Raw genomic sequence first — 56,885 nt, 5'->3', positions numbered from 1 at the left:
TTTTCAATAGTATCTCATGATAGAATTTTTTGTTGTTGGGGTCAGAAAATATAATTTGATAATATATCCGGGAGACCACTCCGTGATACAGAATAGAATTTGCAGATCTTTTATGCAACCGGCTTTCGACACAAGTCCTGATCTTATTAAGAAAATCGGCATATATCAAGCTGACAATGTTGTCCTTGTTTTTAAAATGATAGGGTATAAGACCAATGGGAACCTCGGCTTTCAGGGCGATCTTTGACAAGGTGGTTCCTGAATAACCGTTTCTGTAAAAGAGTTCTTTTGAGATCATATATATATATTCTCTTGTCTGTTCTCCTTTTTTATTGGTTGCCAATGTAAACACAGCCTTTCAATTAAACTTTCAAGTAAATGTAATTGTAAACGTTTTTACACGAAGTTTCAATACAAATCATCGTGTTGGAATGAGAGGAATTGGTATTTTATATGACAGAACGCTCCCAATCGACCATGCGGCACGTGTGGTCGAGATAATCCGTTTTATTTATGATATAATTAATGGATAATAAGATGCGAAGGGTGATCTATAGTGGGATTGATGGATTTTTTATCGGAACAAGGCTTGAATGAAAAAATGCTGGCCGAGGTTGACTATTTTAAAAAATTCTATGAAATAAAAGACGAACTTAAAGTCAGGATACCTGAGGAAAACGGTTTTTTCTACGGCAAGGATATCTGGGAGATGTGCATTGCAGCTATTCTGGAAGGCGAACATATCTTGCTTTCAGGCCCCAAAGCCACAGGCAAGAATTTATTGGCGGACAACTTGTGTCTTCTTTTTGGAAGACCTCAGTGGAATGTATCATTTCATGTAAATACAGACAGTGCTACATTGATAGGAACGGATACTTTTTCCGACAATGAAGTAAAACTTAGAAAGGGTGCAGTCTACGAGTGTGCTGTCAACGGAGGGTTTGGCGTTTTTGACGAGATAAATATGGCGAAAAACGATGCGATAGTAGTTCTTCACTCGGCTTTAGATTATAGAAAAATGATCGATATCCCCGGATACGAAAAAATCAAGCTCAATGAAGCCACAAGATTCATCGGAACAATGAATTATGAATATGCCGGGACAAAAGAACTGAACGAGGCGCTGGTATCCAGATTCTTGGTGGTGGATATTCCCCAGGTGGAAAAAGAAAAGCTGATGATGATACTGAACAGATATTTTCCTGATGCGGATATGGAAAAATTAAACCAGTTTGCCGGATTGTTTTTGGATCTGCAGGTTAAATCGGACAACGGAGAAATTTCGACCAAATCAGTAGACTTGAGAGGATTGATTGCCTGCATAAAGACGGTCAAGAGGGGTCTTAAACCACGACTGGCTGTTAAGATGGGTGTAACAGGAAAAACTTTCGACGAATATGAAAAGGAAATCGTAGGGGATGTAATCAGAACGAGAATACCTGAATCTTGGACGTCTCAAGAGGTATTTCCCGGGAAATAAAGAGGTATGAGATGGATTGGATATATAGCGATTACGAGACTTCATCCAGATTAAAGAACATGCTTTGGACTGTAAGCGAAGACTATTCCGGAGACATGGAAAAATTTGAAGAATATGCAGATCTCTCCATGGACTTGGCCATTTATTATGCCGCCAAGGCAGGAGCAAGAAGAAAATATATCAACTGGAATCTTGTTAAAGGCTATCTGAATTATCGAATAAGTCGGGGAGCTGATCCGGAGATCCTTATAGATCTGGCGCAAATATGTTGCGATGCGGCCGTTGAGTCGAAACTTGTCAAAGAACGTCCCGGCATAGTTGAAATCAGGGAGTCGGGTTACAATCAATTATTGGAAAACTTTTTACTGTCAAAAACCAAAACTTTGATGGAGAAGGTCAAATACCTCCTGTTTTTCAGGCAAACTGGCAGAAGTGTTCAAATGGACAGGATGGTGACCAATATAGTCGATGACATAGAAGATGACTCGGCCTGCGAAGATACGTTGGATGTATTGAAAAAAATAGAAGACATATACGTCAAGCATTTTGAAGGAAGCAGAGATGACGTTGATTTTTTGTATCAAAGAAATGAGGAAACGCAAAAATATCTGGAATCTTTTTCAGAAGATTGGAAGAACTCGGGCGATGACTACAAGGATTTCATGGCTGAAGAGTACTATGGAGATGAGACCATATCTGATGCAGTAGACAGGATATCTTCCACATTGGTGGTTGAGTCCATGGGGGAGACTTCACAAGCAGACAGGGAGCCCAAGGACAACAGGGTCCTTTCCATCGATGAGGAAACAGCAAAAAAGATATACGATCAAATTTCATATTACCACGGAAAAAGTTTTATGGGTCCTGATGAAATAAAGTCTTTGGAAAAAAAAGTCTGCAGAAGCAACCATGAAGGGTGCAGAGTCCACTTCACTGATGGAGTTCTAAGGGCCGGTGTCGAGAATTCCTTCCAAAAAAAATATGTTGTTAAACAAATGGAGAATAATCTGGCATACTATAATAATTTTAGTCGGGTGCACAAGAGAAATGTTCTCAAATTAAAGGAAACCATTATTCGAACCTTGACTATGGAAACCGAGATAACGACCATACCCAACGATTATGGTCAGATCGTGCCGTCTAAATTGTGGAGAGTGGGGAAAGTTGAAGATCCCAGGCTTTTTAACAAGGTATTGAAAAATGAAAAAGGCGGTTATGTTGTGGACATATTTTTGGATGCCAGCGGTTCTCAAAGGAGTCGACAAGGGAAAGTGGCCGCACAGGGATTCATAATATCCCAAGCTTTGACATTGGCAGGGATTCCCAATAGGGTAATGAGTTTTTCAAGTTTTTTGGATTATACCATTCTAAGACGGTTCAGGGATTACGAGAGTCCGGAATCCGAAAATAAAAATATATTTGAATATTATGCCACCGGAAACAACAGAGACGGATTGGCGATCAGAGCAGTAACCCAGGGGTTGTACAAGAGATCTGAAGAACACCGGATATTGATCGTTTTAAGCGATGGGAAACCCAATGACATCAAAATATCCAAAAACAGTACGATCAGGGGAGAAACTTCCTACAAAGGGATGAAGGCGATTAAAGATACTGCAGCAGAAGTAAGGCGGGCCAGAAAAAACGGGATCCTCGTATTGGGAGTTTTTACAGGCAAGGAAGAAGACTTGTTTGCAGAAAAATTTATCTACGGTAGAGATTTCATCTATACCAGGGATGTTGAAAGATTTTCCGATATTGTAGGAGTATACCTTAAAAGGATCATAGAAAATTACGAGTAACATACAGAAGGAGAATTAAATGTTAAAAATAGGGTGTCATCTTTCCATAGCAAAAGGATATTACAGGGCGGGAATGGATGCTTTAAGCATAGGAGCCAACACTTTTCAATATTTCACCAGAAACCCCAGAGGTGGTAAGGCAAAAGATATCGACATGACGGATTTGGAGAAATTCAAAAGACTCTGGGAGGAAAATGATTTTGCTCCTCTGTTTGCGCATGCGCCTTACACGATGAATTTGTGTTCAGACAAAGAAGACGTGAGAAGTTTCGGAAAAAGGATCTTTGCGGAGGATTTGGAGAGGTTAAAGCTCCTGCCTGAATCCTATTACGTATTTCATCCCGGAAGCCATGTGGGAGCGGGCGTGGACAGGGGGATAGAGTTGATAGTAGGAGCCATAAATGAGGTTTTGACTGAAAACAATGATGTAACCATACTTCTTGAAGGCATGTCCGGAAAGGGAAGTGAAATAGGCAGCACTTTTGAGGAAATTAAAAGAATAATCGACGGGATCAAGTACAATGAAAAAATTGGGATACTGGTGGACAGCTGCCACATGTATTCCGCAGGTTATGACATAGTAGGAGATCTGGACGGAGTTATCAAAAAGCTCGACGATGTGGTTGGGTTGCAGAAGTTGAAGGGGATACATATAAACGACAGCAAAGTGGAATTTAATTCCCATAAAGACAGGCATGAGGTTTTAGGGGAAGGTACAATCGGATCTGAAGCGATCATTAAAATGATAAATCATCCCCTTTTGAGAAATTTAACATTCAATCTTGAAACTCCAAATGAACTGGAAGGCTATAAAAAAGAAATTGAGTTCTTGAGAAAGAATTACAAGGAGATTGAGTAATAATGAAAGACAGAGTAGCTCTGCTGAAATGTGAAGAATATGATCCGATTGCAATTGAGAAAAAAATCAGAGAAGGATTTGAACTACTGGGAGGGGAATCGTATATCAGGAGATTGATATCGCCGGATTCAAAAGTTTTGCTCAAACCCAACTTGTTGTCTGTAGAGGACAAGTACTCTCCAGTAGTAACAAATTATCTTTTTTTTGAAGGTGTCATCAGGGTATTGAAAGACTATTCCGACAAAATCGTCTTTGGAGACTCTCCGGGATTTGGTTCGGCTGAAAGAGCGGCTCAAAAGGCGGGTCTTTTAGATGTTGCAAACAAGTATGGAGTGAAATTTGACGATTTTACGGATAAAGTAAACATGACATTAAAGGATTCGCTGCTTGTAAAGAATTGGGAAGTAGCCAAGGTGGCGGTTGAAAGTGATGTTTTGATCTCTCTTCCCAAACTGAAAACCCATGGGATGATGTATTTTACCGGAGCGGTTAAAAATCAATTCGGTTGCGTACCGGGAACCCAAAAGGCACTGTGGCATACCAGAATGAACAACAGCAACAACTTTGCCAGAATGCTTTTAGACTTGAACAAGGTAGTTGAAACAAAATTTGCAATAATGGACGGGATAGTTGCCATGGAGGGAAACGGCCCTAAAAGTGGAACGGCAAAAAAAATGAATGCCGTCATCATGGGGGAATCAATAACGGCTGTAGATTCAATTGCGTTAAGATTGATAGGCTATGACGACCCCAGGGAGATACCCCAGTATAAAATTGCCTTTGAAACCGATTGGGGAAAAGTTTTGCCTGAAGATATAGAAGTGGCGGGCATGTCCGTTGACGACTTGAAAGTGTCTGATTTCAAGAAAATCAGATCGACAAATGAGATATTTGGTGATTCAAGGGGCATGGCATTTATCAAGAGCCTTATAGCACCTTATCCCAAGTTGATACATGAAAAATGTATAAGCTGTGAGAGATGTGCCCAGGTTTGTCCTGAAAAACCAAAGGTCATAACAATGACCGACAAAGGCGGGAAGCTGGTCCCGGTGTTTGACAGAAAAACATGCATAAGATGTTTCTGCTGTCAGGAATTATGTCCGGTAGGAGCCTTGGAGATAGGGGAGACTTTTCTCGGCAAGATCCTTTACTGACCTGATTATGACGTTTGGAGTTGATTTGGATGCTTGAAATTTTAATAGGCAAAAACGGAAGTGGGAAAATCAAGGAAATGTATAAACAGATCAGGGAATCTCTGAATAATGGAGAAGAGAACCTGATGTTGATCGTGCCTGATCAGTATACCTTGGAAGCGGAAAAAGAGTTGATGGAAACTCTTGAGCTCCAAGGTGTTTTTAGGCTGGAAGTCATAAGTTTTTCAAGGTTGGTGGAAAACTTGAGCGATGAATCCTTCGAGCCTGAAAAGGCGGTCGTTACCTCGACTGGCAAAAAAATGATCATCAAAAAAATCTTGCGAAATCTAAAGGACGATCTTAAGATTTTTGGGGCCATGACCAACAAGAATGGTTTTGTGGATGATGTGGAAAACATGATCAGGACATTCAAAGAAAACATGATCGAAATCGAATCGGTCCCAGGCATCGATGAAAATAGTGATCCCACAGGGATACTGGATAGAAAGCTCCACGATATGCACATGATCATGAATGCTTATGAAAAGTATTTGGGCAACGGTTTTATAGATACGGAAGGAAAGATAAACAAGGCAATTGAAAAGGCAAAAGGTAGTGAATACATAAAAAAGTCAAAGATTTGGATCAACGGATTCCATACCTTCACCGGACAGATCAATGAACTGATAATTACATTGGCTATGAATGCAAAAAAAGTTTCGGTAATTCTCGATCTTTACGGAGATGAGTCGGATCCTACCAGAGAAATTTACGAAATAAATAAAAATACCCTGGAAAAGTTCAAAAATGCACAAGTTGAAATCAAAATCGGGGCATTTGAGTCGGAAAATACAAAGCTAACAGATATAAACCATCTCAAAAACGAATTTTTTTCATATCCTTTTGCAAAATATAGTGAAAAACCTGAAAATATTAAACTGACCCAGTCCCAAAATGTATACAGGGAGATAGACAACGTCTGTACGGAAATTACCAGATTGACAAGAGATCAAGGCTACAAGTACAAAGACATCGGGGTAATATCCAATGACTTGACAGGATATGGATTTCTAATAAAAAGGACCTTTGAGGAATACGGAATGTCCTGTTTTTTGGATGTAAAGAGATCTGTTTCGGACAAACCCCTTTCATTGTTTATTGCAAGCAGTTTAAAATCCCTGGCAAACAATTTCAGATACGATGATGTCTTCTCCATGATAAAGTCGGGTTTTACCAAGTTGACATGGGACAGATATGAAATTTTGGAGAATTACTGTCTTAGATTCGGAATCAAGGGAAAACAGTGGTTGGAAGACTTCTATAAGAATGATTCCAAAATGAGCTATGACTTGGAAGAATTGAATCAAATGAGAAAAGAGGTTATAACCCCTCTTGAGACATTTAGGGAAAAAATCAAAAAAAATCCAACATATGCCCACATTACCACTGCTCTTTTCGAATACATGGAAGAAAACAAATGCATGGAAAAAACAAATGCTTTGTCCAGTGACCTGGTAGAAAGCGGAGATTTGGAGCATAGCGCTGAGAACAAGCAGATTTTCAACAAGATAATCGATTTGATGGACGAAATCGTAGAAATTTTCGGAAACGAGAAAACCGGAATAAAAGAATATACCGATGTGATTTCGTCAGGTTTGGAATCCGCAGAACTGGGGATTTTGCCCTCATATAGTGATGAGATAGTTGTAGGTGATGTAAAAAGATCAAGACAAAACAGTATTAAAGTCCTTTTTATTGTGGGCTTGAACGAAGGTGTACTTCCTGGAGAGATATCCGAAGGAGGATTGTTTACTTCTCTTGAGATGAAGGAGATGGAAGAAAAAGGAAAAGTCAACATGCGCGATGACCGAAGATATCAGTCAGTACAGGAGCGCTATCTTTTCAATCTGTTGCTTGGGCAAGTCGAAAACAAGATTTATTTTAGTTATCCCTTGGCTGATTTTGAAGGGAATTCTCTTAGACCGTCCAGTTTTGCAGAGAGGATCGAGGAAATTTTCCCGGAGGCAGTCATAGAAGCAGATTTTGAAGAAGATCTTGACTTGATTTCCAATCAAGAAGGCAGTTTCAGGCATATGGTGGCTTATTACAGGAAAGCTGTCGACTCAAATGAAGATCCTTCAAATGCATATTGGGATCAAGTGTACAAATGGTATGCTGAAAATCCGGCGTGGACGGCTATAACTTCCAAGATAACCGACGCGATGACGTGGGAAAACAGGGTTCCTGACCTAACTGAAAAACAAATCAAAAACATTTACGGTAAAAAATTGAAAAATAGTGTGACAGGTCTTGAAACGTATGCCCAGTGTCCTTTTAAATATTTTGTCAGATATGGACTTAAACCCAGGGAGAGAAAGATCTACGAGGTGTCCATACCTGATATGGGGCAGCTTCTTCATGATGCCATACAGCAGTACTCGGAGAAGCTTGAAGAACTCGATATTCGTTGGGTGGACGTTGAGGAAGATCTAAGACGCAATTTATGCAGGCAGATCCTTGCCGAAAAAACAGAAAGCTACAAGGAAGGTGTGTTTTTAAGTTCCGGAAGGTACAAGTATCTTGGAGATTATCTTGCAAGACTCATGGACAGGGCAATTGAAACACTGACATATCATTTGTCAAAAGGAGAGTTTGAAATATTAAAGACGGAAGCTTCATTTGGAGAAAACCAATCTCTGAAAGAAGTCAATTTCAGCTATGACAGAAATATGCAAATGGTTTTAGAAGGAAGGATCGACAGGGTGGATGTCTATAGGGACGGGGACAAAACATACGTCAAGATCATAGACTACAAGACCGGAGAAAAGTCTTTCGATTTAAAAGACGTATATTATGGCTTGTCACTGCAACTATTGATTTATCTTGGTGTTTGCCTTGAGATAGATAGGGGATACTTGCCGGCAGGAGCTTTTTACTTCAAATTGGATGATCCGATGATTCGAGCTTCAAAAGAAGATATGGAGGACATAAATAAAAAAATCAGAAAAGTATTAAGATTAAAAGGTCTGCTGCTAAAAGAAATCCACGTTGCACGAGCCATGGACAAGAACCTTGAAGACGAAGATGTTATTAATTGCAAAATCAAGAAGGATGGAGATTTCGCAAAATCCAACAAGGGGCTGATCGAGGAAGATGTGTTCAAAGGGCTTGTGGAGCATGCTTTGAAGTCTGCTGAAATCATGGGAAAAGAAATAGTCAATGGAAATATTGCAATTGAACCAGTAAAAAATGGAAGCAGGGAAGCCTGTCTGTATTGTGAATATAAAACGATCTGTCAGTTTGATAAAAAATTCGGTGGAAACAATTTCAGGTATAAAAAAGCTTTGAAGGATTCTGAAGTTGTTGAAATGATCTTAGGTGGTGGAAACAATGACTAGATGGACAGGTGCGCAAGAATCTGCAATTGAAATCAGAAACAAAAACCTTTTGGTTTCCGCAGCAGCGGGCTCGGGAAAGACGGCCGTACTGGTAGAAAGAATAATAAGGTTGATAATCGATGACAGAGTCGAAGTGGAGCGTTTGCTTGTGGTGACATTTACGAAGGCTGCTGCCGAAGAAATGAAACACAGGATCAGCAGTACATTGTCAGATAAACTTTCAAATGCAGAAGGAGCGGAGAGAGCGTATATCAGCAGGCAGATAAGTGCGCTGCCATTTGCCTCAATAAGTACGATACATTCATTTTGTTCAAATGTGGTAAGACGATACTCCCACGTCATAGGGATAGATTCAAGTCTCAAAATCGGCAACGAAACTGTGCTGTCAATTTTGAAACAGAGGGCCATGGACAATATCCTTGATAGTGAATATGAATCGGGAGATGTGGATTTCATCAATACCCTGGAAAGTTTTGGTGAAGGCAGAAGAGATCAAAAGCTGCGCGAGGTCATTGAAGCCTATTACAACTTCACCATAAACAGACCAAAACCTCAAATCTGGAGCGAAGAGAATTTGGGCAGGTTTTCCATGGATCTAATGGATTTCAACAACAGTGAAATTTACGAGACATTCAAAGAGATCGCCACGATAAGGTTAGATCACGCCATGGGCTTGTTGAAAAAGGCTCGAACCATGATTTTGGGATTGGAGAACGGTTCAAAAGCAGAACAAATAATAGAAGATGAAATAAACCAGATTGTGGCTTTGACAAAATCTCTAGACAAAGGATTTGAAAAGTTCAGATTTTTATTGGATACGGCTGTTTTTGCGCGCCTGACTATCAAGACTGAAAAAGAAAACTTGAAGAGCGAGATCGTTCAAAGGAGAAATGAATCAAAAGAAATAGTCAAGTCGCTTCAAACCATGGTCGGGTATGAAAAGCCCGAAACAATGATTGAGAACATAAACGAAATGGAACCAACAATAAGGTATCTGAATGGTCTTGCAGAGAAATTCAGCAATGAATATTCAAGTTTGAAGTTGGATAAAGGACTTATGGATTTTAATGATCTTGAGCATTTCGCGCTTGCAATATTGGATGATGCAAATGTGGCAAAGGAAATGAAAAAAGAATATTCGTACATTTTTATAGACGAATTTCAGGACAGCAATCAAATCCAAAATGACTTGGCGGAAAAGATAATGAGATCCGACAATCTTTTTCTGGTGGGGGACGTGAAACAAAGCATATACAGATTCAGACTGTCGGATCCGACGATATTTATCAAAAGAAGCAAAGAGTATTTAAACTCTGATCAAAGTTCCTGTGAAGTCATACATTTAAACACAAATTTTAGAAGTTCGGACAGGGTAATAAATACGATCAACAGTGTTTTTGAAAAAGTGATGAGTTCATATGCAGGGGAAATTGATTACGACGAAAATGAAAAATTATATAAAGGATCCGCAATTCCAGACAGAATCGATGATAAAACAGAAATATTTCTATTAGGAAGTTCCGTTGAAGAACACAGGGAAAGTGAGAGTGATCCGGAAGAAGAAAGTGATATTGAAATTGAAGATTTGACTAATCTCGAGTATGAAGCTCGATTGGTGGCTCAGAAGATAAAAGAAACGCTGGGAACTGATGTGTATGATGCAAAGAATAAAAAATACAGAAAAATCGAGTTTAAAGATATGGTCATTCTGCTCAGGGCTGCAAAAGCCGAGGCGAAAGTTTACCAGGAAGTGTTGTCGGAAGCTGGTATACCGGTGTATGCACAGTCGGGGGCGGGGTATTTTGACACTCTGGAAATAAGCATGGTCATGGATCTCCTTTCGATTATTGACAATACCAGGCAGGATGCCTTGTTTATGTCTGTAATGAGGTCGCCTTTTTTTGGCTTTAAAATCGAAGATTTGGTGGAGATAAGAACGGCTTATCCCGAATTAAGCTTTCGAGATGGTGCGTACGCATACAAGGAGGATCACAAAGACGGGCTCGGAGCGGCCATTGCGGCCATGACAGAGAAAATTGAGATTTGGAAAAAACAGTCTGCGGTGATATCCATAGACAAGTTTTTATGGAATGTTTTGATTGAAACTGATTATTACAGTTATGTGGGGGCGCTCGTCGGAGGAGTGCAGCGTCAGGCCAATTTAAGGATGCTCGTTGACAAAGCCAAAGATTTCAGTGAATCATCCCTAAGAGGATTGTTTAATTTTGTCAGGTTTGTCAAAGAACTTAAAAATACGGATACTGATTTGTCTACTGCAAAAGTGCTGGGGCCCATGGATAACGTCGTGCGGGTTATGAGCATACATAAGAGCAAGGGTTTGGAGTTTCCGGTCGTATTCATTGGAGGTTTGGGTAAAAAATTCAATACCCGGGACACCAGCGCCTCGCTGATCCTCCATAAAGACCTGGGAATATGTCCCGACTATATAAATATAAATGAAAGAAGATATTGCGAGACATTGTTCAAAAGCATAGTAAAGGAAAAGACTCTTCTTGAAATAATTTCCGAGGAAATGAGAGTTTTATATGTGGCCATGACCAGGGCTCAAAACAAGCTTATAATGATAGGCACTGTTTCAAATGCCCTTGCCAGGCTGGAAAAATGGAAGAGAGAAATCACTCCTTTCGGCGTTTCAAAGAGTTCCAATTACCTTGATTGGATAATGGGATCTTTGATGAGCGGTAATGAGGGATTTGAATTCGACAATATGATTTATGAAAATGATGATTATAAGGTACAATTGATCGACAAAGGCAATATCTACAACTACCAACAGATAAAAGAAAAGTACTTGACGGAGGTGGCCGACCACTTTGAGAAAATCGTGAATGCGGACTTGAAGATTTCCGAAGAAATAAAAAGGAGACTTCAATGGAATTATCAGGAATTGGAAAAGATGAAGTTGCCTGCAAAGATATCTGTTTCCGCCATAAAAAGATTTTTGCAAACAGGAGAGCTTGCAGATCCTTCGGAAGAGATCAGAAAACCTGTATTCTTGCAGAGTATCAAGAAAAAAAGTGCGACCGAGATAGGAAGTGCAAACCACTATGTTTTGCAGAATCTGGATATTTCAAGACTGAAAAACGCAGTTGATGTCCAATCGGAATTAAACCTTCAGTTGGGGCAAATGGAAGTTGACGGAATGATAACCAAAGAAATTTCACATGTGATAAACCTTCAAGCCATCGGAAATTTCTTTCAAGACCCGCTGGGAAGGAGGCTATTGGCCTCTGATGAAATCAACAGGGAGAAAAGATTCACTTTGAAAATGGACCCAAAAGAATTTGCTAAAGAAAACTTCGAAGGTGAACCGATTTTGATCCAGGGAATGATAGATTGCTTTTTTAAGGAGGAAGGTCAATGGATCCTGGTGGATTATAAAAGCGATTATTTCAGCAGTGAAGAGTCAAAACATGAAAAAATTGAGAATTACAGGACTCAAATCGAATTCTATAGGCGAGCGATAGAAAAATCCACAAATGCCAAAGTCGCGGAAGCGTATCTATACTTGCTTCATTCGGGAGAAGCGGTAATGCTATAACAAGGACATATTTGTTGACAGTGAATATTACATAAGGTAGTATCATATATGTGGATTAAGTATACAATATTACAAAAACAAATGAGGTAATCATGAAAAATATAAGTGTAAGAACACCGGCTAAAATAAACCTGACTCTCGACATAATAAGAAAAAGAGAAGATGGATATCATGATCTTTCCATGGTCATGCAGACCGTTGACTTGTGCGACAAGATCCATATAGATGAAGCAGGCGGTGAAATCACAGTGGAGTGCTCAGACCCAAGGATCCCTTGCGATGGATCAAATCTGGCTTACAAGGCGGCTGATATGGTAAGAGGACATTTTAAAATCCAGCAGGGGGTGCGAATTCGTATAGACAAACGGATACCTTTGGAAGCGGGCCTTGCGGGAGGATCTGCCAATGCCGCAGGAGTTTTAAAAGCCTTGGATGAATTATGGGATTTGAAAATGGACAGGGATCTCATGCTGGGGATGGGAAGAGCTATTGGTGCCGATGTTCCTTACTGCATTTTGGGTGGAACGAAATTGGCCGAAGGCATCGGGGACGTATTGACTGATCTGGGCAATTTGCCTGAATACTACGTACTTTTGGTAAAACCGGACTTTTCGATCTCGACAGGATGGGCGTATTCCAATATTATCGTTGATGAAATTAAGAATCATCCCAACAACGAAGCTATGTGCCTTGCGATCAGAACGGGAGATCTGGACGGAATCGAAAAAAATCTTGGCAATGTTTTTGAGGCCCCTGCATTCGAGGCATTTCCGGAGCTGTCAAAAATCAAATCGGAAATTCTGAATCGTGGAGCAAAAGCTTCCTTGATGAGTGGCAGCGGACCGACGGTATATGGGCTTTACAGAGATAAAGGCGATGCTGAAAGGGCTTTGAGACATTTCAGATCGATATATAAAGAAGTGCATTTGGCGAAGACCTGCCAAAAATAGAAAAGACAAGGAGTGATACCCCTGATGGATAATTTTTTAAAAATAGATATGGATACGTACAAACCTTTGAGAGAGATCGTTTTTACTACCATGAGAGAAGCCATAATCAACGGCGACTTCAAGCCGGGACAGAGACTGATGGAAGTTCAGTTGGCTGACCAAATGGGTGTGAGCAGAACGCCCGTCAGAGAAGCGATCCGGAAACTGGAACTTGAAGGTTTGGTGGTTATGGTCCCGAGAAAGGGAGCGTATGTTGCAGGGCTTTCCAGCGAAGACGTCAAGGAAGTTTTGGAGATAAGAGCGGTACTTGAAGGTTTGGCCGCTTCACTAGCCGCCAGGAATGCCACTGAAAAAGATGTTGAGGAACTAAAAGACATCGTAGAGAAGTTTAAAAGCGCCGCCAATGAACAGGACGTGGTAAAACTTATCAACTTCGATTCTGACTTTCATGACGTTATGTACCGAACATCTAAAAATAAAAAGCTTATTCAATTGATTAGTTCTTTGCGGGAACAGGTCCAACGGTTCAGAGTTGCCTACTTTACAAAAATTAAAAGCACCCAGCAACTGATAGAAGAACACAATCAGCTTGTGGATGCAATTGCAGGCAAAGACTCGGAAAGAGCAAGAGCCGTTGCAGAAACGCATATAGCGACAACTGAAAAGCTTATAACTTCGATTGAAGAAAAGAAATAAACTAAAATATCTTGTCTGAAGGATCCAGCATCAAAATTATGATCAGCAGGATGCTTCCTATGACGATAAATGAGTCTGCCACGTTGAAGACCGCAAAGTTTATCAGTCGGAAATCAAAAAAATCGACTACGAAGTTGAATCTCAATCTATCTATAAGATTGCCCACGGCTCCACCGATGATGAACGAAAGAGACAGAGCCTTGAGAGTGAATTTTTTTTCGGAACGGACGTGTTTGATCAAGAATATCAACAACAAAACTACAAAAATAGACGTTATGATTTTAAGAAAAAGCTGCATGTCGGTAAAAATGCTGAATGCAGCACCCGTGTTTTCCCTGTAGGTAAGGTGAAATACTCCTTCCCAAAGAGGAATGGTTGAAATGTCCGTAAGATGATTCAAAACCAGGTATTTGCTGAACTGGTCCAAAAGAATGATGGCAATTATGATAATAAAGCTCATTGGTGTTCCTCCCGGTAAAATTGATATACAATACAGTATAATATAAGTTGAAGCCGCTGTATAGGAAAGCGCAATGAAAATATAAGTTTATGCAAAATATTTGTTGCAGGAGGTAATTATATGTCTAATGTATTTGACGTGTTGAAAGAAAGAGGATTTATAGAGCAATGCACCCATGAAGATGAAATCAGGGAAATGCTGGGAAAGGAGTCTACAACATTTTATATAGGATTCGATCCCACTGCAGACAGCCTTCATATAGGGCATTTTCTTCAAATAATGGTAATGACTCATATGCAAAAACACGGGCACAGACCCATCGCCTTGATCGGTGGGGGAACGACTATGGTAGGGGATCCCACAGACAAGACTGATATGAGAAAAATGCTGACCAGGGAACAAATAAAGGCCAATGGTGAAAAATTCAAGTTGGTCTTCAAGAAATTTCTGGATTTTTCCGATGGTAAGGCCTTGATGCTTGACAATGCGGATTGGCTGCTGGAGCTTAATTACGTTGAACTTCTGAGAGAAATAGGGGTCCATTTTTCCGTAAACAGAATGCTGGCGGCTGATTGCTACAAAAGCAGAATGGAAAAAGGGCTGACGTTTTTGGAGTTCAATTACATGATAATGCAATCATATGATTTCTATGTTTTATATAAAGATTATAATTGCAAGCTTCAACTTGGAGGAAATGACCAGTGGTCCAATATCTTGGGCGGAACCGAGCTTATAAGAAGAAAATCCGGGGGACAGGCTTACGGGATGACCTTTTCCCTTCTGACTACATCTGACGGCAAAAAGATGGGAAAAACCGAAAAGGGCGCTTTATGGCTGGATCCGGAAAAAACGACGCCATATGACTTTTATCAATATTGGAGAAATATCGATGATGCAGACGTCAGAAAATGTCTATCCCTGTTGACCTTCCTTCCAATGGATGAAGTTGAGAGATTGTCGTCTCTTGAAGGAGCGGAAATCAACAAGGCGAAAGAAATTCTTGCTTACGAAGTCACAAAAATGATTCATGGGGAAGAAGACGCCGAAAAAGCGCAGCAAACTGCAAGGAGTCTTTTTGTTAAGCAAGGCGATTCTGACGATATGCCCACTACCGAATTTAAATCAGCGGAAATAGCACAAATGGATATTATAGAGATCCTTATTGGAACCGGATTGGTCCCTTCCAAAAGCGAGGGGCGAAGATTGGTCACCCAGGGTGGAGTACAGGTAGATGGAGAAAAAGTGGAAGGTCTTGACTATAAATTGCCGCCTGAAAAAATCAGTGGAGGCAGTGTGATCATAAAAAAAGGCAAGAAGACTCATCACAAAATAAAAATAGATTAAACAGGTGCCGCTTGCAGGTCGATCAAAGACCAAGCGGCACTACCCGCAGATAGGAGGATTATAATGGCAAAAAACTCAAACCCTGTGAGAGGGACCAGAGACATTCTGCCTGATGAAATGGAAATCAGAGACAGGTTGGAATCAAAAATTTTAGATACATACGTAAAGCATGGATTTCAAAGGATCGAAACGCCGGCATTGGAGTCGTTGGACCTTTTGTTGGACAGTGAAGGCGGAGAAAATTTAAAAATGCTGTTCACGATCCTCAAAAGAGGCGAGAAGCTTGATCTCCACAGCGAAGCCTCAGTTACGGATATTTGCGATATAGGTTTGAGATACGATCTTACTTTGCCACTAAGCAGATTTTACTCCAATAATCAGCAAAAACTTTCCATGCCATTTAAATCTATACAGATAGGCAACGTTTATAGGGCGGAAAGGCCGCAAAAGGGCAGATTCAGGTCATTTAAGCAATGCGACATCGATATAATAGGGGATGACAGCTGGCAGGCGGAAGTGGAGCTTATAGACACAACAGCTAAAGCCTTGAACCAGATCGGATTCGACGATTTTACGGTGAAGATCAATGACAGGAGAATACTTTCCGGGATGATTTTGGGAGCTGGTTATTCTGAAAACGACATTTCCCAAGTCAGCATTATACTGGATAAAAAAGATAAGATCGGCAAGGACGGCGTGCTGGCTGAGCTGTCACAATTGTCACAGGGGATTACGGCAGCCGAAAAACTTGTAAGTGCAACTGAAAGCTTGAATGTGGAAAAACTTCGCTCGGGGGAGATTGCAGGAGGCGCGGCAGAAGATCTGTTAAGTACGATCGAAACCGTTGAAAAACTGTCCGGAGGGAAATACGAGATCGTATTCGATCCCACTTTGGTCAGGGGCATGGGATATTATACCGGCATGATTTTTGAAATATCTTATGGACCTTACGGATACTCGGTGGCAGGTGGAGGCCGATACGACGGCCTGATAGGAAAATTTTCCAAGGATTCCTCGCCGGCTGTAGGATTTTCCATTGGGTTTGAAAGAATTGTTGGAATAATGATGGAAGAAGAAAAATTTGTCGGCAACAATGGGAAAAAGCTCGCATTGCTGTACGATTTGAATGATGAATTCGTAAATGTTATTGAGAAAGCCGACGAATTGAGAAATTCCGGCTATTGCGTTTCGGTCATCAAGGCCAAAAAGAAACTTGGAAAGCAAATTGGACAGCTGGAAACAGCCGGGTTTGAATACTTGTGGGTATACGGAAGAGACGAAAAGGAATTGAAAATCGGTGGAAATAATGAATGATAAATTTATTCTGGCGGCAACGTGTACGTTTGGTCTCGAAGGTGTCTTAAAAAAAGAGTTGCAAAATCTGGGTTACGACAAACCCAAAGCGGACAATGGCAAGGTGTACTTTGAGGGGACCGTCCGGGATGTGGCAATGGCCAATATATCTCTCAGGACAGCCGACAGAGTCTTGATCCAGGTGGGAAGCTTTGAATGTCTCACATTCGAAGAGCTATATGAAAGAACCAAATCCCTCCCTTGGGAAAAGTGGATAGGCGAAAAGGACATCTTTCCCGTGGCCAAGTCGATTTCCGTGAAATCAAAACTGTTCAGCAGGTCGGATTGCCAAAGAATAGTTAAAAAAGCCGTTGCGGACAGGCTGGGTAAAAAATATAAAACCCAATGGCTTGAGGAATCTGGAGCGACTGTGGCCATTCACTTGAATATTTTAAAAGATCAAGCTTCACTGTTTCTCGATACAAGCGGCAGCGGGCTTAATAAAAGAGGTTACAGGGCCAAGGGAAATGAAGCGCCTATCAAGGAAACCTTGGCGGCAGCCATGGTTTTATTGAGTGGTTGGAGACCTGAACTGGAGTTTTTGGATCCGTTTTGCGGATCGGGGACCATCCCGATAGAAGCGGCGATGTTGGCGCTGGACATCAAACCGGGAATGAAGAGAGATTTTGCTTCCCAGGATTGGAAGGGCGGATTTGCAGAAGCGTTTGATGAAATCAGATCCGAACTTCAGCACTCTGGTGGCATATCGAAGAAGTCGAAGCTGTTCATCGAGGGATGGGACTTGGACGGCGGATCCATTGAAACGGCAAAAGAGAATGCAAGGTTAGCCGGCGTAGGAGAATCGGTGGTTTTCAGAGTCAAAGACGCAAGAGATATCCGTGAATTGCATGGAAAGGGAATGATCGTTTCCAATCCTCCGTACGGTGAGCGTTTGATGGAGAAAAAAGAAGTGGAGGCTCTCTACAAAGATCTTGGGAGAGCATATAAAGATGCAAAGGATTATTCAGCCCACATAATAACCGCACACCTTGAATTTGAAAGGTATTTTGGACGCAGAGCCACAAAGAACAGAAAGCTTTACAATGGCAATGTTTTGACATATTTTTATCAGTTTTATAAGGCGGGCAAATAGATTAAAAAGAGCCATATTATGGTATAATTGTTTTAAAATAATTATTACAGGAGGAATGCTATATGGAAGCAAAATTGAAAGTAGAAATACTGGCCCACACACCCGAACCCGAAAAAATTATCTCGGCTGCTGCAAAACTTTGTTACTCTCCAGGTGGGATAGAGGAGTTGTTGGGGGGCCTTGACGAAACCAGCGTCAATAAGTTTCTCTCGAAATTGATGGATATGGGTCACGAATCCCCCATAGAGCATGTATCCTTTACGTTTGGAATAGAAGGAGTATCCAGAAGCCTAACTCATCAGCTTGTGAGACACAGGGTGGCCAGCTATTCTCAGAAATCTCAAAGGTATGTAACGGAAAATCAATTTGAATATATTGTTCCGCCCCAGATCGCCGCAGACGAAAGGGCCAGAGAAATTTATATAAAGGCCATGGAAAGTGACCAGAAGTATTACGATGAGCTGGTGGGCATTTTGAAAAAACAAAGGTTCGATGAGTATGTCGCCCAGGGGGACAGTGAAAAGGCAGCAAAAGGAAAGGCTGAAAAAACAGCAATAGAAGATGCGAGATACGTATTGCCCAACGGATGTGAAACAAAGATCATTGCCACCATGAACGCCAGGGAACTTCTCCACTTTTTCAATCACAGATGTTGTGAGAGGGCCCAGTGGGAAATCCGGGAGCTGGCAACTGAAATGTTGAGATTGGTCAAAGGCAAGGCGCCGTTGATATTTAAACATGCAGGGCCAAATTGTTTGAACGGCCCGTGTCCGGAAGGCCCTATGACGTGTGGCAAGATAGTAGAAATCAGAGAAAAATTCAGCAACATTTAAGGAAGAGGATTATGAGACGAAACAAAAATGATAATAGCGGCAACAGAGACAACAAGGCTGAAAATGTCAAGACGGAAAAAAAGTTTGAAAGACCCGAAAGGGATGTAAGGCAGATAGAAGGTAAAAATCCTATCCTGGAAGCGCTGAGATCGGGTGTGACCATCGAAAAGATTATGGTTGCCAAAGGCAGAAGAGAAACGGGAAATGCCGAAATATTTGAGTTGGCCAAAGAGAAAAAAATCAAAATTCAGATGGTTGATAGAAAAAAACTTGATTACTCCAGCAAAACAGGAAATCATCAGGGGATCATAGCAATAGCAACAAACTTTTCCTATTACGAACCGGAAGACATGATCGCAAAAGCCCAAAAATTGGGTGAAGATCCTTTCATAGTCGTTTTGGATCAGATCACCGATCCGCATAATTTCGGCGCGATAATACGTACTGCGGATGCCTGCGGTGTCCATGGGATCATAATCACCAAAAACAGATCGGTAGACCTTACGCCCATAGCAGTCAAGGCTTCTGCCGGAGCTGCTGAGAACATGATGATAGGAAAGGTGACCAACCTGACTCAAACTCTTAAGGATTTGAAAAAACAAGGCCTGTGGGTGGGTGGCGCAGAACCCGGGGGTGAAGCCTACTACAAGACTAATTTCAAAGGGCCGTTGGCTGTGGTCATAGGCAGTGAAGGCAAGGGGATCAGCAGATTGGTGAAGGAAGAATGTGATTTCAGCGTATCCATACCCATGTACGGAAGCATAGAATCTTTGAATGCCTCTGTGGCAGCCGGAATAATTTTTAGCGAAGCGGCCAGACAGAGAAGGGACGGAAATTAATGTGGGGCTCAGAGAACATTATCTCGTGGTAGACGGCTACAATCTGATAAACCATTGGGAAAAATTACGGAATTTGATGGAACACAGCCTCGAAGATGCAAGGAAATCTTTGATCGATTTGATGCAAAGTTATGCAAAGTTAAAAAATTTAAAGGTTGTTTTAGTATTTGACGCGTACAATAATACTGAAACGGCAAAAGAAGAGGAAACTGGCGGGATAATGGTGGTTTATTCCGCCAAGAACCAGACGGCGGACAGTTATATCGAAAAACTGATACATCAGATAAATCCAGTCCACGAAATCACGGTCGCCACTTCAGACTTCATGCTTCAAAAGATGATACTGAGCGCAGGAGGAATCAGGATCAGCGCTCGAGAACTTGAAAAAGAAGTCGAGTTTGCCTTTGAATCCAATATGAAAAAGATAGAGAAGCAGAATATTGCGGAAAAGAACAGACTTTTGCATAATTTGGACAACGATACGATCAAAAAACTTTCTGATTTTACGCAGAACGAAAATCAGGAGTAATCTTAAGGGGTGGTTTTAAGGTGTATTACAGAGGCGGCAAATCGACAGGGGTTGGAGAAACGACAGATGAAGTCCTTTTTAAAAGAGCGTCCGATGGGGATTTGGAAGCTCAAAACTTTTTAGTGAAAAAGTACAGAGGTCTGGTTTTTCAAAAGGCCAGATCTTACTACATATCTGGGGGAGACAAGGATGATCTCTACCAGGAAGGATTGATAGGCCTGTTAAAAGCTGTAAGAAGTTACAGTCCTGAAAAAAATGTGGGATTTCGATATTTTGCTGAAATGTGCATTGAAAGGCAGATATTGACGGCAATTCGTTCAGCCAATAGAAACAAGCACTTGCCTTTAAACGGATACGTTTCATTCAGCAATCCAGTGTACAGGGAAGGCGGAGACGTCACTGTGGGCGATATGATATCGGATCACAAGATCCGTGAACCGGAAGAAACGGCAATAGGTCACGATGCGCTGATTCGCATGAGCGAGACATTGAAAGCGGCTCTGAGCACATTTGAGCTGAGAGTGCTCAAATGCCATATTGAAGGTGACGGGCAAAAAGAGATAGCGAGAAAACTTGGCAAAGACAAAAAATCCATAGATAATGCACTTCAAAGGGTGAAAAAGAAAGTCAATACTGATTTCAAGTCAAAATATTATTAAAATAGTTTTTAAACAATTGACAGTCAAAGGCAATTTTAGTATTATGTAATAGCGATTTTATATATCAGGTGGGGTTCCCGAGTGGCCAAAGGGGGCAGACTGTAAATCTGTTGGCACAGCCTTCGATGGTTCGAATCCATCTCCCACCACCAACCAGCCCATATAGCTCAGTAGGTAGAGCACCACCATGGTAAGGTGGGGGTCATCGGTTCAAATCCGGTTATGGGCTCCATTAAGTAAAAGACACAGAAGTGTTAAGATATTAATTAGGGATCGAAGGAGGAAATTAAAATGGGAAAAGCAAAATTTGAAAGAAACAAAACCCACGTTAACATTGGAACCATAGGACACGTAGACCACGGTAAGACAACATTGACAGCTGCTATAACAACAGTATTGAACAAAAAATTCGGTACAGGAGCAGCGGTGGCATTCGACAATATCGACAAGGCGCCTGAAGAGAGAGAAAGAGGAATCACTATCTCAACAGCACACGTAGAGTACGAAACAGACGAAAGACACTACGCACACGTAGACTGTCCTGGACACGCCGACTACGTAAAGAACATGATCACCGGAGCGGCACAGATGGATGGAGCGATCCTGGTAGTAAGTGCTGCAGACGGTCCTATGCCACAGACAAGAGAGCACATCCTGCTTTCAAGACAGGTAGGAGTACCATACATAGTAGTATTCCTTAACAAGGCAGACATGGTAGACGACGAAGAGTTGATCGAACTGGTTGAAATGGAAGTAAGAGAATTGCTTAACGAGTACGAGTTCCCTGGAGATGACACACCGATCGTTGTAGGAAGTGCTCTTAGAGCGTTGGAAGATCCTGAAGGCGAGTGGGCAGACAAGATAGTAGAGCTTATGAAAGCAGTAGATGCATACATACCTGACCCTGTAAGAGAAACAGACAAGCCGTTCCTAATGCCTGTAGAGGATGTATTCTCAATCACAGGAAGAGGAACAGTAGCAACAGGAAGAGTAGAAAGAGGAATGGTCAAAGTAGGCGAAGAAGTAGAGATCATCGGTCTTTCAGATGCAAGAAGAAAAGTAGTAGTAACAGGAGTAGAGATGTTTAGAAAGCTTCTTGACCAAGCGGTTGCAGGAGACAACATCGGAGTACTGCTAAGAGGCGTTGACAGAACAGAGATCGAAAGAGGCCAGGTACTAGCTAAGCCAGGATCTATTAATCCACATACTAAATTCAAATCAGAAGTATACGTATTGACAAAAGAAGAGGGTGGAAGACATACGCCATTCTTTAACGGATACAGACCACAGTTCTACTTCAGAACAACAGACGTAACAGGAATAATCGAGTTGGGTGAAGGCGTGGAAATGGTAATGCCTGGAGACAACATCCAAATGGAGATCAACCTGATCACACCTATCGCTATCGAAGAAGGTTTGAGATTTGCGATCAGAGAAGGTGGAAGAACGGTAGGAGCCGGAGTAGTAGCGGAGATCATCGAGTAATCACACTGAAATCACATTAAGGGGACGCGCTTGAGCGTCCTCTTGTTATTTTGAAAAATCTATATTCAGATCCTGAAACTTGTGTTATAATAGTAAAGCTAAGAATTGTTGGGGCCTAGGCCTTTTTTTATTGGAAAATATGTTGACAGTGGAAATCAATTGTGATATTTTTTATGAGTACAATTAGAATTGGGTTAGTGCGCCTTTGATAAAGGCAAATAGAAAGAGTTTGATTAAACGTAGGAGGTGTCGTAATGAGAGTGAAAGTAACTTTGGCATGCACTGAATGCAAGCAAAGAAATTATCATACGATGAAAAACAAGAAAAATGACCCTGAAAGACTTGAAATGAGCAAGTACTGTAAATTTTGCAAAACACACACAACACACAAAGAAACAAAATAAGCCAGCTTATTTTATAGTGTAAGGAAGTGAAAGAATGGCAAAAATTGAAAAACCGGCTAAAACAGATAAACCGGTCAAGAAGGAAAAAGTCAAAAAACCTGGATTCTTGAAAAGATCCAAGATGTTTTTAAAGGGTGTCTGGGCTGAACTTAAAAAAGTAACGTGGCCTACCAAAAATGAATTGATGCAGCACACTTCGGTAGTATTGGGTATCGTATTTATTTTGACCCTTGTAGTCTATGTTATGGACGTAGGTTTGGGCGGGTTGTTGGCACTGATCATAAAATAAAGAGGGTTAGTACATATGAGTCAAAACGAAGAAGCTAAATGGTATGTTGCACACACTTATTCCGGTTACGAGAATAAGGTTAAAGTCAATATCGAGGCTGCAGTTGAAAATAGAAACATGCAGGACCAAATCTTTGAAGTCCACGTGCCCATGCAGGAAGTGGAAGAAATCAAAGACGGGAAAAGAAAAGTAAGCCAAAAAAAGGTTTTTCCCGGGTATATACTGGTAAAGATGATCATGACTGATGAATCGTGGTACATAGTAAGAAATACCAGAGGAGTCACAGGGTTTGTCGGACCTGCATCAAAACCGGTCCCCTTGTCTAAAAGTGAACTCAAAAGCATGGGAATCAAAGAGAAATTGCCTAGGATCGATATAAATATTGGCGACACCGTAAAAGTTCAGGAAGGTCCTTTGGAAGGATTTACCGGAATCGTTGAAGAAGTAAATCACGAGAAGCAAAAGGTAAAAGTAAACATTTCGATGTTTGGAAGGGAAACCCCTGCCGAATTGGAGTTTACACAAGTAGCCAAATTTTAATTCCGCATGTGCGGATTTAAAAGATATACAAATCATATTCAGATACACAGGGAGGTGTAAAAATGGCTAAAAAAGTAATAGGAATGATAAAATTGCAAATACCTGCGGGAAAAGCAACTCCGGCTCCGCCAGTAGGTCCTGCTTTGGGACAGCACGGTGTGAATATAATGGGTTTTTGTAAAGAATTCAACGCTAAGACAGCAAATGAAGCTGGAATGATCATACCGGTAGTAATTACAGTATATCAGGATAGAACTTTCAGTTTCATAACAAAAACTCCACCAGCAGCGATTTTGATAAAAAAGGCTGTAGGAATAGAGAGTGGATCAAGTGTTCCCAACAAGCAAAAGGTTGCCAAGATCAGCCAGGAAAAACTAAGAGAAATTGCGGAATTGAAGATGCCGGATCTAAACGCAGCTTCAGTCGAAGCGGCAATGAGCATGATCGCAGGTACTGCTAGAAGCATGGGAGTAACCGTAGAAGAGTAAAATCAGGTAACGCAGTGGGAGGAAAATCCGCTAATACCACAAGGAGGAAATTATGAAAAGAGGAAAAAATTACCAAGAGAAGTTCAAATTGGTGGACAGATCAAAATTGTACGATTTGTCAGATGCAGTAGAAACTGTCAAAAGTACTGCTACAGCCAAATTTGATGAAACCATCGAAGCTCACATCAGACTTGGAGTCGACTCAAGACATGCCGACCAACAAGTTCGTGGTGCAATTGTATTACCCCACGGAACAGGAAAAACCGTTAAGGTTTTAGTTTTCGCAAAAGGGGACAAAGCGACTGAAGCGACTAATGCAGGTGCTGACTATGTTGGCGCAGAAGACATGGTTGACAAGATCACAAAAGAAAACTGGTTCGATTTTGACGTAGTTGTAGCAACTCCTGACATGATGGGTGTTGTTGGTAGACTGGGAAGGGTCTTGGGACCAAAAGGTCTTATGCCTAATCCAAAATCAGGAACAGTTACATTTGAAGTTGAAAAGGCAGTTGCCGATATCAAAGCAGGTAAAGTGGAATACAGACTTGATAAGACAAACATAATTCACGTACCCGTAGGTAAAGCTTCATTTGACAAGGACAAACTTCAAGAGAACCTGAATGTTTTGCTGGAAGCGATCAAAAAAGCAAAGCCGGCATCATCAAAAGGAACTTACTTTAGAAGTGTCACCATCACCAGCACTATGGGACCGGGTATCAAGATCAATCCGGCAAAGATATAATAATCTTGACAAGCTTATTGCGTGATGTTATAATTCATGTGATTTAAAATAAAGAACAACCGTAGACAATAGGTGCGCAAGCTTAATATCCTATCGAGGTTATACATTTGAATTTGGATTCCAAACTCTCTTTGTATGCCCGATAGGCCAAAGAGAGTTTTTTATTTTACCAGAACCCGTCATGGGACAAGGAGGTGGACTAGAGTGTCGAACAAAGATTTGAAAGCTGAAGTGGTAAAAGAGATAGCTGAAAAAATGCAAAATGCTCAAAGTATGATTTTGGTTGATTACAGAGGACTTAACGTTGAGGAACTTAACGAATTTAGAAGCCTTGCAAGAAAGGAATCTGTTGATTACAAAGTTTACAAAAACACGATGATGCGTTTTGCTGCAAAAGAGACAGGCAACGAAGGACTTATGGATTACCTTACAGGACCTACTGCAGTAGCATTCAGCAATGACGATCCTGTTGCAGCTGCTAAAGTTGTTACAGAATTTGCTAAAAAGCACAAAGCTATGGAACTTAAGGGAGGTTTGGTAGGTGGAAAAGTAATTTCCATCGATGAAATCAAAGACCTGGCCGATCTTCCACCAAAAGAAGTATTGGTTGCACAAGTTCTTGGCGGCCTAAACGCTCCAATCGCAGGATTCGTCGGAGTATTGCAGGCGAATATCAGCGGCTTGGCAAGAGCGCTTGAGCAAGTAAGAGTACAAAAGGAAGCAACAGCCTAATAATGTTGAAAATAAAACACAAATAAAATAATAGAAGATTAAATGGAGGTTTATTAAAATGGCAAGCGAAAAAGTAACTCAAATGATCGAAGAAGTAAAAAATATGACTGTATTGGAACTATCTGAATTGGTAAAGGCTCTTGAAGAAGAGTTTGGCGTAAGCGCCGCTGCTCCTGTAGCAATGGCTGCTGCTCCTGTAGCTGCTGCAGCTGAAGAAGCAGAAGAAAAAACTGAGTTTGATGTTGTATTGGCATCAGCTGGAGACCAAAAAATCAAAGTTATCAAAGTTGTAAGAGAACTTACAGGTTTAGGACTTAAAGAAGCTAAAGAATTGGTTGACAATGCTCCAAAGACAATCAAAGAAGGCGCTAGCAAAGAAGAAGCAGAAGAAATCAAAAATAAAGTTGCTGAAGTTGGCGGAACTGTAGAAGTTAAGTAATACATTTTGCTATGAAGCGGGTTTGACCCGCTTTTTTTTATGGAGCGATTTATTCGCCCCATAAAAAAAGGCAGGTTAAATAAATGTAAAAAAACTTATTTAATTTGATTTTATATGTTGACAATAAAAAAAAACTGTGATAGCATTGTAAATTGCATCAAAAGAATTTTTTTTTACTGAAACAATGTAAAAAGTTGTTTTGACATAAGAATAGACTAATATTTATACCAACCAAAAGCGAGTAAACTAAATAAATAATGATTACTTAGGCTTTTGGCTTTTTACTTTTTAAGCGAGGGGTGAATAGAGGATGGTGCATCCTGTACAATTAGGAAAGAATACTAGAATGAGCTTTTCTAAAATCAACGAGGTGTTGGATATTCCCAACCTTATTGCAATTCAAAAGAAATCTTATGACTGGTTTCTTGAGAAAGGCTTGAAGGAAGTATTCAACGATATTTCTCCGATAGTGGATTATACGGGGAATCTGATTCTCGAGTTTATCGACTATAATTTAGACGGTGAACCCAAGTACGATGAGGCGGAATGCAAGGAAAGAGACGCAACCTACGCCACATCTCTTAAGGTGAAGGTCAGACTGATCAACAAGGAAACGGCAGAAGTCAAGGAGCAGAGCGTCTTCATGGCAGATTTTCCGTTGATGACGGAAAACGGAACTTTCATTATAAACGGTGCAGAAAGAGTTATTGTCAGCCAATTGGTAAGATCTCCGGGAACTTATTTTTCTGAAGATATTGACAAAACGGGAAAACAGCTGTATTCATCACAAGTCATACCCAACAGGGGTGCCTGGTTGGAGTACGAAACAGATTCAAATGATATTTTGCACGTAAGGGTCGACAGAACCAGAAAGTTGCCCATAACCGTGATTTTAAAGGCTTTCGGTCTTGGTTCAAGAGCGCAGATACTGGATTATTTTGGTGAAGATCCAAGGTTGTTGGCAACGTTGGAAAAAGATGCAACTGAAAACAGGGAAGAAGGTCTTTTGGAAGTGTACAAAAGACTTAGACCAGGCGAGCCGCCGACTGTGGATAGTGCGGAATCTTTATTAAACAGCATGTTCTTTGACCCAAGAAGATACGATTTGGCCAAAGTAGGAAGGTATAAATTCAATAAAAAGCTTGCTCTTGCAGGACGTATTTCCGGTAAAAAAATCAAAGATAATATTTTCCATCCTCTGACAGGTGAACTGATATGCGAGGAAGGTTCTATTGTCGATGAAAAAACTGCATGGGAAATCCAAAATGCAGGAATAGACAAGGTGACTATACTCGTAGAAGACAGGGAATTCAAAGTTATAGGAAATGGATTTGTCGATATTTCCAAGCAGGATCTGCCATTTGAATACGACCCTGAAGTCGTGGACGAGATGGTCAATTACTACGTTCTTCAAGAAATATTGAACTCTGACCTTTCACCGCAGGAGATGAAGGAAGAGTTTGAAAAACGAATGGACGAGTTGATACCGAAACACGTTCTTATCCAAGATATTTTCGCTTCTGTAAGCTATAACCTGGGACTGAATTACAGTTTGGGAACTGTTGACGATATTGATCATTTAGGAAACAGAAGACTGAGATCAGTAGGTGAATTGCTCCAAAATCAATTCAGGATAGGTCTTTCCAGAATGGAAAGAGTTGTCAAAGAGCGCATGACCATTCAAGGGAATGAAGCAATAACGCCGCAAGGGCTTATAAACATCAGACCGGTCAATGCCTCAGTCAAGGAATTTTTTGGAAGTTCACAATTGTCACAATTTATGGACCAGACCAATCCTTTGGCGGAGTTGACTCATAAAAGAAGACTTTCCGCTTTGGGACCAGGCGGACTTTCGAGAGAAAGAGCCGGCTTTGAAGTTAGGGACGTTCATCACTCCCATTACGGACGGATGTGTCCGATAGAAACACCTGAAGGACCGAATATCGGCTTGATCGGTTCTTTGAGTACCTATGCCCGCGTCAACGAATACGGGTTTATTGAAGCACCTTACCTAAAAGTCGAAAATGGTGTAGTCAGTGATGAGATAGTATACCTTGCAGCTGATGAAGAAGGCAAGTACACCATAGCACAGGCCAACGAACCACTTGACGAAAATTTCAGATTTTCCAGAGACAAGGTAACAGGTAGAGCCGGTCTTAAAAGAGACTTTGTGACTGTTGCGCCGGAGAAAGTTGATTATATGGACATTTCTCCTAAACAGATAGTTTCGGTAGCTACATCAATGATACCTTTCCTTGAAAATGATGACGCCAACAGGGCATTGATGGGTTCTAACATGCAACGTCAGGCAGTGCCGCTGTTAAAACCGGAATCGCCGGTCATCGGAACTGGGATCGAGCACGTGGCAGCAAAAGACTCAGGTGTGTGTCTTTTGTCTAAAACGCCGGGTGTAGTGGAAAAAGTGACAGCGACGGAAGTTCATATAAGAAGAGACGACAAGAAACTCGACAAATACACATTACTCAAGTTTAAGAGATCCAACCAGGGAACCTGTTTCAACCAAAGGCCCATCGTCGTTAAAGGTGAGAGGGTTGAAAAGGGCCAGATTTTGGCAGACGGACCTTCTACTGACAACGGAGAAATCGCTCTTGGCAGAAATATCCTGATTGCATTCATGACTTGGGAAGGTTACAACTATGAGGATGCCATCCTTATCAGTGAAAAACTGGTCAAAGAAGACGTGTTTACTTCCATACATATAGAAGAGTATGAATCTGAAGCAAGGGAAACCAAGCTTGGACCTGAAGAGATAACAAGGGATATTCCAAATGTTGGAGAGGATGCCCTTAAAAATCTGGACGAAAGAGGCATCATAAGGATAGGTGCCGAAGTAAATTCAGAAGACATATTGGTTGGAAAGGTCACTCCTAAAGGAGAGACTGAATTGACCGCTGAAGAAAAGCTTCTAAGAGCTATTTTCGGCGAGAAGGCAAGAGAGGTCAGAGATACTTCTTTAAGAGTTCCCCATGGAGAAAGCGGTATCGTTGTAGACGTCAAAGTGTTCTCAAGGGAAAACAAGGATGAAGATCTTAAACCCGGTGTCAACCAACTGGTTAGAGTTTATGTGGCCAGCAAAAGAAAGATATCCGTTGGAGACAAAATGGCGGGACGACACGGAAACAAGGGTGTAATATCCAGGATCCTCCCTGAAGAAGACATGCCATTTATGCCGGACGGAACACCGGTTGAAATTGTTCTAAATCCGTTGGGTGTACCTTCGAGGATGAACATCGGTCAGGTATTGGAGGTCCACTTGGGTCTTGCTGCAAAAGCACTTGGGTGGAAAATCGCAACACCGGTCTTTGATGGAGCAAACGAAAACGACATAATGGATATTCTTGAACAGGCGGATTATAATAGAAACGGTAAAATAACCCTGCATGACGGTCGTACGGGAGAGCCTTTTGACAATGATGTAACTGTAGGATATATGTATATCCTGAAGCTGCATCACCTGGTCGACGACAAGATGCACGCCAGATCTACGGGACCATACTCACTGGTTACTCAGCAGCCACTTGGCGGCAAGGCCCAGTTTGGAGGACAGAGATTTGGAGAGATGGAGGTATGGGCCCTTGAAGCATACGGAGCAGCACATACTTTGCAGGAAATATTGACAGTTAAGTCGGACGATGTCGTCGGAAGAGTAAAGGCCTACGAATCGATAGTAAAGGGTGAAAACATTCCTACGCCGGGAGTGCCGGAATCTTTCAAGGTTCTTATAAAGGAGTTGCAGAGTTTGTCTCTTAACGTAGCAGTTCTAAGTGAGAATGAAGATGAACTTGAGATCGAAGAAGATACAGGAGACGAGGACGGATTGGAGAGCTTCGGAGTGGATCTGGTCAGCAGAGACATGGACGAAGAAGATCCAGAAGGATTCTATGAAGAGGATCTGGAAAGCGATTTGGACGATGATTTCGATATTGACGGCATGCTGGACGACGTGGAAGAAGATTTTGAAGATCAATAGAAATAGAAGTTTTATTTATTAAATATAGAAGGGAGAGAAGCTCCTTGAATGAATTTTTCGATTTTAAATCAATCAAGATTGGACTTGCTTCACCTGAAAAGATTAGAGAATGGTCAAAGGGAGAGGTAAAAAAACCTGAAACCATAAATTACAGAACTCTTAAACCCGAAAAGGAAGGTTTGTTCTGCGAGAAAATATTTGGACCTACCAAAGACTGGGAATGTCACTGTGGAAAATACAAGAGGGTAAGATATAAAGGGATCGTCTGCGAGAACTGCGGGGTAGAGGTGACCAGATCCAAAGTGCGTAGAGAAAGAATGGGGCACATAGAACTTGCCGCACCTGTATCTCACATATGGTACTTTAAAGGGATCCCAAGTAGAATGGGCTTGGTATTGGAAATGTCTCCAAGGTCATTGGAGAAAGTAATATATTTTGCCGCATACGTCATTACAGATCCGGGAAACACTCCTCTGTCTCACAAGCAACTTTTAAGTGAACGAGAATATAGAGAATACAAAGAAAAATATGGCAATGACTTTAAGGCGGCAATAGGCGCAGAAGCTGTCAAAGAATTACTGTCTCAGCTTGATTTGGAGAAGGAATCCAAAGAGTTGAGAGAAGATCTTAAAAACAGCACAGGCCAAAAAAGAATACGTACCGTCAGAAGACTTGAGGCGGTCGAGGCTTTCAGAACATCCGGAAACAATCCCGAGTGGATGATACTTGAAGCTGTGCCGGTAATTCCTCCTGAACTAAGGCCAATGGTGCAACTGGACGGAGGAAGATTTGCAACATCTGACTTGAACGATCTTTATCGAAGGGTGATAAACAGAAACAATCGTCTTAAAAGACTTTTAGATCTGGATGCTCCGGACATAATCGTCCAAAATGAAAAAAGGATGCTTCAAGAAGCGGTGGATGCGCTTATAGACAACGGCAGGAGAGGCAGACCTGTAACCGGACCGGGAAACAGACCTTTAAAATCCCTTAGCGACATGCTTAAGGGAAAACAAGGTAGATTCAGACAGAATCTTTTGGGGAAAAGGGTCGATTACTCCGGACGTTCCGTAATAGTCGTCGGACCTGAACTCAAAATGTATCAATGTGGATTGCCGAAGGAAATGGCCATCGAACTATTCAAGCCTTTCGTTATGAAAGAGCTGGTTATAAGAAAATTTGCTCAAAACATTAAAAGCGCAAAGAGAATGGTCGAGAGAATGAGACCTGAAATTTGGGATGTTCTCGAAGAAGTCATTATGGAACATCCGGTTTTATTGAACAGAGCACCTACTTTGCACAGACTTGGTATACAGGCTTTCGAACCGGTTTTGGTCGAAGGCAGAGCCATAAAATTGCATCCGTTGGTATGTACAGCATACAATGCTGACTTTGACGGTGACCAGATGGCTGTGCACGTGCCTCTGTCGGTGGAAGCTCAAGCAGAAGCAAGATTCCTCATGCTGGCAGCCAACAACATTCTAAAGCCACAGGATGGAAGCCCCGTAATAAGTCCTACACAAGACATGATCCTGGGTGCTTACTATCTGACAATAGAGATCCCAGGAGAAGAAGGCGAAGGAAAGATTTTCTCAGACCTTGAAGAGATGGAAATGGCCTACAACAACAAGGTAGTGTCCCTTCATACACGGGTCAAAGTTAGAATAAGGAAAGAAATCAACGGGATAGAAAAGACAAAATTGGTGGAGAGCACCGTTGGAAGATTTCTTTTCAACGAGATAATACCGCAGGATCTGGGATTTGTTGAAAGAGAAACCGATGATGACATGTTCAAACTTGAAGTAGATGAGACTGCCGACAAGAAGGTATTGTCCGCGATAGTTGAAAAATGCTACGAAAAACACGGACCTACAGAAACCTCTGTAACGCTTGACAATATAAAGAGAATGGGTTTCCATTATTCTACAATAGGGGCGATCACAGTAGGTGTAAGCGATATGGAAGTACCTTCCAAGAAGGTTGAGCTTTTGGAGAAGGCTGAAGTTGAAGTCGACAAGGTTCAGAAATTGTTTAGAAGAGGACTTATCTCCGAAGATGAGAGATACGAAAAAGTCATCAATATCTGGAACAACACAACTGATGAAGTTACCGACGCCTTGATGGATCACTTGGATCCATTGAACCCGATCAACATGATGGCCAACTCTGGTGCGAGAGGTAGTAAAAACCAGATAAGACAGTTGGCAGGTATGCGTGGTCTGATGGCGAGTCCGTCAGGTAAGATCATCGAACTTCCAATCAGATCGAACTTTAGAGAAGGACTTAATGTATTGGAATTCTTTATATCCACTCACGGTGCCAGAAAAGGTTTGGCGGATACCGCTCTTAGAACGGCCGACTCCGGATACTTGACTAGAAGGCTTGTAGATGTAAGCCAGGATGTCATAGTAAGAGAAGAGGATTGTGGTTCTACCAGGGGTTATCTGGCTAAGGACATAGACGACGGCGGAGAAATCATCGAAAAGATGAAAGATCGTATTGCCGGCAGATATGCTTTTGAAGATGTAGTAGACCCAAATACCGGAGAAGTACTTGCCAAGGCTGACACGATAATAACCAAAAGGGTTGCAGACAAGATCGAAAAGGCAGGAATAAAAACTGTAAACATAAGATCCATCACCAACTGCCAATCCAAAGTAGGCGTTTGTGCAAAGTGCTATGGAGTGGACCTGACTACCTGGGAACCCGTGAAAATGGGTGAGGCAGTGGGTATCATTGCGGCACAGTCTATCGGAGAACCGGGAACCCAGCTTACGATGCGTACGTTCCATACAGGTGGAGTTGCCAGCGCAGATGATATAACTCAAGGTCTTCCAAGGGTAGAAGAGCTTTTTGAAGCAAGAAAGCCGAAAGGTTTGGCCATAATTTCCGAAATCGACGGAAAAGTCGAAGTTAGGGAAACGAAGAAGAAAAAAGAAGTAGCTGTCATTGGCTCCGATGAGGAAAAAGTTTATCTTATACCTTACGGTTCCAGATTGAAAGTCGTCAATGGTGATGCTATCGAGGCCGGCGATGAAATAACGGACGGTAGCATAAACCCCAACGACATATTGAGCATCAAAGGTATTTCAGGAGTTCAAAAGTACATACTTCAAGAAGTGCAAAAAGTATACAGACTTCAGGGTGTTCATATCAGCGACAAGCACATTGAGTTGATAGTAAGACAAATGCTTAGAAAAGTCAAAGTGGAAGAACCGGGAGACACTCAACTCCTGCCGGGAGGGCTGGTAGACATATTCGCTTTCGAAGAAGAAAATGAAAAAGCATTGTCTGAAGGAAAAGAGCCTGCAACAGCCTCCAGGGTATTGTTGGGAATAACGAAGGCTTCACTTGCAACGGATTCATTCCTTTCAGCTGCATCGTTCCAGGAAACAACAAGAGTATTGACTGACGCTGCGATCAAAGGAAAGATAGATCCGCTTGTGGGACTTAAGGAAAACGTAATAATTGGAAAGCTCGTACCGGCGGGAACAGGAATGAAAAGGTACAGAAATGTGGAGCTTGAAGAAGATGAAGTTGTGGAAGAGTTGAACCCGCAGGAAATTGTAGATGAAGTAGATCTTTCTGACATAATAATAGACGATCTATAAAAAGGTTGACAGAGTTTTTTCCTAGTGATAAAATTTATTAGCGCATCGACGGGCATTGTAAAGGAGGGAACATCATGCTTGAAGAACTACAGACGGGCAATGTTGTTGTCGGAACCAGACAGACCATAAAAATGATCAAGTCGGATAACGTAAGTCTGGTTTATTTGTCGAAAGATGCAGACCAACACATAATTGACGAAGTTGAAAGTGCATGCAAAAATCATAAAATAGAAGTACACTATGTAAATAGCATGGTTGAATTGGGGAATGCTTGCGGTATCAAAAGAAAAACTGCAACCGCAGCAATCTTAAAAGGATAATAGAGCTATTTGCACCCCCTCTTTTTCAAGAGGGGGACTTTAATGTAATATTCGGCTTATGCCTTATATAATAAAAACCAAAGGAGGTGCAATACAAGGATGCCTACTATTAGTCAGCTTGTTAAAAAAGGAAGAGAAAAGGTTGAGTACAAATCAGACTCTCCGGCACTAAAAAACAACCCTCAAAAGAGAGGTGTATGTACAGCTGTAAGAACTACTACTCCAAAGAAGCCTAACTCTGCGCTTAGAAAGATCGCAAGGGTAAGACTTACAAACGGAACTGAGGTTACTGCTTATATTCCGGGAATCGGACATAACCTGCAGGAACACAGCGTCGTCTTGATCAAGGGTGGTAGAGTAAAAGACCTTCCTGGTGTGAGATACAAAATCATCAGGGGAGCTTTGGATACAGCCGGTGTGCAAAACAGACAACAATCTCGATCTAAATACGGTGCAAAAAAAGCTGCTAAGAAATAATTGTGCAATAGCTATACATTATAAACGGGTTTTATAATATAAAATAGATATTACGCACGACGGCGCACTAAGTAGTCGAGTACCGATGAAAGATTTTTTATTAAGGAGGGAAGCAAAGTGCCAAGAAAAGGACCAGTACCAAAAAGAGAGGTATTACCGGATCCGCTGTACAACAGCGTTTTGGTTACAAAATTAGTTAACAACATAATGCTTGACGGAAAAAAAGGCGTGGCTCAAAAAATAGTATACGGAGCATTCGATACTATTGCTGAAAAAACAGGTAGAGATGCTTTGGAAGTTTTTGAAGAAGCGTTAAACAACATAATGCCGGTCTTGGAAGTAAAAGCAAGAAGAGTCGGTGGAGCAACATATCAGGTTCCTATCGAGATCAGACCTGCAAGAAGACAAGCTTTGGGATTAAGATGGCTGGTAAGATACTCAAGAGCCAGAAACGAAAAAACCATGCAGTCAAGATTGTCGTCTGAATTGTTGGATGCTATCAACAATGCAGGTGCGTCAGTGAAGAAAAAAGAAGATACACACAAAATGGCAGAAGCCAACAAGGCTTTCGCGCATTATAGATGGTAAAGAAACAAAGTTTCTTTTATTAAGAAAGGATGGATACTGTGTCAAGAGAGTTTAGTTTGGAGATGACGAGAAATATCGGTATCATGGCCCATATTGATGCAGGTAAAACCACCACCACTGAAAGAATATTGTTTTATTCCGGAAGGATTCATAAAATTGGGGAGACACATGAAGGTGCTTCCCAAATGGACTGGATGGAGCAGGAGCAGGAGAGAGGTATCACTATTACCTCTGCCGCTACTACTTGCCAGTGGAAAAATCACAGGATAAACATTATAGATACACCAGGACACGTTGACTTTACTGTCGAGGTAGAGCGTTCACTTCGTGTATTGGACGGATCGGTTGCAGTATTTTGTGCAAAAGGTGGGGTTGAGCCTCAATCGGAAACGGTATGGAGACAAGCCGACAAATACAGAGTTCCCAGAATGGCCTATGTAAACAAGATGGATATCTTGGGAGCGGATTTTTATAATGTAGTAGATATGATGAAGGAAAGACTAGGAGCCAATGCGGTTCCGATCCAACTTCCCATCGGAAAAGAAGACACTTTCCTAGGACTTGTTGATTTGGTGGAGATGAACGCCATAATGTACAGGGACGATGAAGGTAAAGTAGTTGAAGTAGTTGAAATACCTGAAGAAATGAAAGAGTTGGCAGACGAATATAGAGAGAAATTATTGGAAGCAGTTTCAGACTTTGATGAAGAGCTTATGATGAAATACCTTGAAGGCGAAGAGATCACTTCGGCTGAAATCAAGAGAGCTATCAGAAAAGCTACAGTAGCTGTAAAAATGATCCCTGTTCTTTGCGGTTCTTCATACAAAAACAAGGGCGTTCAACCCATGTTGGATGCAGTTGTAGAGTACATGCCTTCTCCATTGGACGTTCCTGCCATAAAAGGGATCGATCCTAAAACAGAAGAAGAAATAGAAAGAAAAGCAGATGACAACGGACCTTTCTCAGCATTGGCATTTAAAATCATGACAGATCCGTTTGTAGGAAAGCTGGCTTTCTTCAGGGTTTACTCAGGAGTATTGAACTCAGGTTCATATGTTTACAACTCCACCAAAGGCAAAAAAGAAAGAATCGGTAGAATACTTCAAATGCACGCCAACCACAGACAGGAGATCGAAACGGTTTATACTGGAGATATAGCTGCTGCGGTAGGTTTAAAGGATACAACCACAGGTGACACACTTTGTGTAGAATCAGATCAAGTCATACTTGAATCCATGGAATTCCCGGAACCGGTAATTTCGGTGGCGATAGAGCCTAAGACAAAAGCGGGACAAGACAAAATGAGCATTGCTCTTCAGAAGTTGGCGGAAGAAGATCCTACATTTAAAACATACACTGATCCTGAAACTGGTCAGACGATCATTTCCGGAATGGGTGAGCTTCACCTTGACATCATCGTTGACAGAATGCTAAGAGAATTCAAAGTTGAAGCAAATGTCGGTAAGCCTCAGGTTGCATATAGAGAAACCATCAGAAAAGCTGTCAGAGTCGAAGGAAAGTTCGCGAGACAGTCAGGTGGTAGAGGACAGTTCGGACACGTATGGCTTGAGCTTGAACCGAGAGAGCCGGGCGAAGGATACGAGTTCGTCAACAAGGTCGTCGGTGGTGCGATACCTAAAGAATTTATCGGTCCCGTCGATCAAGGTATTAGAGAAGCCATGGAAAACGGAGTTCTTGCCGGATATCCAGTGCTTGACTTCAGAGCTACATTGGTAGATGGATCATATCATGATGTTGACTCATCAGAGATGGCATTTAAAATTGCAGGCTCAATGGCGTTCAAAGAAGGTTGTAAAAAAGCGGATCCGGTAATTCTGGAGCCAATATTTAAAATTGAGATAACTGTTCCTGAAGATTACATGGGAGATGTTATAGGTGACCTTAACTCAAGAAGGGGACGTATCGAAGGTATGGACCCAAGAGGAAACGTTCAGGTAATCAGAGGATTCGTTCCACTATCTGAAATGTTCGGTTACGCAACGGATCTTAGAAGTAAAACACAGGGAAGAGGAGTATATTCATACCAGTTCTCTCACTACGAAGAAGTGCCAAAAAGTATTTCAGAGCAAATAATGGAAGGCAAAAAATAAATTTAAGGAGGAAATTAAAATGGGAAAAGCAAAATTTGAAAGAAACAAAACCCACGTTAACATTGGAACCATAGGACACGTAGACCACGGTAAGACAACATTGACAGCTGCTATAACAACAGTATTGAACAAAAAATTCGGTACAGGAGCAGCGGTGGCATTCGACAATATCGACAAGGCGCCTGAAGAGAGAGAAAGAGGAATCACTATCTCAACAGCACACGTAGAGTACGAAACAGACGAAAGACACTACGCACACGTAGACTGTCCTGGACACGCCGACTACGTAAAGAACATGATCACCGGAGCGGCACAGATGGATGGAGCGATCCTGGTAGTAAGTGCTGCAGACGGTCCTATGCCACAGACAAGAGAGCACATCCTGCTTTCAAGACAGGTAGGAGTACCATACATAGTAGTATTCCTTAACAAGGCAGACATGGTAGACGACGAAGAGTTGATCGAACTGGTTGAAATGGAAGTAAGAGAATTGCTTAACGAGTACGAGTTCCCTGGAGATGACACACCGATCGTTGTAGGAAGTGCTCTTAGAGCGTTGGAAGATCCTGAAGGCGAGTGGGCAGACAAGATAGTAGAGCTTATGAAAGCAGTAGATGCATACATACCTGACCCTGTAAGAGAAACAGACAAGCCGTTCCTAATGCCTGTAGAGGATGTATTCTCAATCACAGGAAGAGGAACAGTAGCAACAGGAAGAGTAGAAAGAGGAATGGTCAAAGTAGGCGAAGAAGTAGAGATCATCGGTCTTTCAGATGCAAGAAGAAAAGTAGTAGTAACAGGAGTAGAGATGTTTAGAAAGCTTCTTGACCAAGCGGTTGCAGGAGACAACATCGGAGTACTGCTAAGAGGCGTTGACAGAACAGAGATCGAAAGAGGCCAGGTACTAGCTAAGCCAGGATCTATTAATCCACATACTAAATTCAAATCAGAAGTATACGTATTGACAAAAGAAGAGGGTGGAAGACATACGCCATTCTTTAACGGATACAGACCACAGTTCTACTTCAGAACAACAGACGTAACAGGAATAATCGAGTTGGGTGAAGGCGTGGAAATGGTAATGCCTGGAGACAACATCCAAATGGAGATCAACCTGATCACACCTATCGCTATCGAAGAAGGTTTGAGATTTGCGATCAGAGAAGGTGGAAGAACGGTAGGAGCCGGAGTAGTAGCGGAGATCATCGAGTAATCACACTGAAATCACATTAAGGGGACGCGCTTGAGCGTCCTCTTTTATGCTTATAGACAAAAAAACATAAAAAGTACAATATTTTTTTTAAAATAGGGCTGTAAACTATTGAGTGATATTGCAAATTAAGGTATAATACTTAAGCTGTGACTTTATGCGATGAAAAGAAAGGTTGCTTGGCCCAAAGGGAATTTTCTTGGAGTATGTCCAGATCATGAATCGGACGATGGATATCAGGGTATGTTTTTTATAAAAAATATACTGAACACCCGGCAGAGTGTTCTTGATATCGGATCGTACCTAAAAGAATTAGTAAGGAGGGAAATTTAGGTATGGCAAAACAAAAGATTAGAATCAGATTGAAGGCTTACGATCACAAGGTGTTGGATCAATCAGCACAAAAGATCGTTGAAACTGCAAAGAGAACTGGAGCAGGGGTATCTGGACCTGTGCCGCTTCCAACCGAGAAAGAGATCATTACGATCCTTCGTGCAGTTCACAAGTACAAAGATTCCAGAGAACAGTTTGAAATGAGAACACATAAAAGACTGATCGACATTCTTAATCCTACGCCAAAGACTGTAGACGCATTGATGCGTTTGGATCTGCCGGCGGGAGTAGACATAGAGATCAAGCTTTAATGGAGATTATGATTGCAAAGGCAATCCGCTAATTATTAGGAGGTGCAACAATGGAGAAAGTAATAATAGGTAAAAAATTGGGCATGACCCAGATCTTCAATGAAGAGGGCAAGCTGGTACCTGTAACAGTTGTAGAGGCAGGTCCCTGCAAAGTAGTGCAGGTTAAAAACCAGGAAACCGATGGATACGAGAGCATCCAGTTGGGTTATGGAGATGTTAAGGAAAAGAAAGTAAACAAGCCTATGAAAGGGCACTTTGATAAAAACGAACTTGGATACAAAAGAGTTCTTAAAGAGTTCAGGGTGGCAAATGCGGCTGATTACCAGGTAGGACAAGATGTTAAAGCTGATGTTTTTGAACAAGGTGACAAGATCGATATCACCGGAACTTCCAAAGGTAAAGGATTTGCGGGAGTCATCAAAAGACACAATCAGTCCAGAGGACCTATGAAGCACGGTTCCAAATATCACAGATCACCGGGTTCAATGGGAGCTTCTTCAAGTCCTTCAAGAGTTTTCAAGGGCAAAAAACTACCGGGACAAATGGGTAACGTGAAAGTTACAGTTCAAAATCTTGAAGTGGTTAAAGTCGACGCTGAAAGAAACTTGCTTTTAGTCAAAGGTGCGGTTCCAGGAATCAGAGGAAGCCTTGTGACAGTAAAGCAAACAGTTAAAAAGTAATTTTGGAAAGGAGGATAACAAATGCCTAAAGTTGATGTTATAAATGTTAAAGGTGAAAAGGTCGAAGAATTGACCTTGAAAGACGATATATTCGGTATTGAACCGAACGAAGCCGCAGTGCACCAAGTAGTGGTTGCTCAGCTGGCTAACAAGAGACAAGGAACTCAATCGGCTAAAACTCGTTCCGAAGTAAGGGGCGGTGGCAAAAAGCCGTGGAGACAGAAAGGAACAGGAAGAGCAAGAGCCGGTTCCATTAGATCACCACTTTGGAAGGGTGGCGGTGTCATATTTGCACCAAAACCAAGAGATTACAGTAAAAAAGTCAACAAGAAAATGAACAGACTGGCTATCAAATCTGTACTTTCTTCAAAAGTGGCTGACAGCGAATTTTTGGTATTGGATGCTCTTTCAATAGAAGCGCCAAAAACTAAAGAAATGGTCAACGTGTTGGAAAATATCAAAGCTGCAAAGAAAACATTGATCCTGGTAAAAGACTTGGATGAGAATGTATACAAGTCGGCGAGAAATATTCCTGGAGTCAAAACCGTTACAGTTGAGACAATAAACGTATACGACCTGTTGGATTGTGATTGTCTTGTGACTACAAAAGATTCAGTAGAGAAAATAGAGGAGGTGTACGCATAATGCTTAGCCCTCATGATATCATTATAAAGCCCATCGTCACAGAAAAAAGCATGGACGATATGAGCGAGAACAAATATACATTTAAAGTTAAGAAAGATGCAAACAAGATTCAAATCAAGAATGCTGTTGAGAACATTTTCGGTGTTAAAGTTGAGAAAGTGTTTACCATGAACATGAACGGAAAAGTCAAAAGAATGGGAAAATACACCGGAAGAAGAGCAAACTGGAAAAAAGCCATAGTAAAGCTTACTCCGGACAGCAAAAGCATAGAATTTTTCGAAGGCATCTAAACTAAAGAGGCCATTGGGTCTCGACGTAAAAAGGAGGTAAAGTGAAATGGGTATTAAGATTTACAAACCAACTTCCGCCGGAAGAAGGAACATGAGCGTGAATACTTTTGACGAAGTTACAAAAACCACGCCGGAAAAATCCCTTCTTTCACCGCTTAAAAGCACTGCGGGAAGAAATGCTAACGGTAAGATCACTGTTCGTCACAAAGGCGGCGGAGAAAAAAGAAAATACAGAATTATAGATTTCAAGAGAAACAAGGACGGAATCAAAGCTAAGGTAGCGGGTATAGAGTACGACCCGAACAGAAGCGCAAACATAGCTCTTCTTCATTACCTTGATGGAGAAAAGAGATACATAATAGCACCTTTGAATTTGAAGACGGGTGATTATGTTGAGTCAGGAGTGGGATCCGACATCAAAGTAGGAAACGCACTTCCATTGGCAAACATCCCTGTAGGTACTATCGTTCACAATGTTGAACTGAAAGCCGGAAAAGGCGGACAGATGGTAAGATCAGCAGGAAATTACGCACAATTGATGGCAAAGGAAAACAACTACGCTATTCTGAGACTTCCTTCAGGAGAGATGAGAATGGTTAGAATGGAATGTAGAGCAACCATAGGACAAGTTGGTAATGTTGACCACTCAAATGTAAGAATAGGTAAGGCTGGAAGAAAAAGACACATGGGAATCAGACCTACTGTAAGAGGTTCTGTAATGAACCCCAACGATCACCCTCACGGTGGTGGTGAAGGTAGAGCGCCTATCGGACGACCAGGACCATCTACTCCATGGGGCAAGCCTGCACTTGGATACAAAACGAGAAAGAAAAACAAGAGCTCGGATAAATATATCGTAAGAAGAAGAAAGAAATAGTTCTGGAAGGAGGTAACTAAATGAGCAGATCATTAAAAAAAGGACCTTACGTGGACGCTAAACTTTTGAAAAGAATTGAAGACATGAATAAAAACAACGAGAAAAAAGTTATTAAGACTTGGTCTCGAAGCTCGACGATTTTTCCTCAGATGGTAGGGCACACTATTGCAGTACATGACGGAAGAAAGCATGTTCCCGTATATCTTTCAGAGGATATGGTTGGACATAAACTTGGAGAATTTGCTCCTACAAGAACATTTAGAGGTCATGCAGGAGAAAAAACTTCTGGTAAGAAATAAGAGGTTTTGGAAGGAGGTTGAATTATATGGAAGCTAAAGCAAGCGCCAGATACGTAAGAGTATCACCAAGAAAAGCAAAACTGGTTGTTGACCTTGTAAGAGGAAAAAGCATCGGAGAAGCCATAAATATATTATCGCTATTACCTAATAAATCTGCGAAAGTGGTAGAAAAGGTAATCAAGTCTGCTGCAGCAAACGCAGAAAACAATTTTGAAATGGATCCAGCAAAATTATTTGTTTCAGAAATATATGCGGACCAGGGGCCTACAATGAAAAGATTTTTGGCAGGTTCAATGGGTAGAGCGTCTTTGATAAAAAAGAGAAGCAGTCATATTTCTGTAGTGCTTAAAGAAAAAGAGTAAGGAGGGGATAGTTAGTGGGTCAAAAAGTCAATCCGCACGGATTAAGAGTCGGAGTCATTAAGGACTGGAGTGCAAGATGGTACGCAAAAGACAAGGATTTCGCTGATTTTCTTGTTGAAGATAACAAGATAAGAAAATTTATCAAGAAAAATCAATTTACTGCAGGTATCTCTCAAATAGAAATTGAAAGATATGCCAACAGAATCAGAATACATATTCATACAGCTAAGCCCGGAATGATCATCGGTAAAGGTGGTTCAGGTATCGAGGCGCTTAAAAATCAAGTGGTGAAAATGACCGGAAAGAATGTTTTCATCAACATAGTTGAAGTCAAGAATATCGATGCCAACGCACAATTGGTCGCAGAGAATATTGCATCTCAACTTGAAAGAAGAGTTTCTTTCAGACGTGCCATGAAACAATCGATCACCAGAGCGTTGAGAAATGGTGCGCACGGAATTAAAACAAGCGTATCCGGTAGATTGAACGGAGCTGAAATGGCTAGAACTGAACACTATAGCGAAGGAAACGTGCCTTTGCAGACGTTGAGAGCAGATATTGACTACGGTTTTGCCGAAGCAAATACAACTTACGGAAAAATCGGTGTAAAAGTCTGGATCAACAAAGGGGAAGTTCTTCCTGAAAAAAAAGAAGATAATAGGAACTAAGGAAGGAGGAAACCATAATGTTAATGCCTAAAAGAGTTAAACGAAGAAGAGTATTCAGAGGTAGAATGAAAGGCAAGGCTACGAGAGGAAATACTATCAATTATGGTGACTATGCGATTCAAGCTTTGGAACCGGGTTGGATAACATCAAATCAAATTGAAGCTGCTCGTATCGCAATGACAAGATATATTAAAAGAGGCGGAAAAGTCTGGATCAAAATATTTCCGGACAAACCTGTAACACAAAAACCGGCAGAAACCAGGATGGGTTCCGGTAAAGGTTCGCCAGAATACTGGGTTGCCGTGGTAAAACCAGGCAGAATTATGTTTGAAATAGCAGGAGTTCCAGAAGAGTTGGCTAGAGAAGCCATGAGACTTGCAATGCACAAGCTGCCTATAAAAACAAAATTTGTTACCCGTAAAGATTTTGAGGAAGTGGGTGGTGAATCCTAATGAAAGCAAAAGAGATAAGAGAATTAAGTACACAGGAATTGGAGAGCAAGCTTAGCGAACTCAAGGAAGAGTTGTTCAACTTGCGTTTCCAACTTGCCACTGGTCAATTGGAGAATCCGATGAGAATCAGGGAAGTTAAGAGAACGTATGCCAGGATCAAAACGATCCTTACGGAAAGAGAATTGAAAGCTATAGAAGCTTAAGGAAAAGGAGGGTACTTTTGTGGAAAGAGCGCAAAGAAAAACAAGAGTAGGAAAAGTAGTGAGTGACAAGATGGACAAGACGATCGTTGTCGCTGTAGAAACTTTTGTAAGACATCCTCTTTACAATAAAAGGGTTAAAAAGACCACGAAATTCAAAGCCCATGACGAAGCGAATCAATGCAATATCGGAGATGTGGTAAAGATCATGGAAACCAGACCTTTAAGTAAAGATAAAAGATGGAGATTAGTAGAGATTGTAGAAAAAGCACTATAATCGTGCTTGAAAGGAGGCAAAACAGATGATACAACAGGAAACCAGGCTGAGAGTCGCTGACAACACAGGCGCTAAAGAATTATTGTGCATAAGAGTACTAGGCGGCTCAGGAAAAAGATACGCTACAGTCGGAGATATTATCGTTTGCGCTGTTAAATCTGCAACACCAGGCGGGGTTGTTAAAAAAGGCGATGTCGTTAAGGCCGTAGTTGTAAGAACAGTAAAAAGTAACAGAAGAGAAGACGGAAGCTACATTAAATTTGATCAAAATGCTGCCGTAATTATAAAAGATGACAAACAGCCAAGAGGAACACGTATTTTCGGACCTGTAGCAAGAGAGCTCAGAGAGAAGAAATTCATGAAAATTCTTTCCTTGGCACCGGAAGTACTTTAAGAGGAGGTGGCTTTAGTGAAAAACAAGATACATGTTAAAAAAGATGATGTGGTCATGGTCAACTCTGGAAAATTCAAAGGTGAAACCGGCAAGGTTTTGGCGGTATATACCAAAGAAAACAGAGTGGTCGTTGAAGGAATCAACATGGTAACAAAGCACATGAAACCTTCCCAGAAAGTTCAACAAGGCGGGATCGTTAAGCAGGAAGGAAAAATTCATGCTTCAAACGTACTTTTATACTGCGACAAGTGTAAAAAAGGCGTTAGGACTGGCAAGAAATTCCTAGAAGACGGAACAAAAGTGCGTTACTGCAAAAAGTGTGGAGAAACATTCAACAAGTAGTAGGGAAGGAGGTATACTAGATGCCAAGATTAATGGATAAATATAAAGAGGAAGTAATTCCGGCATTGATGGAGAAATTCAAGTACGACAATGTCATGGAAGTTCCAAAACTAGAAAAAGTTGTAATCAATATGGGATTGGGAGACGCAAAAGACAACGCAAAACTTCTTGAAGCGGCTGTCAACGACCTTAGCATAATAGCCGGACAAAAGCCGGTAATAACAAAAGCAAAAAAATCAGTTTCCAACTTCAAACTCAGAGAGGGAATGAACGTAGGCGCAAAAGTAACTTTAAGAGCAAATAGAATGTACGAGTTTACAGATAAATTGTTCAACATCGCCCTTCCCAGAGTAAGAGACTTCAGAGGCGTATCTTCAAAGTCTTTCGACGGTAGAGGAAATTACTCGATGGGTATAAAAGAACAACTTATATTCCCTGAGATTGAGTATGACAAAGTGGAACAAATACGAGGTATGGACATCATTTTTGTTACAACTGCAAAAACTGATGAAGAAGCTTTAGAACTTTTAAGCTTGTTGGGAATGCCTTTCAATCGATAATAAGGAGGAATATAAATGGCAAAAAAAGCTATGGTGAACAAGCAACAAAAGACACCGAAATATTCAACAAGAGCTTATAATAGATGCCGTATTTGCGGAAGACCTCATGCATATTTGAGAAAATTCGGTATTTGCAGAATATGTTTTAGAGAAATGGCTTACAAAGGCGAAATACCAGGCGTAAAAAAAGCAAGCTGGTAAGATTGATTTAGTGGAAGGAGGTACACAAAATGGTAATGACCGATCCTATAGCAGATATGCTTACAAGAATACGTAATGCAAATGACGCTAAACATGAATATGTAACAATCCCTGCATCCAACGAAAAGAAGGCTATAGCCAGTATATTGTTGGAAGAAGGATTTATTAAACACGTAGAGTATAAAGAGGACGACAAGCAAGGCAGCATAAAAATCGCTTTGAAATATGGCGACAACAAGCAAAAAGTCATAACTGGAATAAAAAGAATTTCAAAGCCGGGACTTAGAGTTTATACAAATAAGAATGAGATCCCAAAAGTGCTTAACGGACTGGGTATTGCAATTATCTCAACATCTAAAGGTGTTGTAACTGATAAAACAGCAAGAAAAGTTGGAGTAGGCGGAGAGGTGCTTTGTTACGTTTGGTAACAAATCATCATAATAGGAGGTGTTAGAATGTCTAGAATCGGAAAAATGCCTGTTGCTATTCCCGCGGGAGTAACCGTAACTGTAGACGGAAGCAATGTGACTGTTAAAGGTCCCAAAGGTGAACTTACCAGGAACCTGCACGGCGACATTAAGATAGAACAAATCGACGGTGAAATCATAGTATCAAGACCATCTGACAAGAAGGAGCACAGAGCTCTTCACGGGTTAACAAGAGCCCTTGTCAACAACATGGTCGTAGGTGTCAGCACCGGATATGAGAAAAGACTCGAGATCAACGGTGTCGGATATAGAGCGGCGAAGCAAGGCAAGAAATTGACTTTAAGCTTGGGATACTCACATCCTGTAGAGATGGAAGACCCAGCTGGTATAGAAACTGAAGTAGAAGGAACAAACAAGATAATCGTCAGAGGCATCGACAAGGAAAAAGTCGGAGAGCATGCTGCAAACATCAGAAAGAAAAGACAACCTGAGCCATATAAGGGCAAAGGAATCAAATATGCTGATGAGCGCATAAGACGTAAAGAAGGAAAAACCGGTAAGTAGGAAGGAGTGATTCCAAGTGATAAAAAAGCCCGTTAAAAATAAAATCAGAAAAAACAGACATAGAAGACTTAGATTTAAACTTAGCGGAACTACGGCAAGACCAAGATTGAATGTATTCAGAAGCAATGCGAATATCTACGCTCAAATCATAGATGATTCAAACGGAACTACATTGGTCAGTGCTTCTACAGCGGACAAGGATCTTAAAGAGAAACTTACGTCTACTAGAAACAAGGAAGCAGCCAAAGCTGTAGGTACCGCCATTGCTGAAAAAGCACTTGCCAAAGGTATCGAAAACGTAGTTTTCGACAGAGGTGGATACATTTACCACGGAAGGGTAAAAGAACTGGCTGAGGGAGCAAGAGAAGCCGGACTTAAGTTTTAGAAAAGGAGGTTAATCCATGCAGCGTAAATTGATTGATGCTAGCAAACTAGACCTTAAAGAAAAGGTCGTATCTATAAACAGAGTAACAAAAGTTGTTAAAGGTGGACGTAATTTCAGATTCAGCTGTCTGGTTATCGTAGGTGACGAAAATGGTCATGTTGGTGCCGGTGTAGGCAAAGCGATAGAGATCCCTGAAGCAATCAGAAAGGGAATCGAAGATGCCAAAAAGAATTTGATCAAGATCCCGTTGTCAAATACAACAATACCACATGAGGTCGTAGGACATTATGGCGCCGGAAATGTGCTTCTAAAACCTGCAGGACAAGGTACGGGAGTTATTGCCGGAGGACCTGTAAGAGCGGTACTTGAATTGGCAGGAGTTAGAGATATCAGAACCAAATCTTTGGGAACCAATAATGCAAGAAACATGGTAAATGCAACAATGGAAGGGTTGTCTCGATTGACAACTGTTGAAGATGTAGCTAAATTAAGAGGAAAAACTGTAGAAGAAATTCTAGGATAGGAGGGAGTATCCTTGCCAAATTTAAAGATTACTTTAAAAAAGAGCAAAATAGGCAGACTGGACAAGCAAATTGCTACAGTTGAAGCCTTGGGACTAAAAAAAATAGGTCAAACTGTTATCAAGGAAGATACACCTCAAATAAGAGGAATGATAAGCAAGATTGACTTCATGCTGGAAGTAGAAGAAGTATAAGGAGGTGTAACAGATGAAATTACACGAGTTAAGACCTGCAGAGGGTTCTACCGCTAAGAAAAAAAGAAAAGGTAGAGGTACTGCCACAGGACAAGGAAAAACTGCCGGTAGAGGTCAGGACGGTCAAAAGTCCAGATCAGGCGGCGGAGTTAGAATAGGTTTTGAAGGTGGACAGATGCCACTGGCTAGAAGACTTCCGAAGAGAGGTTTCAGCAACGCAAAATTCAGAAAAGATTTCGCGATCGTAAATGTAGAAGATTTAAATGTTTTTACTGCAAACACAGAAGTAACTCCCGAGTTGTTGCTTGAATCGGGATTGGTAAAGAAAACTTTATCAGGAATAAAAGTGCTTGGAAACGGTGAATTAAACGTATCTTTAACGGTAAAAGCGAACAAAATCAGCAAAGCTGCTGAAGAGAAGATCGTATCAGCCGGAGGAAAGGTAGAGGTGATCTAATATGCTCTCTACCTTGAGGGATGCATGGAGAATACCCGATTTAAGAAAGAAAATCATTTTCACATTACTGATGCTTTTTATTTATCGATTAGGTAGCTTCATATCAGTTCCATATATTGATACAAGTGTACTGGCTCAATATATTCAGGATGGAGGCATGCTTGGTTTTTATGACATCTTTGCAGGAGGAAACTTCAGCAACTTTACCATATTTGCCATGAGCATAACACCTTATATTAATGCTTCGATTATCATGAATCTTCTTTCATTCGCGATTCCTTATTTGGAGAGATTATCCAAAGAAGGAGAAGAGGGAAGAAAGAAGATCGCTCAATACACAAGGTACCTTACTGTTGTACTGGCCTTGGTTCAAGCATTGGGCATGACATTGACATTTCAACAGATAATGACTGAAAAAACTTTGTTCACGGTCACTTTGGCCGTACTGACGATTACGGCGGGAACAGCATTTTTGATGTGGCTTGGAGAACAAGTTACTGAAAACGGAATAGGAAACGGTATTTCACTTATAATCTTTGTAAGCATAATATCACGACTTCCATCTGCTTTAACGGCACTAGTCAAATACGTTCAGGTTGGCACTTTGAATATATTCAGCCTTATTATTTTCTTTGTTTTTGCATTGCTCGTAATAGTTGCGGTCATAGCAGTGCAGGAAGGTCAAAGAAGAATTCCGGTTCAATACTCCAAGAGAGTTGTAGGCAGGAAAATGTATGGAGGACAAAGCACACACATTCCGTTGAAGGTAAACATGAGCGGAGTCATTCCTGTAATATTTGCCAGTTCAATAACCATGTTCCCTGCAACACTTGCCAATTTCTTTCCAAATTCAGGGATCGCAAATTGGATAGTGAAGTATTTCGGATGGGGAACTACAGTAACGACAATAATGTACATCTCTCTGATCATAGCATTCACATTCTTTTACACAGCTATAACTTTCAACCCGATTGAGATAGCAAACAACTTAAAGAAAAATGGAGGTTTCATACCGGGAATCAGACCAGGTAGACCTACCACCGAGTATATAAACAAATCGGTAACAAAACTGACACTCTTTGGTGGATTTTTTCTAGCGGCTGTTGCGACTATTCCGATCATCTTGGGGAATGTGATGAATCTAAATCTTCAGTTTGGCGGCACAAGCCTTCTAATCGTGGTCGGTGTTGCTCTTGAAACCATCAAACAGCTTGAAGCTCAAATGATGATGAGACACTACGATGGATTCCTGAAGTAAAAAACTGTATTGGAGATGATAAAATGAGAATCATACTATTAGGACCTCCGGGGGCAGGCAAGGGAACGCAAGCTGCAAACATTGTTGAAGCCTATAACATCCCGCACATATCAACCGGAGACATTTTCAGAAAGAATCTTAAAGAAAATACAGCATTGGGTCTTAAGGCCAAGGAATACATGGACAAGGGACTTCTGGTTCCAGACGAACTGGTCGTAGACCTTGTTAAAGACAGATTGACGGAAGATGACTGCAAGACTGGTTTTATGTTGGACGGTTTTCCAAGAACTGTGGTTCAAGCTGAGGCATTGGATACAGAACTGGAAAAACTTGATATGAAATTAAGTGCAGTGTTAAACATAGAAGTGGATCAAAATCTTCTTCTCCAAAGAATCACAGGGAGAAGGATATGCCGTTCCTGTGGTGCTACTTATCACGTAAGCTTTAATCCTCCAAAGGAAGAAGCAGTATGTGATCTTTGTGGAGGAGAGCTGTATCAAAGAGATGATGATGTAGAAGAAACTGTGGCTAAAAGGCTACAGGTTTATAACGAGCAGACACAGCCTTTGATCGATTTTTACAAAAACTCCGGATTGCTCGTTGATATTGACGGGCAGCAAGAAATCGAAGCAGTTTTCGACGAGATCAAGAAAGCTCTCGAGGAAGCAAATTAATGATCATAATTAAATCGCCGGAAGAGATTCAATTGATGAGAAAAGCGGGTAAGATTGTAGCAGGAGTTCATAGAGAGATGGCCAAGCACATCAGACCTGGAATAACTACAATGGAACTAGACAGGTTAGCGGAAGATTTCATAAGAAAATCCGGAGCATTGCCTGCTTTTAAAGGTTATCAAGGATTTCCTGCATCCATATGTACGTCAGTAAATGAGGAAGTCGTTCACGGCATACCTTCCAAGAGAATACTTGTCGAAGGCGATATAGTAAGTGTTGACGTAGGAGCCATCCTTGACGGATACGTAGGTGACGGAGCAAAGACCTACGGAGTAGGTGAAATCAGTGATGAAGCCAGTCGCTTGATCGAAGTGACCAGGCAAAGCTTTTACGACGGCATTGAATATGCGGTTAACGGCAACAGGCTATCTGACATATCCAGCAGGATTCAAAAGACTGTTGAAGAAAACGGATTTTCAGTTGTTGTAGACTATGTTGGACACGGTATAGGAAGAGACATGCACGAAGATCCTCCAATACCAAATTTTGGAATCCCGAACAGAGGGCCCAGGTTAGCACCGGGCATGGCTCTGGCCATAGAACCTATGGTTAATGTGGGAACTTACAAGGTGAAGACTTTGAAGGACAATTGGACGGTCGTGACTTTGGACGGAAAACTTTCCGCTCATTATGAACACACCATAGCAATTACCGAAGAAGGTCCGCCTTTGATACTCACTCTTGAGTAACTTTGAGGTGAAAAATGGATAATAGTGATTTAAGTTTGGGGCAGGTTGTACGATCGACCGCTGGAAGAGACAAAGGCAGGTTTATGGTAGTCATAAGAAACGAAGAAAACGGCCTTTTGGCTTTGGCGGATGGTGATGTTCGGAGGATCGAAAAGAGCAAAACCAAAAAAGTCAAACATGTCGCCAAAACCAATTTCATAATAGAAGAAGTAAGAGAAAAACTTTCAAAAGGTCTAAAAGTCAACAACGCTGAACTGCGAAGAGGACTGGATAAGTACAAGAAAGATTGCCTTATTGGAGAACAGGAGGTTGTAAAATGACCAAGCAGGATGTAATTGAAGTCGAAGGTACGGTTCTTGAGGCTATGCCTAACACGATGTTTCAGGTTGAACTGGAGAACGGGCACAAGATCCTGGCTCATATTTCCGGTAAATTGAGGATGCACTACATCCGAATATTGCCTGGTGACAAAGTAATTGTAGAATTATCGCCTTATGACTTGACCCGCGGCAGAATAATATGGCGTGGAAAAGGAAAAAAGGGGTAAAGGAGGAATTGAGATGAAAGTAAGACCATCTGTGAAACCTATTTGCGAAAAGTGCAAAATCATAAAGAGAAAAGGCAGAGTTATGGTTATCTGCGAAAATCCCAAACATAAGCAAAAACAAGGTTAAAACATGAATGTAGTTGCGGCTGAGTATCTATGGGATACTGCTATGTTCTTAATTATAATAAATCAAAAATAAACAGGAGGTGTAACATTTAATGGCAAGAATAGCCGGTGTTGACTTACCAAGAGATAAAAGAGTTGAAGTGGCTCTGACTTATATATTCGGTATAGGTAAAACCAGTTCACAAAAGATATTAACCAAAGCAGGAATCAATCCTGATACAAGAGTCAAGGATCTTACTGAGACAGAAGTAAACGAGTTAAGATCAATTATCGATGCAGACTTTGATGTAGAAGGTGATCTGAGAAGAGAAGTAAACCTGAACATTAAAAGACTTATCGAAATCGGTAGCTACAGAGGACTCCGACATAGAAAAGGTCTTCCTGTTAGAGGACAGAAGACTAAAACCAATGCTAGAACCAGAAAAGGTCCTAAGAGAATGGTAAGCAGAAAGAAAAAATAGTAGTTAGGAGGGAAATCAGGTATGGCAGCTAAAAAAGTTGTTAGAAGCAGAAAAAAGAAGATAAAAAAGAATATTGAACGAGGACAGGCGCATATCCAGTCTACTTTCAATAACACGATTATAACCATAACCGATGTTTCTGGAAACGCTATTTCTTGGGCGAGCGCTGGCGGCTCAGGATTCAAAGGTTCTAGAAAAAGCACGCCATTTGCGGCTCAAATGGCTGCGGAAGAAGCTGCAAAAGTAGCTATGGAACACGGTTTAAGATCGATAGAAGTATTTGTTAAAGGTCCTGGATCAGGAAGAGAAGCTGCAATCAGATCATTACAGGCAGTAGGATTGGAGATTTCATCCATCAAAGATGTTACTCCTATTCCGCACAACGGATGCAGACCACCAAAAAGAAGAAGAGTTTAGTAAAAGATTGGGAGGTGTTATAAACTAATGGCAAGATATACAGAAGCATCGTGCAGACTATGCAGAAGAGAAGATATGAAATTATATCTTAAAGGCGATAAATGCTATAGCAGCAAATGTCCGATGGAAAAGAGAGCTTTTGCTCCGGGACAACACGGACAAAGAAGAACCAAGCTATCTGAATACGGTATTCAGTTGAGAGAAAAACAAAAAGCTAAAAGAATATACGGTATTCTGGAGAAGCAATTTAGATCATACTTTGAGATGGCGGCAAAAAAACGTGGTATCACAGGTGATAATTTGCTACAACTTTTAGAGAGCAGATTGGATAATACTGTATACAGACTGGGTTTTGCGTCTTCAAGAAAAGAAGCAAGACAACTTGTATTACACGGACATTTCACAGTTAACGGTAAAAAAGTAAATATTCCTTCCTACCTTATTAGTGAGGGAGACCTTATCCAAGTAGCTGAAAAAAGCAAAAAATCCGACAAGTTCAAAGCTGTCGTGGAGTCAACTTCAAGTAAAGTAACTCCAAAATGGCTGGAAGTGGATTTTGACAAGCTTGAGGGTAAAGTCGTAGCACTACCTACCAGAGAGGATATTGATCTTAACATCGAAGATCACTTGATAGTTGAGCTTTATTCAAGATAGACATAAATCGATTAGTTACCCTCAAAATTCAACTGTCAAAATATTAAATGGGAGGGTTTATTATGATAGAAATTGAAAAACCAAGAATAGAAATTTTGGAAATTTCCGATGACAACAAGTACGGTAAATTTGTAGTTGAACCACTGGAAAGAGGATATGGGACTACTCTGGGAAACTCACTCAGAAGGATCATGCTTTCCTCTTTACCGGGTGTTGCAGTGACAAGCGTGAGAATCGAAGGTGTGTTGCATGAGTTTGCAACTATCCCTGGAGTCAAGGAAGATGTTGTGGAAATAATCCTGAATCTCAAGAAGCTTGCTTCCAAGTTGTATTGCGATGAACCAAAAATCGTGAGAATAGAAGCTAAAGGTGAAGGCGAAGTCACAGCAGGAGACATAATTGCAGATGCGGACGTGGATATACTAAATCCCGAGATGCATATAGCAGATCTTAGCGAAGGTGCGGTCCTGAACATGGAAATCGTCCTTGAAAAAGGAAGAGGATATGTTTCCGCCGAAAAAAATAAGTCAAAAGACCAACCGATAGGAACCATACCAGTTGATTCTTCATTCACTACGGTAAAGAAAGTCAACTACGCTGTCGAAGACACCAGAGTAGGTCAAGTGACAGATTTTGACAAACTGACTTTGGAATTGTGGACTGACGGGACTATCACTCCGGAAGAAGCAGTGTCATTGTCGGCAAAAATCCTAAATGAGCATTTGAGCTTGTTTATCGATCTGACAGATCACGTAGGGACCGTTGAGATCATGGTCGAAAAGGAAGAAAACAAAAAAGAAAAGATGCTGGAAATGTCAATCGAAGAATTGGAACTTTCAGTAAGGTCAAGCAATTGTTTAAGAAGAGCAAATATCAACACAGTAGATGAATTGACACAAAAATCCGAAGAAGACATGATGAAAGTCAGAAATCTCGGAAAAAAATCATTAAATGAAATTAAATTCAAGTTGGCCGAAATAGGCCTTGGTTTAAGACAAAGTGACGAGTAAGAAGGAGGGATAAACATGGCTGGTTATAGAAAACTGGGACGTCCCACAGATCAGAGAAGAGCAATGCTTAGAAATCTGGTTACTGCCTTATTGGATAATGGGAAACTGGAAACCACAATTACAAGAGCAAAAGAGACTGGTAAGATTGCCGAAAAGATGATAACTTTAGGCAAAAGAGGAGATCTTCACGCTAGAAGACAAGCTTTGGCATACATAAACAGCGAAGCTGTGGTTGCTAAACTTTTTGACGAAATAGCACCTAAGTACAAAGATAGAAATGGTGGATATACAAGAATCTACAAACTTGGACAAAGAAGAGGAGACGCAGCAGAAGCGGCTTTGATCGAACTTGTATAATGATGACTGTGGGATTAAACAAAAGTTTAATCCCTTTTGTCCATTTTTTTAGAGGAATGAGGCTTTTATGGAAAATATGATTGAGTTTAAAAATGTCGGTTTTATATATGAAAAACACGAAGGCGAAGATACAGTCGCTGTAGAAAACGTCAGTTTTTCAGTGGCGGAGGGAGAATTTATCGGGATAATAGGCCATAATGGTTCAGGAAAATCCACGCTTTCGAAGTTGATCAATGCTATTTTGTTTCCGACGACAGGAGATGTAATGGTAGCAGGAATAAATACAAAAGATCATGACAGGGTATGGGATATCAGACAGACAGCGGGCATGGTTTTTCAAAATCCGGACAATCAGCTGGTCGCCACAATGGTTGAAGAGGAGGTCGCCTTTGGACCTGAAAACCTTGGGATACCGCCGGAAGAAATTAGACGAAGAGTCGACGAAGCCCTTTCAACTGTTGAAATGGGTGAATACATCAATAAGAAACCACACCAACTTTCAGGAGGCCAAAAGCAAAGAATTGCCATAGCAGGCATTTTAGCCATGAAGCCGAAATGTATCATACTTGACGAGCCTACAGCCATGCTTGACCCTTCAGGAAGAAAAGAAGTCATGGATACGATCAAGAGGCTCAACAAGGAAGAAAAGATTACAATACTGCACATTACGCACTACATGGATGAAGTGGTCGATGCTGACCGAATCCTGGTAATGGATGGTGGGAAAATAGCGATGGAAGGAACTCCCAGGGAGATACTCAGCCAAGTTGAAAAGTTGAAAGATTTGAGACTGGACGTGCCGCAGATAACAGAATTGGCATTCAACTTAAAATCATTAAATATTCCTTTGGGATCACATATATTAACTGTAGATGAGATGGTGAAAGAATTATGTCAATAGAAATCAAGGAACTCTCACACATATATTCTGAAGGTTCTCCATTTGAATCAAGAGCATTGGACAAAATAAGCGGCGTTATAGAAAAAGGCAGTTTCACCGGATTGATAGGGCATACGGGCTCCGGAAAATCGACCTTTATCCAGCATCTAAATGTTTTGTTGAAACCAACATCAGGACAAATAATAATTGACGGCGTTGATATCAACGACAAGGATGTCAACCCAAAATCCGTGCGGGAAAAAGTTGGACTTGTATTTCAATATCCTGAACATCAGTTGTTTGAAGAAACAGTCGAAAAGGACGTTGCCTACGGACCTGGCAATCTGGGTCTGGATGAAAATGAAATTGCAGACAGAGTCAAAAATGCCTTGGAACTTGTGGGACTGGATTATGAAAAAGTTAAAGATAAATCACCCTTTGAATTAAGTGGGGGGCAGATGAGAAGAGTGGCAATAGCGGGTGTTTTAGCAATGAAACCCAGGATATTGATACTTGATGAACCTACAGCAGGTCTGGATCCAAGAGGCAGAGACGACATTCTTAAAGTCATTAAGTCATTGCACGAAAATGAGCGCATAACGGTGATTTTGGTCTCTCACAGTATGGAAGACATAGCCAAATTCGTTGATAAGATAATGGTAATGTACAGAGGGAAAATCGAAATATACGATGTTCCGGAAAAGGTTTTCTCGCAAGCTGAACTGCTGGAGAAAATCGGTCTTGCCGTACCCCAGGTTACCTACCTTATGAGGGAATTAAAAAAAATCGATCCAAAGGTCAATCAAAATGTATACACGGTAGATCAAGCTCAAGAAGAGATCGTTAAAATGATTAGGAGAAAAGATAATGCTTAAAGATGTTACTATCGGGCAATACTATCCTACGAATTCAATCATACACAGGCTCGATCCCAGGACTAAGATACACTTTACGTTGTTGTATATAGTTGCACTGTTTTTGGTTGACAATATGATTGGTTACGGGGTGGCATTTGCAACTCTTATAACAATAACATTAATATCAAAAATACCCGTAAATTACGTCCTTAGAGGAGTCAAAGGACTGGTTTTTATTATCATGATCACTGTGGCAATAAATTTATTTATGACCCCGGGTACAGTAAGATATCAGTTTTGGATATTCAAGATAACTGAAGAAGGATTGAAAGTTGCGGTTTTTATGGCATTAAGGTTGATTTTTCTCGTAACGGGAACATCTTTGATGACGTTGACCACTTCTCCCATATCGCTTACCGACGGCATTGAGTATTCATTGAAGGGCGTTCCAGGAGTACGAAAGTATGCACACGAACTTGCAATGATGATGACTATTGCATTAAGGTTTATACCGACTCTAATGGAAGAGACAGACAGAATAATGAAAGCTCAGAAGGCCAGAGGCGCTGATCTTGACAGCGGAAACCTGATTCAAAGAGCAAAGAGTCTGATACCCATATTGGTGCCTTTGTTCGTTAGTGCATTTAGAAGGGCGGACGAGCTTGCGATTGCAATGGAGGCAAGATGCTATAGAGGCGGAGAAAACAGGACCAGGCTGCACGCATTGAAATTTGGAAGGATAGATATTTACGCATATGCGACAACATTCCTCATGATCGGTGCTGTAATATTGACCAGATGGATCTAGGTGATGATTATGCGCAACATTCAGTTGGTGATAGAATACGAGGGCACAGCCTATTGCGGTTGGCAAATACAACCCAACGGTGTGGCAATCCAGGAAGTTCTAATAAGGGCAATAGAAAAAATAACTTCTGAAAAGATAAAGTTGATTGGATCTGGAAGGACCGATGCCGGAGTTCATGCTTATGGGCAATCGGCAAATTTTCTGACTAAAAGCGCAATAGAGACGGAAAA

General features: G+C 41.2%; 68 protein-coding genes, 2 tRNA genes and 1 other annotated feature (2 of these 71 cut by a window edge). Of the genes, 68 read left to right on the top strand and 2 right to left on the bottom strand.

Features of this window, described 5'->3' with window-relative positions; genetic code table 11:
• Positions 1-343, bottom strand: partial view of a TetR/AcrR family transcriptional regulator gene (locus IWB18_RS02645; RefSeq protein WP_195682046.1) — the 5' portion only. Its footprint begins 311 nt before the window's first position; only the first 343 of its 654 coding nucleotides appear in the window; its start codon is at positions 341-343; the stop codon falls past the left edge of the window.
• A 222-nt stretch (positions 344-565) separates the two neighbouring features.
• Between IWB18_RS02645 and IWB18_RS02640 the strand changes: the two genes are divergently transcribed.
• The 8 genes from IWB18_RS02640 to IWB18_RS02605 all read left to right on the top strand — a co-directional run bounded on the left by IWB18_RS02640 (position 566) and on the right by IWB18_RS02605 (position 13,880).
• Positions 566-1,480, top strand: coding sequence for an AAA family ATPase (locus IWB18_RS02640; RefSeq protein ID WP_207740725.1), 915 nt, complete (start codon positions 566-568; stop codon positions 1,478-1,480).
• 11 nt (positions 1,481-1,491) lie between these two features.
• Positions 1,492-3,282 (top strand): nitric oxide reductase activation-like protein, encoded by a 1,791-nt coding sequence (locus IWB18_RS02635; RefSeq protein WP_195682044.1) that lies wholly within the window; start codon positions 1,492-1,494, stop codon positions 3,280-3,282.
• Between the two features lie 19 nt (positions 3,283-3,301).
• Complete coding sequence (locus IWB18_RS02630) at positions 3,302-4,141, top strand: deoxyribonuclease IV (RefSeq protein ID WP_195682043.1); 840 nt, start codon at positions 3,302-3,304, stop codon at positions 4,139-4,141.
• 2 nt (positions 4,142-4,143) lie between these two features.
• Positions 4,144-5,295, top strand: coding sequence for a DUF362 domain-containing protein (locus tag IWB18_RS02625; protein WP_195682042.1), 1,152 nt, complete (start codon positions 4,144-4,146; stop codon positions 5,293-5,295).
• Between the two features lie 29 nt (positions 5,296-5,324).
• On the top strand, positions 5,325-8,672 hold the full coding sequence (locus IWB18_RS02620; protein WP_195682041.1) for a PD-(D/E)XK nuclease family protein: 3,348 nt from the start codon (positions 5,325-5,327) through the stop codon (positions 8,670-8,672).
• A complete protein-coding gene (gene addA, locus IWB18_RS02615) occupies positions 8,665-12,234 on the top strand; it encodes a helicase-exonuclease AddAB subunit AddA (protein ID WP_195682040.1) in 3,570 nt (1,189 codons plus the stop codon). The genes IWB18_RS02620 and addA overlap by 8 nt, the downstream gene beginning before the upstream one ends.
• Before the next feature lie 92 nt (positions 12,235-12,326).
• Positions 12,327-13,184, top strand: a complete 858-nt coding sequence (gene ispE / locus IWB18_RS02610; RefSeq protein WP_195682039.1) for a 4-(cytidine 5'-diphospho)-2-C-methyl-D-erythritol kinase — start codon at positions 12,327-12,329, stop codon at positions 13,182-13,184.
• A 24-nt stretch (positions 13,185-13,208) separates the two neighbouring features.
• Positions 13,209-13,880, top strand: coding sequence for a GntR family transcriptional regulator (locus IWB18_RS02605; RefSeq protein WP_195682038.1), 672 nt, complete (start codon positions 13,209-13,211; stop codon positions 13,878-13,880).
• 1 nt (position 13,881) lies between these two features.
• Here IWB18_RS02605 and lspA read toward each other — a convergent pair whose 3' ends face one another.
• Entirely contained in the window at positions 13,882-14,340 is a 459-nt protein-coding gene (gene lspA, locus IWB18_RS02600) for a signal peptidase II (RefSeq protein ID WP_195682037.1), read from the bottom strand.
• Positions 14,341-14,460: 120 nt separating this feature from the next.
• On the opposite strand from lspA, the gene tyrS reads away from it, so the two are divergent.
• The 60 genes from tyrS to truA form a co-directional block, all read left to right on the top strand.
• A complete protein-coding gene (gene tyrS, locus IWB18_RS02595; protein ID WP_195682036.1) occupies positions 14,461-15,684 on the top strand; it encodes a tyrosine--tRNA ligase in 1,224 nt (407 codons plus the stop codon).
• A gap of 63 nt (positions 15,685-15,747) precedes the next feature.
• On the top strand, positions 15,748-16,998 hold the full coding sequence (gene hisS / locus IWB18_RS02590) for a histidine--tRNA ligase (RefSeq protein WP_195682035.1): 1,251 nt from the start codon (positions 15,748-15,750) through the stop codon (positions 16,996-16,998).
• The gene (locus IWB18_RS02585; RefSeq protein ID WP_195682034.1) at positions 16,991-18,130 is read left to right on the top strand and encodes a THUMP domain-containing class I SAM-dependent RNA methyltransferase; all 1,140 of its coding nucleotides are present in this window, start codon (positions 16,991-16,993) and stop codon (positions 18,128-18,130) included. Before hisS ends, IWB18_RS02585 begins: the two co-directional genes overlap by 8 nt.
• A 62-nt stretch (positions 18,131-18,192) precedes the next feature.
• Positions 18,193-18,963, top strand: coding sequence for an FAD-dependent thymidylate synthase (gene thyX, locus IWB18_RS02580; protein WP_195682033.1), 771 nt, complete (start codon positions 18,193-18,195; stop codon positions 18,961-18,963).
• 11 nt (positions 18,964-18,974) lie between these two features.
• The gene (rlmB, locus tag IWB18_RS02575) at positions 18,975-19,802 is read left to right on the top strand and encodes a 23S rRNA (guanosine(2251)-2'-O)-methyltransferase RlmB (protein ID WP_195682032.1); all 828 of its coding nucleotides are present in this window, start codon (positions 18,975-18,977) and stop codon (positions 19,800-19,802) included.
• 1 nt (position 19,803) lies between these two features.
• Positions 19,804-20,331: an NYN domain-containing protein gene (locus IWB18_RS02570; RefSeq protein ID WP_195682031.1), complete on the top strand. Its 528-nt coding sequence runs from the start codon at positions 19,804-19,806 to the stop codon at positions 20,329-20,331.
• Between the two features lie 20 nt (positions 20,332-20,351).
• Positions 20,352-20,990, top strand: a complete 639-nt coding sequence (gene sigH / locus IWB18_RS02565) for an RNA polymerase sporulation sigma factor SigH (RefSeq protein ID WP_195682030.1) — start codon at positions 20,352-20,354, stop codon at positions 20,988-20,990.
• Between the two features lie 67 nt (positions 20,991-21,057).
• A tRNA-Tyr gene (locus IWB18_RS02560) sits at positions 21,058-21,142 on the top strand.
• A gap of 4 nt (positions 21,143-21,146) precedes the next feature.
• Positions 21,147-21,222 (top strand) — tRNA-Thr (locus IWB18_RS02555).
• 59 nt (positions 21,223-21,281) lie between these two features.
• Positions 21,282-22,475: an elongation factor Tu gene (gene tuf / locus IWB18_RS02550; protein ID WP_195682017.1), complete on the top strand. Its 1,194-nt coding sequence runs from the start codon at positions 21,282-21,284 to the stop codon at positions 22,473-22,475.
• A 254-nt stretch (positions 22,476-22,729) separates the two neighbouring features.
• Positions 22,730-22,879, top strand: coding sequence for a 50S ribosomal protein L33 (gene rpmG / locus IWB18_RS02545; RefSeq protein WP_195682029.1), 150 nt, complete (start codon positions 22,730-22,732; stop codon positions 22,877-22,879).
• 34 nt (positions 22,880-22,913) lie between these two features.
• Positions 22,914-23,168: a preprotein translocase subunit SecE gene (secE, locus tag IWB18_RS02540; RefSeq protein ID WP_195682028.1), complete on the top strand. Its 255-nt coding sequence runs from the start codon at positions 22,914-22,916 to the stop codon at positions 23,166-23,168.
• 15 nt (positions 23,169-23,183) lie between these two features.
• On the top strand, positions 23,184-23,708 hold the full coding sequence (gene nusG / locus IWB18_RS02535; RefSeq protein ID WP_195682027.1) for a transcription termination/antitermination protein NusG: 525 nt from the start codon (positions 23,184-23,186) through the stop codon (positions 23,706-23,708).
• Positions 23,709-23,770: 62 nt separating this feature from the next.
• A complete protein-coding gene (rplK, locus tag IWB18_RS02530; RefSeq protein ID WP_195682026.1) occupies positions 23,771-24,196 on the top strand; it encodes a 50S ribosomal protein L11 in 426 nt (141 codons plus the stop codon).
• Between the two features lie 52 nt (positions 24,197-24,248).
• Entirely contained in the window at positions 24,249-24,938 is a 690-nt protein-coding gene (gene rplA, locus IWB18_RS02525) for a 50S ribosomal protein L1 (protein ID WP_195682025.1), read from the top strand.
• Positions 24,939-24,979: 41 nt separating this feature from the next.
• Positions 24,980-25,111 (top strand) — a sequence feature (ribosomal protein L10 leader region).
• Between the two features lie 31 nt (positions 25,112-25,142).
• Complete coding sequence (gene rplJ, locus IWB18_RS02520) at positions 25,143-25,670, top strand: 50S ribosomal protein L10 (RefSeq protein ID WP_332310652.1); 528 nt, start codon at positions 25,143-25,145, stop codon at positions 25,668-25,670.
• Between the two features lie 58 nt (positions 25,671-25,728).
• Positions 25,729-26,109, top strand: a complete 381-nt coding sequence (gene rplL, locus IWB18_RS02515; RefSeq protein ID WP_195682023.1) for a 50S ribosomal protein L7/L12 — start codon at positions 25,729-25,731, stop codon at positions 26,107-26,109.
• Between the two features lie 310 nt (positions 26,110-26,419).
• On the top strand, positions 26,420-30,100 hold the full coding sequence (rpoB, locus tag IWB18_RS02510; RefSeq protein WP_195682022.1) for a DNA-directed RNA polymerase subunit beta: 3,681 nt from the start codon (positions 26,420-26,422) through the stop codon (positions 30,098-30,100).
• A 44-nt stretch (positions 30,101-30,144) separates the two neighbouring features.
• Complete coding sequence (rpoC, locus tag IWB18_RS02505) at positions 30,145-33,711, top strand: DNA-directed RNA polymerase subunit beta' (RefSeq protein ID WP_195682021.1); 3,567 nt, start codon at positions 30,145-30,147, stop codon at positions 33,709-33,711.
• Between the two features lie 74 nt (positions 33,712-33,785).
• On the top strand, positions 33,786-34,031 hold the full coding sequence (locus tag IWB18_RS02500; RefSeq protein WP_195682020.1) for a ribosomal L7Ae/L30e/S12e/Gadd45 family protein: 246 nt from the start codon (positions 33,786-33,788) through the stop codon (positions 34,029-34,031).
• A 99-nt stretch (positions 34,032-34,130) separates the two neighbouring features.
• On the top strand, positions 34,131-34,508 hold the full coding sequence (gene rpsL, locus IWB18_RS02495) for a 30S ribosomal protein S12 (protein ID WP_195682019.1): 378 nt from the start codon (positions 34,131-34,133) through the stop codon (positions 34,506-34,508).
• A gap of 117 nt (positions 34,509-34,625) precedes the next feature.
• Positions 34,626-35,096, top strand: a complete 471-nt coding sequence (rpsG, locus tag IWB18_RS02490; protein ID WP_195682018.1) for a 30S ribosomal protein S7 — start codon at positions 34,626-34,628, stop codon at positions 35,094-35,096.
• A 38-nt stretch (positions 35,097-35,134) separates the two neighbouring features.
• Positions 35,135-37,207: an elongation factor G gene (gene fusA / locus IWB18_RS02485; RefSeq protein WP_195682138.1), complete on the top strand. Its 2,073-nt coding sequence runs from the start codon at positions 35,135-35,137 to the stop codon at positions 37,205-37,207.
• A gap of 19 nt (positions 37,208-37,226) precedes the next feature.
• Entirely contained in the window at positions 37,227-38,420 is a 1,194-nt protein-coding gene (gene tuf, locus IWB18_RS02480) for an elongation factor Tu (protein ID WP_195682017.1), read from the top strand.
• Between the two features lie 332 nt (positions 38,421-38,752).
• A complete protein-coding gene (gene rpsJ / locus IWB18_RS02475) occupies positions 38,753-39,061 on the top strand; it encodes a 30S ribosomal protein S10 (RefSeq protein ID WP_195682016.1) in 309 nt (102 codons plus the stop codon).
• Positions 39,062-39,111: 50 nt separating this feature from the next.
• A complete protein-coding gene (gene rplC / locus IWB18_RS02470; protein ID WP_195682015.1) occupies positions 39,112-39,741 on the top strand; it encodes a 50S ribosomal protein L3 in 630 nt (209 codons plus the stop codon).
• A gap of 21 nt (positions 39,742-39,762) precedes the next feature.
• Positions 39,763-40,386, top strand: coding sequence for a 50S ribosomal protein L4 (gene rplD, locus IWB18_RS02465; protein ID WP_195682014.1), 624 nt, complete (start codon positions 39,763-39,765; stop codon positions 40,384-40,386).
• Positions 40,386-40,676, top strand: a complete 291-nt coding sequence (rplW, locus tag IWB18_RS02460; RefSeq protein ID WP_195682013.1) for a 50S ribosomal protein L23 — start codon at positions 40,386-40,388, stop codon at positions 40,674-40,676. The genes rplD and rplW overlap by 1 nt, the downstream gene beginning before the upstream one ends.
• 46 nt (positions 40,677-40,722) lie before the next feature.
• Entirely contained in the window at positions 40,723-41,553 is an 831-nt protein-coding gene (gene rplB, locus IWB18_RS02455; RefSeq protein WP_195682012.1) for a 50S ribosomal protein L2, read from the top strand.
• 20 nt (positions 41,554-41,573) lie between these two features.
• Complete coding sequence (gene rpsS / locus IWB18_RS02450; RefSeq protein WP_195682011.1) at positions 41,574-41,852, top strand: 30S ribosomal protein S19; 279 nt, start codon at positions 41,574-41,576, stop codon at positions 41,850-41,852.
• Between the two features lie 26 nt (positions 41,853-41,878).
• Positions 41,879-42,214: a 50S ribosomal protein L22 gene (rplV, locus tag IWB18_RS02445; protein ID WP_195682010.1), complete on the top strand. Its 336-nt coding sequence runs from the start codon at positions 41,879-41,881 to the stop codon at positions 42,212-42,214.
• A 14-nt stretch (positions 42,215-42,228) separates the two neighbouring features.
• A complete protein-coding gene (gene rpsC / locus IWB18_RS02440) occupies positions 42,229-42,882 on the top strand; it encodes a 30S ribosomal protein S3 (protein WP_195682009.1) in 654 nt (217 codons plus the stop codon).
• Between the two features lie 17 nt (positions 42,883-42,899).
• The gene (gene rplP, locus IWB18_RS02435) at positions 42,900-43,334 is read left to right on the top strand and encodes a 50S ribosomal protein L16 (protein WP_195682008.1); all 435 of its coding nucleotides are present in this window, start codon (positions 42,900-42,902) and stop codon (positions 43,332-43,334) included.
• The gene (rpmC, locus tag IWB18_RS02430; protein WP_195682007.1) at positions 43,334-43,537 is read left to right on the top strand and encodes a 50S ribosomal protein L29; all 204 of its coding nucleotides are present in this window, start codon (positions 43,334-43,336) and stop codon (positions 43,535-43,537) included. Before rplP ends, rpmC begins: the two co-directional genes overlap by 1 nt.
• Positions 43,538-43,556: 19 nt before the next feature.
• A complete protein-coding gene (gene rpsQ / locus IWB18_RS02425; RefSeq protein ID WP_195682006.1) occupies positions 43,557-43,811 on the top strand; it encodes a 30S ribosomal protein S17 in 255 nt (84 codons plus the stop codon).
• A 25-nt stretch (positions 43,812-43,836) separates the two neighbouring features.
• Positions 43,837-44,205 carry a 50S ribosomal protein L14 gene (gene rplN / locus IWB18_RS02420; protein WP_195682005.1) on the top strand — a complete coding sequence of 123 codons (369 nt, stop codon included), beginning with the start codon at positions 43,837-43,839 and terminating at the stop codon, positions 44,203-44,205.
• Between the two features lie 15 nt (positions 44,206-44,220).
• Positions 44,221-44,547: a 50S ribosomal protein L24 gene (rplX, locus tag IWB18_RS02415; RefSeq protein WP_332310650.1), complete on the top strand. Its 327-nt coding sequence runs from the start codon at positions 44,221-44,223 to the stop codon at positions 44,545-44,547.
• A 20-nt stretch (positions 44,548-44,567) separates the two neighbouring features.
• Entirely contained in the window at positions 44,568-45,107 is a 540-nt protein-coding gene (rplE, locus tag IWB18_RS02410; RefSeq protein WP_195682004.1) for a 50S ribosomal protein L5, read from the top strand.
• 15 nt (positions 45,108-45,122) lie between these two features.
• The gene (locus IWB18_RS02405) at positions 45,123-45,308 is read left to right on the top strand and encodes a type Z 30S ribosomal protein S14 (RefSeq protein ID WP_195682003.1); all 186 of its coding nucleotides are present in this window, start codon (positions 45,123-45,125) and stop codon (positions 45,306-45,308) included.
• A gap of 29 nt (positions 45,309-45,337) precedes the next feature.
• Positions 45,338-45,736: a 30S ribosomal protein S8 gene (rpsH, locus tag IWB18_RS02400; protein WP_195682002.1), complete on the top strand. Its 399-nt coding sequence runs from the start codon at positions 45,338-45,340 to the stop codon at positions 45,734-45,736.
• 27 nt (positions 45,737-45,763) lie between these two features.
• Positions 45,764-46,300, top strand: coding sequence for a 50S ribosomal protein L6 (gene rplF, locus IWB18_RS02395; protein ID WP_195682001.1), 537 nt, complete (start codon positions 45,764-45,766; stop codon positions 46,298-46,300).
• Positions 46,301-46,316: 16 nt separating this feature from the next.
• On the top strand, positions 46,317-46,685 hold the full coding sequence (gene rplR, locus IWB18_RS02390; protein ID WP_195682000.1) for a 50S ribosomal protein L18: 369 nt from the start codon (positions 46,317-46,319) through the stop codon (positions 46,683-46,685).
• 16 nt (positions 46,686-46,701) lie between these two features.
• Complete coding sequence (gene rpsE / locus IWB18_RS02385; protein WP_195681999.1) at positions 46,702-47,208, top strand: 30S ribosomal protein S5; 507 nt, start codon at positions 46,702-46,704, stop codon at positions 47,206-47,208.
• Between the two features lie 12 nt (positions 47,209-47,220).
• Positions 47,221-47,400, top strand: coding sequence for a 50S ribosomal protein L30 (gene rpmD / locus IWB18_RS02380; protein ID WP_195681998.1), 180 nt, complete (start codon positions 47,221-47,223; stop codon positions 47,398-47,400).
• Positions 47,401-47,413: 13 nt separating this feature from the next.
• The gene (rplO, locus tag IWB18_RS02375; protein ID WP_195681997.1) at positions 47,414-47,857 is read left to right on the top strand and encodes a 50S ribosomal protein L15; all 444 of its coding nucleotides are present in this window, start codon (positions 47,414-47,416) and stop codon (positions 47,855-47,857) included.
• A gap of 1 nt (position 47,858) precedes the next feature.
• Positions 47,859-49,115 carry a preprotein translocase subunit SecY gene (secY, locus tag IWB18_RS02370; protein ID WP_195681996.1) on the top strand — a complete coding sequence of 419 codons (1,257 nt, stop codon included), beginning with the start codon at positions 47,859-47,861 and terminating at the stop codon, positions 49,113-49,115.
• Positions 49,116-49,138: 23 nt separating this feature from the next.
• Positions 49,139-49,789, top strand: coding sequence for an adenylate kinase (locus IWB18_RS02365; RefSeq protein ID WP_195681995.1), 651 nt, complete (start codon positions 49,139-49,141; stop codon positions 49,787-49,789).
• Complete coding sequence (gene map / locus IWB18_RS02360) at positions 49,789-50,538, top strand: type I methionyl aminopeptidase (RefSeq protein ID WP_195681994.1); 750 nt, start codon at positions 49,789-49,791, stop codon at positions 50,536-50,538. The genes IWB18_RS02365 and map overlap by 1 nt, the downstream gene beginning before the upstream one ends.
• Before the next feature lie 14 nt (positions 50,539-50,552).
• Positions 50,553-50,858, top strand: coding sequence for a KOW domain-containing RNA-binding protein (locus tag IWB18_RS02355; protein ID WP_195681993.1), 306 nt, complete (start codon positions 50,553-50,555; stop codon positions 50,856-50,858).
• Positions 50,855-51,085, top strand: a complete 231-nt coding sequence (gene infA / locus IWB18_RS02350) for a translation initiation factor IF-1 (protein WP_195681992.1) — start codon at positions 50,855-50,857, stop codon at positions 51,083-51,085. Before IWB18_RS02355 ends, infA begins: the two co-directional genes overlap by 4 nt.
• A 13-nt stretch (positions 51,086-51,098) precedes the next feature.
• Complete coding sequence (gene rpmJ / locus IWB18_RS02345) at positions 51,099-51,212, top strand: 50S ribosomal protein L36 (protein ID WP_025434559.1); 114 nt, start codon at positions 51,099-51,101, stop codon at positions 51,210-51,212.
• Between the two features lie 91 nt (positions 51,213-51,303).
• On the top strand, positions 51,304-51,672 hold the full coding sequence (gene rpsM, locus IWB18_RS02340; RefSeq protein ID WP_195681991.1) for a 30S ribosomal protein S13: 369 nt from the start codon (positions 51,304-51,306) through the stop codon (positions 51,670-51,672).
• A 21-nt stretch (positions 51,673-51,693) separates the two neighbouring features.
• Positions 51,694-52,089: a 30S ribosomal protein S11 gene (gene rpsK, locus IWB18_RS02335; RefSeq protein ID WP_195681990.1), complete on the top strand. Its 396-nt coding sequence runs from the start codon at positions 51,694-51,696 to the stop codon at positions 52,087-52,089.
• A 27-nt stretch (positions 52,090-52,116) separates the two neighbouring features.
• Positions 52,117-52,743 carry a 30S ribosomal protein S4 gene (gene rpsD / locus IWB18_RS02330; protein ID WP_195681989.1) on the top strand — a complete coding sequence of 209 codons (627 nt, stop codon included), beginning with the start codon at positions 52,117-52,119 and terminating at the stop codon, positions 52,741-52,743.
• A gap of 62 nt (positions 52,744-52,805) precedes the next feature.
• The gene (locus IWB18_RS02325; RefSeq protein WP_195681988.1) at positions 52,806-53,753 is read left to right on the top strand and encodes a DNA-directed RNA polymerase subunit alpha; all 948 of its coding nucleotides are present in this window, start codon (positions 52,806-52,808) and stop codon (positions 53,751-53,753) included.
• A gap of 15 nt (positions 53,754-53,768) precedes the next feature.
• On the top strand, positions 53,769-54,110 hold the full coding sequence (gene rplQ / locus IWB18_RS02320; RefSeq protein ID WP_195681987.1) for a 50S ribosomal protein L17: 342 nt from the start codon (positions 53,769-53,771) through the stop codon (positions 54,108-54,110).
• A 67-nt stretch (positions 54,111-54,177) separates the two neighbouring features.
• Positions 54,178-55,011 (top strand): energy-coupling factor transporter ATPase, encoded by an 834-nt coding sequence (locus IWB18_RS02315; RefSeq protein WP_195681986.1) that lies wholly within the window; start codon positions 54,178-54,180, stop codon positions 55,009-55,011.
• Positions 55,002-55,865, top strand: coding sequence for an energy-coupling factor transporter ATPase (locus IWB18_RS02310; protein WP_195681985.1), 864 nt, complete (start codon positions 55,002-55,004; stop codon positions 55,863-55,865). The genes IWB18_RS02315 and IWB18_RS02310 overlap by 10 nt, the downstream gene beginning before the upstream one ends.
• Positions 55,858-56,655, top strand: a complete 798-nt coding sequence (locus tag IWB18_RS02305) for an energy-coupling factor transporter transmembrane component T family protein (protein ID WP_195681984.1) — start codon at positions 55,858-55,860, stop codon at positions 56,653-56,655. The genes IWB18_RS02310 and IWB18_RS02305 overlap by 8 nt, the downstream gene beginning before the upstream one ends.
• A 9-nt stretch (positions 56,656-56,664) precedes the next feature.
• Positions 56,665-56,885, top strand: partial view of a tRNA pseudouridine(38-40) synthase TruA gene (gene truA, locus IWB18_RS02300; protein WP_195681983.1) — the 5' end (the start) only. The gene runs 514 nt beyond the window's last position; 221 of the gene's 735 nt are visible here — the first part of the coding sequence; the start codon lies at positions 56,665-56,667; its stop codon lies beyond the right edge, outside the window.

Source organism: Alkalibacter mobilis (genome assembly GCF_015594845.1).
Classification (GTDB): domain Bacteria; phylum Bacillota; class Clostridia; order Eubacteriales; family Alkalibacteraceae; genus Alkalibacter; species Alkalibacter mobilis.
Note: the sequence above shows the minus strand (reverse complement) of the source record. Positions and strands in the feature narration are given on the sequence as shown.

Excerpts from the sequence above, each read along its gene's own strand:
- IWB18_RS02305 (WP_195681984.1), top strand. The coding sequence starts at position 55,858 with ATGCTTAAAGATGTTACTATCGGGCAATACTATCCTACGAATTCAATC.
- rplK (WP_195682026.1), top strand. The coding sequence starts at position 23,771 with ATGGCTAAAAAAGTAATAGGAATGATAAAATTGCAAATACCTGCGGGA.
- IWB18_RS02500 (WP_195682020.1), top strand. The coding sequence starts at position 33,786 with ATGCTTGAAGAACTACAGACGGGCAATGTTGTTGTCGGAACCAGACAG.
- IWB18_RS02325 (WP_195681988.1), top strand. The coding sequence starts at position 52,806 with ATGATAGAAATTGAAAAACCAAGAATAGAAATTTTGGAAATTTCCGAT.
- nusG (WP_195682027.1), top strand. The coding sequence starts at position 23,184 with ATGAGTCAAAACGAAGAAGCTAAATGGTATGTTGCACACACTTATTCC.
- addA (WP_195682040.1), top strand. The coding sequence starts at position 8,665 with ATGACTAGATGGACAGGTGCGCAAGAATCTGCAATTGAAATCAGAAAC.
- rplL (WP_195682023.1), top strand. The coding sequence starts at position 25,729 with ATGGCAAGCGAAAAAGTAACTCAAATGATCGAAGAAGTAAAAAATATG.
- tyrS (WP_195682036.1), top strand. The coding sequence starts at position 14,461 with ATGTCTAATGTATTTGACGTGTTGAAAGAAAGAGGATTTATAGAGCAA.
- IWB18_RS02365 (WP_195681995.1), top strand. The coding sequence starts at position 49,139 with ATGAGAATCATACTATTAGGACCTCCGGGGGCAGGCAAGGGAACGCAA.
- IWB18_RS02310 (WP_195681985.1), top strand. The coding sequence starts at position 55,002 with ATGTCAATAGAAATCAAGGAACTCTCACACATATATTCTGAAGGTTCT.
- rpsJ (WP_195682016.1), top strand. The coding sequence starts at position 38,753 with ATGGCAAAACAAAAGATTAGAATCAGATTGAAGGCTTACGATCACAAG.
- rpsK (WP_195681990.1), top strand. The coding sequence starts at position 51,694 with ATGGCAGCTAAAAAAGTTGTTAGAAGCAGAAAAAAGAAGATAAAAAAG.
- secE (WP_195682028.1), top strand. The coding sequence starts at position 22,914 with ATGGCAAAAATTGAAAAACCGGCTAAAACAGATAAACCGGTCAAGAAG.
- rpsL (WP_195682019.1), top strand. The coding sequence starts at position 34,131 with ATGCCTACTATTAGTCAGCTTGTTAAAAAAGGAAGAGAAAAGGTTGAG.
- rplC (WP_195682015.1), top strand. The coding sequence starts at position 39,112 with ATGGAGAAAGTAATAATAGGTAAAAAATTGGGCATGACCCAGATCTTC.
- rplN (WP_195682005.1), top strand. The coding sequence starts at position 43,837 with ATGATACAACAGGAAACCAGGCTGAGAGTCGCTGACAACACAGGCGCT.
- tuf (WP_195682017.1), top strand. The coding sequence starts at position 21,282 with ATGGGAAAAGCAAAATTTGAAAGAAACAAAACCCACGTTAACATTGGA.
- IWB18_RS02620 (WP_195682041.1), top strand. The coding sequence starts at position 5,325 with ATGCTTGAAATTTTAATAGGCAAAAACGGAAGTGGGAAAATCAAGGAA.
- IWB18_RS02640 (WP_207740725.1), top strand. The coding sequence starts at position 566 with ATGGATTTTTTATCGGAACAAGGCTTGAATGAAAAAATGCTGGCCGAG.
- thyX (WP_195682033.1), top strand. The coding sequence starts at position 18,193 with ATGGAAGCAAAATTGAAAGTAGAAATACTGGCCCACACACCCGAACCC.
- hisS (WP_195682035.1), top strand. The coding sequence starts at position 15,748 with ATGGCAAAAAACTCAAACCCTGTGAGAGGGACCAGAGACATTCTGCCT.
- IWB18_RS02355 (WP_195681993.1), top strand. The coding sequence starts at position 50,553 with ATGGATAATAGTGATTTAAGTTTGGGGCAGGTTGTACGATCGACCGCT.
- rplD (WP_195682014.1), top strand. The coding sequence starts at position 39,763 with ATGCCTAAAGTTGATGTTATAAATGTTAAAGGTGAAAAGGTCGAAGAA.
- rplF (WP_195682001.1), top strand. The coding sequence starts at position 45,764 with ATGTCTAGAATCGGAAAAATGCCTGTTGCTATTCCCGCGGGAGTAACC.
- rplO (WP_195681997.1), top strand. The coding sequence starts at position 47,414 with ATGAAATTACACGAGTTAAGACCTGCAGAGGGTTCTACCGCTAAGAAA.
- rlmB (WP_195682032.1), top strand. The coding sequence starts at position 18,975 with ATGAGACGAAACAAAAATGATAATAGCGGCAACAGAGACAACAAGGCT.
- map (WP_195681994.1), top strand. The coding sequence starts at position 49,789 with ATGATCATAATTAAATCGCCGGAAGAGATTCAATTGATGAGAAAAGCG.
- IWB18_RS02405 (WP_195682003.1), top strand. The coding sequence starts at position 45,123 with ATGGCAAAAAAAGCTATGGTGAACAAGCAACAAAAGACACCGAAATAT.
- IWB18_RS02635 (WP_195682044.1), top strand. The coding sequence starts at position 1,492 with ATGGATTGGATATATAGCGATTACGAGACTTCATCCAGATTAAAGAAC.
- tuf (WP_195682017.1), top strand. The coding sequence starts at position 37,227 with ATGGGAAAAGCAAAATTTGAAAGAAACAAAACCCACGTTAACATTGGA.
- rpoB (WP_195682022.1), top strand. The coding sequence starts at position 26,420 with ATGGTGCATCCTGTACAATTAGGAAAGAATACTAGAATGAGCTTTTCT.
- rplP (WP_195682008.1), top strand. The coding sequence starts at position 42,900 with ATGTTAATGCCTAAAAGAGTTAAACGAAGAAGAGTATTCAGAGGTAGA.
- IWB18_RS02625 (WP_195682042.1), top strand. The coding sequence starts at position 4,144 with ATGAAAGACAGAGTAGCTCTGCTGAAATGTGAAGAATATGATCCGATT.
- rplA (WP_195682025.1), top strand. The coding sequence starts at position 24,249 with ATGAAAAGAGGAAAAAATTACCAAGAGAAGTTCAAATTGGTGGACAGA.
- rpsH (WP_195682002.1), top strand. The coding sequence starts at position 45,338 with ATGGTAATGACCGATCCTATAGCAGATATGCTTACAAGAATACGTAAT.
- IWB18_RS02605 (WP_195682038.1), top strand. The coding sequence starts at position 13,209 with ATGGATAATTTTTTAAAAATAGATATGGATACGTACAAACCTTTGAGA.
- rplE (WP_195682004.1), top strand. The coding sequence starts at position 44,568 with ATGCCAAGATTAATGGATAAATATAAAGAGGAAGTAATTCCGGCATTG.
- rpmG (WP_195682029.1), top strand. The coding sequence starts at position 22,730 with ATGAGAGTGAAAGTAACTTTGGCATGCACTGAATGCAAGCAAAGAAAT.
- rplV (WP_195682010.1), top strand. The coding sequence starts at position 41,879 with ATGGAAGCTAAAGCAAGCGCCAGATACGTAAGAGTATCACCAAGAAAA.
- rplB (WP_195682012.1), top strand. The coding sequence starts at position 40,723 with ATGGGTATTAAGATTTACAAACCAACTTCCGCCGGAAGAAGGAACATG.
- rplW (WP_195682013.1), top strand. The coding sequence starts at position 40,386 with ATGCTTAGCCCTCATGATATCATTATAAAGCCCATCGTCACAGAAAAA.
- ispE (WP_195682039.1), top strand. The coding sequence starts at position 12,327 with ATGAAAAATATAAGTGTAAGAACACCGGCTAAAATAAACCTGACTCTC.
- IWB18_RS02585 (WP_195682034.1), top strand. The coding sequence starts at position 16,991 with ATGAATGATAAATTTATTCTGGCGGCAACGTGTACGTTTGGTCTCGAA.
- rpmJ (WP_025434559.1), top strand. The coding sequence starts at position 51,099 with ATGAAAGTAAGACCATCTGTGAAACCTATTTGCGAAAAGTGCAAAATC.
- rpsE (WP_195681999.1), top strand. The coding sequence starts at position 46,702 with ATGCAGCGTAAATTGATTGATGCTAGCAAACTAGACCTTAAAGAAAAG.
- rpsD (WP_195681989.1), top strand. The coding sequence starts at position 52,117 with ATGGCAAGATATACAGAAGCATCGTGCAGACTATGCAGAAGAGAAGAT.
- secY (WP_195681996.1), top strand. The coding sequence starts at position 47,859 with ATGCTCTCTACCTTGAGGGATGCATGGAGAATACCCGATTTAAGAAAG.
- infA (WP_195681992.1), top strand. The coding sequence starts at position 50,855 with ATGACCAAGCAGGATGTAATTGAAGTCGAAGGTACGGTTCTTGAGGCT.
- IWB18_RS02630 (WP_195682043.1), top strand. The coding sequence starts at position 3,302 with ATGTTAAAAATAGGGTGTCATCTTTCCATAGCAAAAGGATATTACAGG.
- rpsS (WP_195682011.1), top strand. The coding sequence starts at position 41,574 with ATGAGCAGATCATTAAAAAAAGGACCTTACGTGGACGCTAAACTTTTG.
- rplQ (WP_195681987.1), top strand. The coding sequence starts at position 53,769 with ATGGCTGGTTATAGAAAACTGGGACGTCCCACAGATCAGAGAAGAGCA.
- lspA (WP_195682037.1), bottom strand. The coding sequence starts at position 14,340 with ATGAGCTTTATTATCATAATTGCCATCATTCTTTTGGACCAGTTCAGC.
- rpsM (WP_195681991.1), top strand. The coding sequence starts at position 51,304 with ATGGCAAGAATAGCCGGTGTTGACTTACCAAGAGATAAAAGAGTTGAA.
- rpmC (WP_195682007.1), top strand. The coding sequence starts at position 43,334 with ATGAAAGCAAAAGAGATAAGAGAATTAAGTACACAGGAATTGGAGAGC.
- IWB18_RS02315 (WP_195681986.1), top strand. The coding sequence starts at position 54,178 with ATGGAAAATATGATTGAGTTTAAAAATGTCGGTTTTATATATGAAAAA.